Below are 57,671 nucleotides of genomic sequence, written 5' to 3' on the forward strand. Positions count from 1 at the left end.
AACTGATTGCCTTCCTTGAATCCTTTGACCAGCTTTTCAATGGCCTGGGGCTGGTCGCCGGTGGGCTTATATGGGGCTTTTAATTTGAACTCATTCATGGTAAATCCCTCCATTTGTGACTTTTACTATGATCATTATCAGCCAAAAATTCGTATCCAGATTCGTAACGAAAAGCTTATTTTATGGTGAATAGATGTCCTTTTCACCTCGTTACGAATAAAAGTCACAAAACTGATTTTTGCGGATAAAACAGCACTCGGAAATACCTGATGATACCAGGCTCCGGTTCTGTCATATTTTTACTGTTTGTTCTTGTAACAGTCCCTATTATATCAGACATTTTTTTGAAAGTATATAGATGAAGGTAAGAAAAAAGTACAAATGTTCGATTCTTATTTGTACTTTTCTCTCTTACTACTATTCTATTTTTTATCATGCTGCGTTGAAATATTCCTCCAGGATTAAGTCTATTTCAATCACTTCTGAATAATCATAATACTGATCTTTCCGCTCTTTTGGAATAACTTCTTCAATAAATGGTTCCAATACATCCAGACATTCTTCTATGATTTCCTGCGTATCTCCATAGATATCTACTGATATGATTTCCTTGGCATGTCCCAATAAATGCGAAACACCTTTTGAATTAAAGCTATTCTTCAGCAAAATAGTTGCATAGGTATTTCTCAACTGGTGAAAATGAATATCAGGCAAATCCAAGGATTTCAATAAGTCTTTATAGTATTTCTGATGAAAACCTTTACTCTTTGGATTCCCATATGTCGAACAACAAATATAATTCCAGTCCCGGAACTCTTTTGGTCTGCGTCTGCGGTTCTTCTCATAAGTTTTCCGTTCTTCCAGAATTGCTTCAAATACATAATCCGGTATTGGAAGTTCACGCACACCAGCAGATGTTTTTGTTTTAATTTCCTGCTTTGTCAGCATCTTAGGTGTACAGTCTTCTGCTTTACTGTTTGGCTTCTTTCCCAACTGACGCTCTACTCTCAACATCCTGTGAATGTAATCGACATCACTGTATTTCAGAACATTTATTTCACTTCTTCTGAGTCCCATCAATACCGCAAACAGAATTTGCATATGAATCGGTGTCTCCTTGCTTGCCTCAATCAACCGAAGCACCTGCGGAAGTGTCAATGTTTTCTTCTCGTCAATTTTCAGTACATGATACTCTGTCTTTTTTATTTTCTTCGGTAAATTGATTCCCTTCGCTGGGTTTATTACCAGTACATTTTTGTTAAATGCATACTCCAATGATTTTTTCATGATCGTCCTGACATTTTTCGCAACTGATTCATATTTCTCTGCAACTGCATTATATAATTTTCTGATATACCCCTGATTTAGTGTAGACATATACATCTTTCCAATCTGTGGAACAATGTAATTCTTAATGGCACCTTTGTAAGTTGTATAAGTGTCGTCTGTTATTCGGGGACGCATAATATCTTACAACCAGAAGATCATAAACTCCTCTACCCGGATTTTTCCATACACAATATAGGTTCCGGTATGTAGCTGTCCGATTACTTCATCACGAAATGCATTAGCTTCTCTTTTGGTTGTGAATCCCGCATAGCCGACAGATCTTCGATATTTTCATGAGGCATTTCCTGTAACATTCGTTTGTTTGCCTGGGTGTTTACAAGCATCACTGCAAGCAATTCAACCGCCTCTAAAAAACTGTATTCTTTTACTTTGATCAAATAATCCAGTGCTGATCTGCCACCGATTCCTCTGCTCCACCACATCCTGCATATTGCGAAGCTAAACGGCCGGATTTGCGGAGCAAAACGGTCGCATTCCGTTTCTGAACAGCCGAATTGCTACCAGTCTGTGTAATCTAATCCTTATAATGATAGTAGCCATCTCAGGGATGGTGAATACATCATTTTAAGGAGGATAATGTATGCAGTTGGATTACAAGGACATCATTATCAAACACTACGCGCTATCAATGTCCGGTAGCGAAATAGCTCGTCAGACTGGTTTCAGCAAGTCTGGCGTTAATGACTTCTTGAGAGCATTCAAGAAGTGCGAAGATCTGAGCTATCCATTACCAGCAGGCATCACTAACTATGGTATTGCCCTGAAGGTGTATGGATCTGTACCTGGATCAGGAGGTCGAAATGAGAACATCGAGTTACCTGATTATGAAGAGGCTGCCAAGCTTATGGCTACCCGTAAAAACATGACACTCATGTTTCTTTGGAACCGCTATAAGAAAAAGTGCGAAGAAGAAGGCACTCGTTTCTATCAATACAGCCAGTATTGTGAGCTCTACAACAAGTAGTGTGAAGAGAATTATGAGACCGCCCACTTTGATGCTGTTGTCGCGCAAAAGATGGAAGTTGACTTTGCTGGACAGACGTTCTCCATGACAGATCCTCTTACCGGTGAGATTATGACCATCGTCGTTTTTGTAGCTATCCTGCCTTATTCACAGTATATCTATGCAGAAGGAATGCTCTCAACGAAGGAGCCACAGTGGATTGATAGCTACTACTACAAGAATGCTTATTGCAACATACAACATATTAACTTTTTCCTGAAGTATATTCAGTTTTTTACTCAAAAATTTTATTACCTTTCTTATTTTTTTCATATGCCTATTTTCCATCATCTTTCCGAATTTCATCAATTATCCGACCTATATTACAAGTAATCTGTCCTTTACACTGATGAATATCTTCATTGATTTTCTTTTCCTGCTCAATAGCAATCTCTACTTTCTCTGCCAACTCTCCAATTGCAGAATTCTTCTTCGGATTGATTCCTGTTCTGGCAAGTAACAACTTATAGATAAACGTCTGATGTCCATCTTTTTCGTTCTGGATAATCTGCTCTGCATTTGGCTCAATATCATCTTCATATGAATTTTCATAATGTAACAACAAAAACAGTTCAAATGCCGGATTGCTAACCGCTAATATGTTGTTCTTTTCGCCTTCTGCTACTAATTCATCATAATCAAGCACCTTCTCTTCAAAAATATCTCCATCAAAAACAATGATCATCTTATCCCGTTCTTTATCAAATGATATTTCCGGATTTTCTTTCTGGTCTTCCGCAAATTTAATCAAACGTCTTGGAAATGAAATATCTCTGTCTCTCTCTGTTTTTTCAAGCAAACGGATATCAATCAACGGATGAATATTTAATTCTTTTCGTATATCAATTAACTTTTTGAAATACCATGTTTCTGTATTAGCACCTTCACATATGAAGAAATATTTACGATAAGGCTCAATCTGTTCTTCATCATCTGTAGTTCTGCTATTCCAATTCGTATAACTTCTTACTGGAGCCAAGGCTACTCCTCCTCTCTAGGTGCAGAAATCCTTTCTGCACTGTCGCGGCAGTCGTCAGGTGTCTGTGCAAGCACATCCGTCTGACTCGTTGCTCGCGCAAAGTCGAATGTTGAAAATACCGGTATCGCACCATATCTTCCTTCCAGATATGCCTTGCTCAACACCTTATCATACCTCTCCTTGAAACGATCTAAGGAATAAATAGAGCTTGCATTTTCTGCATTACGTTCTACAAACCAGATTTCATCCCTTCTAAAAATAGCCTGATCCATAATGGATGATTCATGTGTAGTGAACAATAGCTGCATACGCTGCTCATCATGTAGCTGCATAAACAATTGCAAAAATCGTTCTGTCAATTTCGGATGTAAGCTTCTCTCCAATTCATCCACAACATAAAGAACATCTTCTCGTTTATTCAACAGCATATCCATCAAATCGAATAATCTTCTTGTTCCATCAGACTCTTCATCAAAACCGAACTCATAAAATGACTTATTATGATGCAATCGGATTGTTGTGACCTTCGGTTCAGAATGTCCTTCAACTTCGATATTAAAGAAAGTTTCCTTCGACCTCATTGTCATTCTGAATGATGGTTCTTCCTGCTCTTCCATTCTATTTTTTACATGCTGCATCATCTTATCAAATACTGATTTCGGCAATGCATTTGATAACTCATCCAATGTAATTTCTTCAATTTTTACCTGGCTGATACCCGTATCAAATGTTTTGATCAATTTGTTAATCAGCTTCAGCGAATTATCATCATAATAATATTCCAAATCAATCAATGGCGTATCCGGTGTGATAATCGAAATATGATTCTGAATCCAATCATATACATCCCGGAAGAACAATAATTTAGATCGTGTGCTATATTTTTTTCCACGATTCATTTCTGTCAGGAACAAAGATGTTTCATTTCCTTCAAAATCATCTGCATAGGTTTCAAATTTATTTTTTTCTGTGTTTATCAGCGTAATACCATCATTTAACACCGGACGTTTGCTTCCTTCTCGTTCAAAGAGACTTTTTGCTGAACCATTCTGATATAATTCATATAACCATTCTCCGGTTACTTTTCGTCTGCTTAAAACTGCGGAAAAACCATAGGCATAAAATTTGTCACCTACAGTAATCTGAATTTCAAAACTACTTTCTCGTTCCTTATTCTCCTTCCGATTCTTACAAAACATCTGTGTAGCTTCTATCGGAATACCATTGCAGACACTATCTTTAAAAAATTTAAAGAACAATGCCAGATTGGTCTTTCCAGATGCATTTGCTCCATAAACGACTGCATATTTTAATAACTGGGTACTTTTTATCTTTAACCTGTGATTTGCATTTGTTCGTATTTTATTTGAGGAAATCATTGTCAGCTCTGCTGCTTTATCAAAAGATTTAAAATTTTCAACACTTACTTTTACTAACATTCTTATACACCTCCACCTTTATTATATGTTTTACTCTTCTCTCAGTCAATATAAATTTTCTTATTTAGAGATTTTTTCGTTATATATTGTTTCTTTTTCTATTTTTAACAATTTTATTTTGAGTTATGCATATAATATCAATGTATAAGTCAGCTTTTTGTAGCGACACTATTTTACTAATGCCGCTACATGAAATATTACAATAAATAAAAACTTCTAATTCTTTTTTCTTCTATCTCTCCCAATCCATCCTTCCTGTCACATTCAACATCTTTTCTTCTCGGAAGCTGAGCATCTTTCCATTAGTTCCACCGACAATGATATGATCCAGCAATTCTATCCCCAATAGCTGTCCGCACTTCTGCAGCTTTCTCGTAACAATCATATCCTCTTTTGATGGTTTCACATTACCACTGGGATGATTATGAAGTCCAATGATTGCAGAAGCATTTGCCAGAATACTGCTCTTAAAAACTTCTCTGGGAATTACCAAAGATGCATTGATTTTTCCAACACTGACCAGATTCATATTGATTACCGGTCCATTATTTTTCATATTCAGGATACAAAATACTTCTCTGTCATATTTGGATAACTCCTTCGCCATCAATTCTACAACAGCCTGTGGACTATCCAATATCTGCTCACTATAAAGAGATGGTTCTCTTGTGTTTCTAATGTAATCGGAAGACTGTCTGCAGTCGTCCAAACCAATGCAGTCGTTAAGTCTCCCTGCGGATCAGCATCAACCAATAATACTTTTCGCCCCTGATGTGCAAGACCAATTCCAAGATTTAAGGTCGTTGTGGTCTTAGCAGTTCCTCCCTTCTGATTTGCAAGAGCGATAACTTTACACTTGCTCATATTGTTACCTCCTTCCTCGAAAAATTTAATAGCCAATCCGTTTTACGGGACTGGCTATGTATAAAAATAAGCATGAAAAAACCGATTGGCTCTTGGTGAACCAATCGGCTATGTACTATTAGCAGACAATTTTTTTATTTTTAGGAATAACGGCCTCTGATAATGTTGCACTATTATTTTTTACATCTGTTACAGCCCCATCTGCAGATTCATGAGTTTCTAACCATAGTTTTTCCTCTAATTTTAAATGTTCCATCAAAAAGTCATGTCGCTTAGAATAATCATCAAAAATTTCGCTCCATTTCAGTACATATATTTTAGTCAAACCGTCATCCTGACAATGAACTAAATGTTGCTCTCCTAAATGCTTATGACTTTCTAATTCTCCCGAAATATAATGACTTTTATCAAATTCATTTCCAACCAAATAAAACGTCCATTTAACATTACCTGCATTAAATCTTGGAGTGTCTTTTATTACTCGCATATATTTTTTTACTTGTGATAATTCTTTTTCTCCTAATTTTATTTTAGGTCTTTTTAATTCAACAACAACATTTTCTGTTACTTTACCCTGACGATCTTGACGTAACATATATATATCCATTTCTTTATTTTTATCAGGATGCTCTATATGTATCTCTTCTTCCATTCCAGTTTCCGCTTTTATCATTCCCTTTAATGCTAATTCAAAATCAGGTTCAGCTGATGTAATTAAATTGTATTGTTCTCCAAAAATCCAATAATGATTTTCTACTAATTCTTGTACATGTGTTACTTCATATGAATTAAACTCTTTATTAAACACAATTTCTTTTAATGCCTGAATAACTTTCTGCCTATCACATAATAATTTTATTGTTTTTGTTATATTACTTAATGAACTGTATTCAAGTATACCAGATAATTCCTTCCGTTCCTCTTCATCCAGCTCAATTACACCTTGTAATATTTTAAACAACTCTGGTTTGTTTCCATTATCCATAATAAGCCTTAATAATTGTAATGTGATTTTTTTATTATCATTACTTAAGCCTGTGAAAATTTTAGGCTGTGCAGCATATAAAGCACCTACAAGACTATCTAGTTCTTTCTTTTGATACGCCTGTATAAAATTCGTCGTATCAAATTCCGGATACAATTTATCATCTATCAGTTTTGAAATATAAGCATCTGAAGCTTCTTTCAAATACCTACTTCTATATTTAATAAGAAATGTATTAATTCCATTTATTAAAATTTTGTATTCATCATCACACTTATTAGGAAATAAGTCCCCTTGACCTTCTATCTCCTCATTTGTAAAATGAAAATCATCAAAATAACTACTTTTTATATACACGCTATGAAAAAAATGGTCTGCCCTTTTGTTCAATTTTGTAGTTTCTTTATATCTTTCTTTATTATCTGAACCAAGATAATATATTCGCGAATATTCATTCCCCAATTTTTGCTTCCATTGAACAAAACGAACATCATACGTCTCCTTACACCCATATTTAGAAACATCCATATTTTCAGTATGCTCAACAAAATCTGAATAATCTATGCATTCTTTATCAACGATAATTTTATAGTCATTTTCTTTATTCAATTCCAAAAACCAAAAAAATTCTTCTTTGATTTTATTGATAATATCTTCTTTTTCCATGGATTCTAATTGTGTAAAACTTACCTTTGTTCCCGTCAATTTTTCTACTTTACACGGAAGTTTTTCACCATTATCATCATATTGATTTAGAGAATCTTTATTCATAGAGATGTAATACTCATATGTATCCCCATCTTTCCGATATACAGTATCCCACCTTGCCGTCTGAGAAAATGCAAAAAATGTCAGACGACCAATCCCTTTTCTCCCATGAGGTAACGTATGATTTGTTTTCTGAGACGCATTTGCTTTTTTAGAATCATTAAATGGTTGAAATTTATATTTCAATTCATCATAATTAATTCCACATCCATTATCACGTATTGTAATCATATTGATGAGTCCCATTTTATTTCGATTTAACTCAACTTCTACTTGTGTTGCAAATGCATCAAATCCATTCCAAATATATTCACAAATAGCATCTAACGGCTTTATATTTTTCAAATTTTTTTGTATGCCTTCTGGTGTAATAAGAACACTTTTCATCTTTTCACTCTTTTCTATTGTAATTTATAAAACTATATAATACTTTTCAATATCTATAAATAGAATGTATTACCTTTGGATTTTTCAATCATACATTAACTCCTTTTTCTCTCACATAATCGGTAATATCTTCTACCAAATATTCCTTTCCCTGTGTATGAAGAACATCGTAACATTTAATAATATAGTTATCCAAAATTCCGGTTGAATTTAATATTTTATACACTTTGGCTGGAGACATCTTCCATTTATCCGCAAGACTATACAACATGAATATTGAAAAGCTCAATTCTTTTTTCTCACACATAATCACTACCAACCTTTCTGTCATATTCATATTTAGATTATAACAAGTATTTTATGTTCATACACTATATTTTTTAATTATTATCCAAAAAAGCAGGCAATGAAAAGTCACAAAACCTCTTCATCCACCCGCTTTTCACCTATACTCTCACCACTACCACTTCCACAACATCTGGATGTTCAACCACCTACATACCACAAAATACCACCTGTTTTTTGACTTTCTCATGCTAGGAGACAAAATATTCGACTGCGTTCTCAGGAAAAAATTCCTTCATCTCACCGTAAAGCTGTGCTGCCAGTGTTTTATTATGCGCAAGTACCAAAGTTGGCTTATTTAACCGGGCGATAACATTCGCCATTGTGAAGGTCTTACCTGATCCGGTAACACCCAGTAAGGTCTCGAACTGATTGCCTTCCTTGAATCCTTTGACCAGCTTTTCAATGGCCTGGGGCTGGTCGCCAGTGGGCTGGTATTCAGAGTGTAATTCAAAATGATCCATAGTATTCTCCTGTTTTAAACAAATTTCATTTATTAAAAACTTACCTGTCAGACTTCCACTTCAAATGGCAGCCTGTCCAATATATCTTTCTGCATATCCACTCCCGGATATACTTCAATCAGTTTTAACCCTTTCGGGGTCAGGCGGAAAACACAGCGTTCTGTTACATAAAGGACTTTCTGTCCATTCTCGATCGCACGTTTTGCCGAAAAGCTGACACTTGATACCTTCTCTACGAATTTGGAAATTTCTCCTTCTTTGCGGATCGTCACAACGCCTTTTTCCTGGGTAACTTCCAGCCCTTTTGCATTAAATGTCATGCAGAAAACCACAGTCGGCGTTTTGGCGGTAATATTTGCAAAACCGCCGATACCAGCAAATGCTCCCGTGCCACGGTGTGCATTGATATTTCCATGGCAGTCAACTTCCAGAGCTCCCATAAAACAAACATCCAGACCACCGTTATCATACAGATCAAACTGGTTTGCCATATCATAAACAGAAGCGGCTCCGATCATCGCTCCGAATGCCTCTCCCGAAACAGGAAAACCGCCGATTCCACCGGATTCTACGGTCAGCGTGATCATATCCAGCATTCCACTCTTTCGTGCATATCTGGAAACCGTCTCCGGAATCCCGATTCCAATGTTTACAATATCATCCACACGCAGTTCCCTGGCTGCCCTTTTTCCGATAATGTTCGCAGGAATGTTATTTTTGCGTTGTTTCTGAGAAAGCTCATGAATTTTTTCATTCCATGTATGCCATTCTTTATACGGGATCTCAAAACTTCCGGTCAGGGCCGTGTATGCTTCATTTCGCTCTTCCGGCTCTGCCACAACGATTGCATCGACCAGGCATCCCGGAATGATAGCATTACGCGGACGGGACGGTGCATCTACCAGCCGGTCCACCTGTACAATCACTTTTCCACGATTCGCCTTGACTGCCTGACAGATAGATAATGCATCTCCGGACATGTACATATCATCAAAGGTAATATTTCCCTTCCGATCAGCCGCTGTACCTTTTATGAGTGCAATCGTAATCTTCGGAAGTTTATAATAAAGAAACTCCTCTCCATCCACTACCACATATTTGACCAGAGAATCATCAATCGAAATACGGTTGATTCCCGGTCCTTCTCTTCGCGGGTCAACAAAAATATCCAGTCCAACCTTTGACAGTGCTCCCGGAAGGCCTCCCGCCTGTGCACGTATCGCGTGAGAGATACATCCCAGCGGCAGATTATAAGCTTCAAACCGGTCTTCAAGCACCAGTTTCTTCGTGCTCATCATAGCCCCGAAATGACCGCAGATCAGCTTGTCTACCGCGCCCTCGCGAATATATCCTTCTGCATTATGTTCCTCATCCCAGACTCCGAAGCCGGCACTCGATACGATCGTCAGATGCGTCGGTGACTGCATTTTCTGGTATCTCCGATACAATGCCTCATGAAGTTCCATCGGGTTTTCGATTCCTACAAATGAATTGACACAGATACAGTCTCCATCCCGGATCAGACGGATTGCCTCATCTGCATTCATGATCTCATACATATATTGTTCTCACTTTCAAATTTTGCTTTCGCATACAGTCTTTTCATATCTGTCTGTTATAAGAGAGCTTTTGTCTCAGTATACCATATTTTGACATTCATATCTATCTCAGCACACTACTTTAAATCAAAATAAAAAAGGAGACTGCGCCCGAAAGAGCTGACAATCTCCTTATTATCTGCTTATTTTATTTATATCACATTTTTCTCTCATACACGGTCCTGCCACCAAGTATGGTCATGTCCACTTTTGTAGTCTTGATCTCATTTGGATCAATCTTGTAGATATCTTTTTCAAGAATCACAAAGTCTGCATTTTTGCCAATTTCGATCGTTCCGTTTTCGTCTTCAGTATAAGACGCATATGCAGCATCTTTTGTAAAAAGTTTCACCGCTTCATCTACGCTTAAGCGTTCCGAAGGAATCCAGCCTTCTTCAGGCTCACCATAAATATTCTTTCTGGTTACGGCAAAATAGATATTTTCCATTGCATCAAAACTGTCGACCGGTGCATCGGAACCGCCGGATGCATGAATGCCCAGATCCAGCATACTTTTCCACGCATAGATTCCTTCCATACGATGTGCGCCGATCGCCGATTCTACTGTATTCATATCAAGGTCTACAAATACCGGCTGAATATATGCCAGAATGTCATGTTCTTTCATTTCCTTCAGAATCCGTGGATTTGTGATCTGACAGTGAACGATTCCGTGTCTGTTCTTTGCATTGTCCTTACGATATGGAGATTTCGCAATCGCTTCAATTACCATATCCATCGCACGGTCACCGATACAGTGTACCGCTGCCTGCATCTGATGCCGGTCAAAAAATGCAAACAGATCATCCAGTTCTTCCTGTGTGAATGTAATGATTCCGGTATTTCCCGGAGAATCCTCATATGGTTCATTCATCGCTGCTGTCCTTGCACCCAGAGATCCATCCTGAATCAGTTTCATCGGGCCGATCGTAAAGTGGTCTCCACGCTGACCGGTACGGTATCCTTCTTCAATAAATGCTTTCGCATCCTCTGCACGCTCAAACAGACACTGCTCATAATGTCGGACATTCAGCTCACCTCTCGCATCCAGCGCTTTATATGCATTCATGATGCGCTTCCAGTTCTTTCCCGGAAGAGATGCCAGATCATCCGACTGCACTCCGGTGAATCCGCATTCATTCAGTTTCTTCGCACTATATACAATGTAACTTTCCACCTCTTCCTGGGACGGAGCTTCCAACACAGAAGAATAAAACTGTACAGCATTTTCTTTCAGAAGTCCGGTCTCAAAATCTACATCTTTTGCTATCTCCGCAAATTGTGGGATTTTTTTCAGGCGTTCAAGCCCCGGTGTATTGCAGACTGCCACATGTCCGCATACACGGACCATGATGATTGGAATTTCTTTTGACAGCGCATCCAGTTCCTCTTTCAGAGGATAACGCGGTTCGTCAAAATGTTCTTCATTCCAGCCGCGACAGTACAGCCAGGTCAGTGGCTTTCCGGCATGTTCTTCCAGTCTTTTATGTGCTGCCTTCAGCGCTTCTTCGACGCTTTTGCAGTCAAACAGCTTGACCGAGCGTTCGACAAATGCATAATGCAGCATGTGAAGATGTGTATCCACAAACCCCGGAAGAAGCAGCCGCCCCTGCAGGTTTGTTTTTTCCTCACAGGTGATTTTCTGTGCTTCTTCATTTGTTCCAATAAAAGCAATTTTTCCATTTTCGATACCGACTGCTTCTGCAACACAGCCTGCATCATCTAATGTACGGATACATCCGTTAAAAAAAATCTTTTCCAATGCTTATTTTTCCTCTTTTGCTTTCTTGTCTTCATAGAAAAGAGCCATATCTTCGTCTACTTTTCCAATACCAAGGTAACGTGCCTTGTAGTCTTTTAACAGTTTGATAAAGGTTCCGCTTAAGATAAATAATGTTGCTACGTTTACAAATGTCGGGAATACCGTCGTAAAGTCGGCAATAACCCAGAGCTGTGCCGGAGTTCCGTTTCCGTAAAGTGTCAGTACGGTAACCAGAAGTCCCCATAATGGTGTTCCGAGAATAAATACTTTTTCTGCGATTTTGAACACTTTCTGATTGTTTTTCAGCCAATGTTTCAGGATAACACTGTAGTATGTAAACCAGCCTGTTGAAGTAGTCAGTCCAAACAGGAAGATACTGAGCGCAATCAGTGCACGTGCAACTGATCCCATACCGGATTCAAATGCGGTCAGTGTCAGTTCGGAACCCTGAAGTCCGGAATTCCAGTAACCGGTAACAATAACAACCAGACCTGTCATAGAGCAGACCACAATGGTATCTGCAAATACTTCGAACGCACCCATCAGTCCCTGTTTTACCGGATGATCTGTCTTTGCAGAAGCATGGATCATCGGAGAAGTACCCCATCCGGCTTCATTACTGTATACAGAACGCGCAAAACCAAGACGCATGGCAGTTGCCACTCCTGCTCCCAGGAATCCGCCGACAGCAGCCTGTGTAGTGAAAGCGCCCTTAAAGATCAGTACAAATGCTTCCGGAAGTCTCTCATAATTTGTAATCAGGATAAACAGAGAACCTACAATATAGAGCAGACACATAACCGGAGTCATATAGGAAGAAATGACACCGACTTTTTTTACACCGCCGATGATGATAACATAAATTGCAAGTACATATAAAAGTGACGGTACGATATATGGAAGTTTAAATGTACTTCCTACTGCCTCAGATACTGTATAATTCTGAAGTGTGATGAACCATGTCATAAAAATACATCCGCCGAATAATACGGCAAAAATTTTCCAGAACGGAAGTTTCTTTTCGTCTCCCAGGCCTTTCTGCATATAATAGGTCGGTCCGCCGAGGTATTCTCCGTTTGGCTGTTTTTCTCTGTAATATACAGCAAGTGTTACCTCAGTCATTTTGATGACCATGGCAAGCAATGCAGCTACCCACAGCCAGAACAATGCGCCCGGACCTCCTGTAGCGATCGCAGTGGCAACGCCGGACATATTGGATACGCCAACAGTTCCACCAATTGCGATGGAAATCGCCTGAAACGGTGTCAGGCTCTTGCCGTCGTCTCCGCCTTCCTCGCGACGTTCTTTGCTGAACATATTTTTTACGATATGTCCAAAATGACGGAACTGGAAAAAACCAGAACGAATCGTCAGATAAATTCCGGTCACAAGAATTGTGATCAGCAACGGCAACCCCCACAACCAGTTCGTTAAATTTTCGAATAATGCAAACATTCCCTCTCTCCTTTTCTTTTGTTTTGCATAAAAATGCACGCACCCTCTTTTTTATTCACTTTAGCATCATACCATATGTCCACTCCTATAGCCAGAAAAAAATCTTATTATCTAAATTTTTTTCAGTTTTATTTTTATGTAATAGGAACATTACGGAGTAATTTCCTATTACATAAAAAAATACAGGGCAGACGTTTCATCTGCTCTGTATTTGATGACTTTCTCTTTATTTTAGTTTTATTCTACTTCTTCCGGCTCCATGCTCAGTACATGATCTTCATTGTTTATGACATCATATTTCTGTCTGTATTCATTGAAGTATGTGTAATACTCCCAGCTGTCTGTCGGATAGATCTTGGAGTCATGAATATGCGGATCCGCATCTGTCTCGCCGCTCTTGAGAAGTGCTGTCATCGCACTTGCACTGTGCGCTGCGATACGTCCGAAACTGTTGAGGATATCATTAAATACCGTTCCCTCTTCCAGGCCGCAGTCACCCTTACTCAGACGCTCTACATGATGCATCTTGAGCTCATCACAGAGATTTGTAATAACAGCTCCCAGCGGAGCAACTCTCTGTGCAGCTTCCTTATCATCTTTCATAAAGGCATTGCAGGTTACATTGATTTCCTCACGGACAGCTTCCATGACAATATTTAACTCATCCCATGCTGCCTGCGAAAACTCTGTATGGTTGTCATGCATTTCATTTGCCATATGTGCAATATAAGAAGCATGATCTCCGATGCGCTCAAAGTCATTGATCGTATGCAGATACAGAGAAACCTGTGTGGTCTGTGCCGTATTCATCTCGCGCTTTGTAAGCTGGATCAGGTACTCACCCAGACGGCTCTCATATTTGTCGATCAGATCTTCCTTACGCTGAACCTTATCGTATTTATCCTGCTGATAATCATTCAGAAGATTCATCGCACGGTTAACGTTTTTACGGAGTTTCTTGGACATTCCGTTCATTGCACGGTGACACTGTGCGATTGCAAGCGCCGGATAATTGATCAGACGTTCCTCAAGAAGATCAAAATCCGCTTCATCTTCAAGCTCTTCTGCACTGTCCTTAACCAGATAGCAAACAAGCTTCTCGAGTTTCGGAATAAACGGGAACAGTACTACAACCGTTGCCACACGGAATACGGTATTCAGTGCTGCGATCGTTACCGGTGTCATGATCATATCCATAAATCCGAAATGTACAAATGCATTTACAGTATAGAAGATCACTGACCACATGATCAGACCGAATAAATCATTCATCAGATAGATCAGAGCTGTTCTCTTACCATTCTTATTGGCACCGATTGCGGAAATCAGAACCGGACAGGCTGCACCAACACCGATACCAAGAACGATCGGAAATGCACTGGCAAAGGTCAGGATTCCGGTTACAGAAAGTGCCTGCAGTACACCAACCGTTGCTGATGCACTCTGAAGGACTGCTGTAAATGCAATACCTACCAGAATGCCGGCGATCGGATTAGAAAACATAGTCAGCATATCGATAAATACTTCACTCTCACGAAGCGGTGCCACTGCACCACTCATGGTCTGCATACCTGTCATCAGAATTGCAAAACCGAGCATGATGTTTCCGATATTTTTGTGAACGGAACGCTTACAGAACATTCTTAAGATAATACCGATTACCGCGACTACTGCTGAAATAGTTGCCGTAGATAAAATACTGGCAATACCTCCGGATCCCTGAATATAGGAAAGGCAGAGTATCCAGCCGGTAATACTCGTTCCGATGTTTGCTCCCATGATGATACCGATTGCCTGTTTCAGTTTCATCATACCGGAGTTTACGAAACCAATAACCATAACGGTCGTTGCTGAAGAGGACTGAATTACACTCGTTACACCGGTTCCCAGTGCAACGCCCTTCAGCGGAGTGTTTGTCATTCGATACAGAAACGCTTCAAGTTTGTTGCCTGCGACCAGTTTCAGACCGTCTCCCATGAGTGACATTCCGAATAAAAATAATGCCACACCTGACAGCAACGATAAAACCATTGAAAAAATTGCCATAAAATTCTCCTCTGTTGTCTCTCTGTCCTTCTGTTACGGACCGACACCTTCTGTAAAATCTCGTATTTTTACATTCTTTTAACTTAGGTTTATCCTTTTTTTAACATTCCTTATCTATTATGCCATATCAAACGTATGATTACAATATTTGATTTTTTGAAATAAAAAATTATCTGTCTGCTTTTCGGAACGGTTTGCCTTCAAGCCACGGAAAACATTTCTTTACGACTGAGATCACACCACATTCCAGCAGGATAAGTTCTGCAAGAATACCTGTACATTCCACATAATATCGCGGGCCGGCAACCTCTGCCAGACCATATGTTGCTTTCCAGCCATTGATAAGCAATGCCTTAAATCCCAGCGTACCATGCGTTGCCATAATAATCAGAGAATTCCTTCCACAAAAGCTTAAGAACTCCATCTTCCACCATTGTTCTAAATATTCAAACAGCAGGATCGTGCCGGCTGATCCCAGAACGCCATTAAACCAGAACATGATCTGGCTTTTTCCCAGTCCCATCAGATTCAGATCTACACCGCCATTTCTCTGAGCAAGAAAATACGTAGCAATAAATGCCGCGATTCCGACAATCCCTTTTACATGTGGCTGTTTTACATGAAGCATTACAAAATAAAACATATATCCCAGTCCGACAAAACCGAATCCCACGATTCCCTTGCTGATTGCAAAGAGCGGAAACGCTACTAAAGTATAAGTATTCCCCTCCAACGTCTGTTTTAACATCGGGAACAGATATGCAGAAGCATACCATGCAAATACCACTGTACCAATTGCAGCCAGAATTTTGACTTCTTTTCTGCTTTTAATTACTAAAATAAATATTACCTGTGCCAGAAACAAAGTTGGCAAAAACCATAAGGCACTGATTCCACGCAGACATACCGTTGTATATGCCTGAAGTACAACCATCTTAATGACGTCAACTGCCGCTTTGCCTCGCATCATTCGTACAATCACATTATAAAGAATTACAAAGGCACTATACCCAAAATAAGGTATCAGAAGACTTTTGGCATGCTTCTTGATGTATTCTCCGGTCGACATCTTGCGAAAACTCTGCCGCATCGCCAGAAGATAACCCGAAACAAAATAAAATACTGCGAGTTTATATGCACCAAACCAGATATCAATTGGATTCCCGAGACTTGTAATATGTCCAAATACGACCATCAGGATTCCCCAGCCTTTTGCTGCATCCAGATACTTTTTTCTTTCTGTTATTCCAGTGGAACTACTCATATGTTTCTCCTTCTCTACTACAATTTACAAATACAGTATATCCAATCTGCTACAGCTTGGCAAGAAAATCCTCTGCACCCTCATGGTACAAAATCCTGTCCGTTTATGGTACAATAGCACCAGAAAGGAGGACTCACATGAATTTACAATTATTTCCCACTCTGAAAAATTATAACCTCCGCAATCTGCCGGGAGATATTTTCTCCGGAATCATCATTGCCGCCGTATCTATTCCTATTTCTATGGGATATGCACAGATTTCCGGCATTCCGGCGATCTACGGACTATACGGATCTGTTTTCCCGATCCTGTTTTTTGCTTTATTTTCCACCTCAAAACAATTCATTTTCGGTGTAGATGCCGCACCTGCCGCCATCGTCGGAAGCGCACTTGCCTCTCTTGGTATTGCTGCTGAATCCCCCGATGCACTTGCCTGTGTACCTGTGATCGCATTTTTCGCCGGACTGTGGCTTTTGCTTTTTTACTGTCTCCACGCAGACCGGATTGTTGATTTCATTTCCACTCCGGTTATGGGCGGTTTCATCAGTGGAATTTCCCTGACGATTATTTTCATGCAGATTCCAAAACTTATGGGAAGTGGTGCCGGCTCCGGAGAATTACCGGAACTTCTCCATCACATTTTTCTTGCCGTACACTCGATCAGTTTTCTTTCCCTTGCTATGGGAATCGGTGCCCTGTTTCTGATCCGTATTGGCAAAAAAATATTTCCGAAGCTTCCGATATCCATTGTGATCATGATACTCGGAGTTCTTTCCACCACCTGTTTTCATGTGCAGGATCATGGCGTAGTGCTTCTGCAGGCAGTTAAACCCGGACTTCCATCTTTCATCATCCCGAAATTCGGAGATGTTGCACTTACCCAGACAGTTGGCCGCGGACTGATGGTTGCTGTCGTTATCATGGCAGAAACACTTCTTGCAGAAAATAATTTTGCTTTCAAAAATGGCTATAAATTGAATGACCGTCAGGAAATCCTTGCCTGTGCCGCAGGTAATATTTCAGCCTCTTTCGTCGGATGCTGCCCGGTAAACGGAAGCATTTCCCGAACCTCTATGAATGAACAGTACGGCGGAACTTCTCAGCTTGTTTCCCTGATTGCAGGAATCTCCATGGCAGTGCTTCTCTTTGGTTTTACCGGATTTATCGGTTATCTGCCAGTCCCGGTTCTGACTGCCATCGTCATCTCTGCGTTGATGGATGTCGTAGAAGTGCATCTTGCGATTCGCCTTTATAAAGTCAGCCGAAATGAATTTTATATTTTCATGGCAGCCTGCATCAGTGTACTCTTCCTCGGAACGATCTATGGTGTATTGATCGGTATCCTGCTGTCGTTTGTGGCGGTAATCCTGAAGGCCACTGCCCCACCGCGTTCTTTCCGCGGTATCATTCCCGGCAAAGATGCCTATTATGACCTCGTTCGAAACCGGCATGCTTATCCGATACAGCATGTTGTCATCTACCGGTTTAATGAAAATCTATTCTTTGCAAATGCAAAGATTTTTCAGGAAGATCTCGAAAGCAGCCTGAAAGAGGATACAAAAGTTGTGATTGTCGATGCCTCTTCTATCAACTCCATCGACATCACCGCAGCTGACCGGCTTGAGGCGATTGCCGCCAATATGAAAAAACGTGATATCCAATTTTATATTACTGAACATTCTTCTTCACTCAATGATCAGATGCGAACTCTCGGTATCGGTCATCTAATTAGAGAAGGCTGTGTGCGAAGAACCATTCTCGCAGCACTTAACGATGCCGGTATACATAAGCCATATAACCTTGAGATACCGGAATCAGAAAAAAAACTGGCAGAGCTTCGAAGCCATTCCCATCTTCCTGCCGAGGAAGAAGATACTCTTGAAGAGTTTGCGTGGGCTTTCGGTGAAGAAACTGTTCAGGAACTGGAACAGGCAACTCATGCAATCATCGAGCACCTGCATCAGATGCCGGATATCGAGCGACTTTCTGATGAAGGTATCAAAGAACATTTCGAAAGCTGGCATACTCTTGGTGCACTGGATGAAGATGAAATTCTCCACCGTATCGAATTACATATCGATGAACTTCCTAAAGAAATGCACAAAGAGCACCGCCATATTGTAGAACTTATCGAGAAACGTCGATCCCGTATTCGCGAAAAAGTACTGGAAGAGCATCCGGAGCTTGCTGCCCGACTGGAACAGAACCGCATTCGCCTGGAAAAGCGTCTCGAAAAACAAAATCCGGAAGCCATGCGCAAATGGAAAGAATGGAAAAAGAGGGATTGATTTCCCTCTTTTTTATAATCATCTGATATAAATCCCATCCGAACCCATATACGCACCTTCCGGATATTTTTCTTTATCTGCTTTTTTTCTCATTTCAGCAACTGCTTTGTAATCTGAATCCATCAGTTTCTGTAAAAGTTCTCTTGACATTCCGATCTGAATTTTTCGTTCCTCGAACTGTTCCTGATTCTCTGAAAAATAAGGAACCGTAAATGTCACCTCTGCAAAAGAATCATACATCCTCAGACTGCTTTCTCTGTCAAAAAACAATTCACAGAGTGGACGGTAATATGCCTCAAAATAATCTTCAATATGAAACTGAACCGGCTCGCCGTACGTCTTACCGAAAGGTTCTCTTAAAATTCCACATAAATAGCTGTGATCGTAATATGTCATACACACGACTGCCGGGTCTGGACGCACACTATTGAGCGTACCGATAGCTTCAAGCTGCTGCACCCCCTTTTTCAGTGCCTGCTCACGACGGTTACTGCCGCCTTTTGCTTCCCAGACACTCCAGCAGTCTTCTGCCGGATTATATCCAACCATCTCCGGCCGCCATTCACTTGCAAAAAAGTCATTATACTCACTGTGATCTATCTTACGAACCAGATTCAGATGGGTAAGGTACTCATCTCCGTACAGTCTGTGGCTGATCAGCTTCGTAAAAAACATACCCATATAATAAGAAATCACACTCTTTTCCGAAGAATCCAGATAAGCTGTTTTTTTTGACTTTTTCAACCGGTCTCCCTCAGTATCCAGTGCTGTTTCCACCAGAAACATCTTATATAACATTTCCAGCCGCTTTTTTTCCGGATATGCTGCAGTCAGTCTCTGTACCGGCATCCCACAAGTAATAATTTCGTGAAGTAATTCTTTATTCGAAAACTCCAGTTCAATTGTGTTTCCTGTCAGTCCGTTTTCGCTGTCGTTTTCCTCTTTTTCAAGTGATATGGTATATGTTTTTTCTTCTGTTAAAATCATCGCTGTACTCCCCGCACTCTACAGAAGGGCAGTCTCCTGCCCCCCCTTCTGAGTTTTATTTCATATAAGTATTTAACCACCGATATACCTTTGCCTGTCTTGTCTTGTAGGTACCTACCTGGTTTCCGGTATCAGAAGCAAGTGCATTGTAGATATTTTTCAGATTATATGGTTTTCTTGTCTTTCTGAGCACTCGTGTAACAGCACCGTAACCACCCTGATGTTCAATATTGATTAACATTCCGACTGCCTGCACATCTGTAACACCTAATGCCCGAATTTCTTTTTCCATTTCTGCAATCTGCCGATACATCAATACATCCTGACACTTCTTGCCGATATCAGATTTGATAATATTTACAATACGATTTTTATATGTGGTACTTTTGTATGTAGACCAGTTTGCCTTCTGTACATCTGTCCAAAGTTTGTTATCTCTGTCATATCTTTTCCACTGGGCATCACCCATCGTCGTATGAATCAGTTTCAAAAGCCGCTGCGCTTCTGTCGCATACCACTGACCTGCACCGATGGTGATTGCATGTTCAGCACTGCTGTTTGTATATGCACGTGTAAAGTCTGCATAATCCTGGTTGCCATATACCTGTCCACCGGTTTCTACGGCATAAAGAATATTCTTCATGACAACCTTCTGAGAAGAGGTAAACCAGATTTGACTGATGTTTGTCGCCTTAGGTGTTATTACACTCCTGCTCGGTCTGACCGCTGCCGCATATTTCTCCCTGCCGCCTCTTTTATAGGCTCTGACAGTATATATATATTTTGTACCAGCACTTACTTTTTTATCAATATAAGCTGTAGTTTTTTTATTTACATCTGCAACCAGTGTCCACTTTCCCCCGGATGCTCTGCGATATATCCGATATCCGTCCAGTCTTGCAACTGGTTTCCATGTAAGCTTTACCTGTGAACTGGATAAAACTGTTGGGGTAACAGTTGTCGCATATGGACGTGTTGCCCCCGTCGCTGCAGTATACTTACTATACACATATTTGCTGTTCTGTCTGCTGTATGCCTTTACCGCATACTGGTACGGTTTTCCGGCTACGAGTTTACTGTCTGTATATGTTGTCGCAGAACTGCCCACTGTGGCAATTCTCTTATAAGCAACTCTCATGGACTCGCGGCGGTAAATCACATACCCATCTGCCTCTGAACACTTGTTCCATTGAATCTTCAATGCGGTATTACTGGATCCCGCAATCGTTGCCTTAACATTAGTTCTTCTTACGCCGGAAGCCGCACTGACTGAAATCGCTGATATAAAAACAGCCATTGTCAAAGCCAACATCAGCATCAGTCCTGTAATTGCTTTTTTGCTTTTATTCATAATATCGTTCCCTTCTCAAAATATAGAATATCCCTTTGTATATTTTAAAAAAGAACTGCATAAAAAGCAAGTGTTTTTTACATTTCTTTTAATTTTGTTAATTCTCTATTACATTCAATGCTTTCTGAAGCTGATTGTCCTCCTCATGTGTAATCTCGTCTTTATTCAAAAGTACGGATGCCAGCTTAACTTCCACATCCGGCTTGATTCCCACTTTATTGATGGAATTTCCATTTGGTGTATAGTAATTGGAAACGGTCAGTTTCACTGCACTTCCATCACTTAACTGGCGAAGTTCCTGTACCACACCCTTGCCATAAGTCGTTGTTCCGACAATAGTACCAACTCCATGATCCTGCACGGCTCCTGCAAAAATCTCAGATGCACTTGCACTGTTTTCATTCACCAATACAGCAAGCGGCATATCCAGCTTGTTTTTACCATCACAGGTCTCTTCTTCCCGGTTACCGTATTTATCTTCCGTATACACGATCAGTCCCTCGGGAAGAATCTCACGTAAAATATCACAGACTGAAGTCAGAAGTCCACCTGGATTATCGCGAAGGTCAATGACCAGACGTTCCATACCTTTATCTTTCAATTCGGCAAACGTATCCTTGTACTGCTGTGGTGTCACACCTGTAAACTGTGTGATCTGGATATAGCCCGTACTCTCATCAATCATTTCTCCAGACACAGACGGCAGTTCTACATCCGTCACATCCACACTGATTTCACGCGAACTATCTTCATTTTCACGAAGTACGGTCAGCACGATCGTTTTGTCTTTGTTCTCTCTGATCATAGAAACCACATCCGAAAGTTCCATATCCGTCACATCGGTATCATTGATCGCCGTAATTACATCGCCTGTCTGCAGCCCGGCTTCTGCGCCCGGTCCGCCTTCATAACACTCCGCGATCTGCACCCCTCCATTTTTATTTTTCTGGATAGAAACACCGATACCTGCATAGGCACCATCCGTCGAAGCTGTCTCCTGAGCATATTCATCAGCAGTATAATATCTGGAATAAACATCTCCAAGGCCGTAGACCAGACCAGCATAAACGCCCTCTGCCATCTCATCATTATCCACCTCGCCCAGATATTCCTGGTCAATCAGTTTCTCCAGATATTCTATTTTCTGTACATGTGAAGTATCTGAAAGGACTCCGTTGTATTGCCGCTGCTGCACGAATTTCACTCCGCCCACTGCAAGCGTTACGACCAAAACACCGGTCAGAACTCCCGCTGTATATTCTTTATGTTTCATTTATTCTGTCCTTCCTTAAGTCTGTCTGCTTATTAATATACCACAAACGGCATGGAACCAAAAGTCCCATGCCGTGTGATATTGATATTTTATTATACTCTTAAATGCTTTCTTGTAGTCCAGATACTTCCAATAAAGCCAATTCCGATTCCCAGAAGGAGTCCGATTGGAAGAAGCATCTGATAAATCTGCCATACCGGGATAAAATCAACCACTCCTGTCAATACATTAAACTTCGTCAGAATAAATTCAACTGCTGTATTGTACAGGAAATACAACGCCACAAGCGGAATTGCCGCACCGATCGCACCAAGGACCATACCTTCGAGAACAAACGGCGCACGTACAAATGCATCGGTCGCACCAATGTATTTCATGATTCCGATTTCTTCCTTACGTACAGAAATACCTACAGAAACGGTATTACTGATCAGGAAAACAGAAATCAGCAGAAGAATTGCAATGATGATAATGGATGCATAGGAAACCAGTTTGTTAAAGCTTCCAAGTGTATTGGCCGCCTGTTCAGACTGGTTAACTTCACGAACATGATCCAGACCCTGAATATAATTTACCAGTTCTGTCTGCTTTTCAATCTGATTCAGATAAACCTGATAGTTAGATGAGTTCACAAGCGGATTATCGTCTTTGAATCCATCTGCTGCGTCGGATCCCTGAAAATATTTATCCTTGAAATTCTGCCATGCCTGATCTCCTGATTCAAATTCGACACGTTCTACTTCCTGACGTGCCTGAATCAGATTTCCGACTTCCTGCATCTGCTCATCCGTCGTTCCTTCATCAAAGAAAACCGTAATAGGTACTTCCTGCTCTACTTTGTGTGCAATATTATCCACATTGGTCACAAGTGAATAAAAAACTCCGACCAGAAAAATACAGGCTGCCATTGTGATAATGGATGCAAGTGAAAACATCCAGTTTCTTTTTATATTTTTAATTCCCTGTTTGAGGGTATACCAGATCGTACTAGGCCTCATGATATTCTCCTTCCTTCTCGTCGCTGACGATCACACCGTCATGCATGGTAACCACTCGTTTTTTCATTGCATTAACGATTTCTTTATTATGGGTTACTACAAGAACTGTCGTACCACGCTCATTGATCTGCTCGAGAAGTTTCATGATTTCTTCTGAAGTCTTCGGATCAAGGTTACCGGTCGGCTCATCTGCCAGAAGGATATCCGGACGATTCACCAGTGCTCTCGCAAGTGCAACTCTCTGCTGCTCACCACCGGAAAGTTCATCCGGGAATGATTTGTATTTTTCTGCAAGTCCGACTTCCTGAAGCACTTCCGGAACACGTCTTCTGATCACACGTGTCGGTCTTCCGATGACACGCTGCGCAAATGCAACGTTTTCGTATACATTACGGTCTCTCAGCAGACGGAAATCCTGAAATACAACGCCAAGTTTACGGCGGTATTTTGCCACACGGCGGTGTTTCATTTTTTCCAGACGTTCTCCGCTGACAATCATCTGGCCGCTTGTGCTGTCGAGTTCTTTCATAAGAAGTTTAATCAGAGTTGTCTTACCGGATCCACTGCTTCCGACAACAAAGACGAATTCTCCTTTATCTACATGTAAGTTGGCATGGTTTACTGCCGGAAGGCCTTTTCCATACGATTTACTTACATCAATGATATCAATCATCGTTTCCATAATCTCCTCCTGTATATATACATAAAAAATGCTGCCAGCGTACCGGCAGCATCCCATTGCTTTCTGCGGTATAGTTTATTAACATTTCGTAACAATGTTGTAACATATTTCTATGCAGAATGCAACCCTTTTTATTGATTTCATGGATTTTTCATATTTGGCATTAATACTCCAAGGTTTCCATATACTTCATATATCTTACAACCATAAGTGCGATCTTGAAGGTAATCGCGTCTTCAAACACACGAAGATCCAGTCCTGTACTCTTCTGAAGCTTGTCCAGACGATAAACCAGTGTATTTCTGTGAATATAAAGCTGTCTGGATGTCTCAGAAACATTCAGACTGTTCTCGAAGAACTTATCGATTGTGACAAGTGTCTCCTCGTCGAAGTCATCCGGTGATTTGTTCTCAAAGATTTCTTTGATAAACATTTTGCACAGCGGAATCGGCAGCTGATAGATCAGACGTCCGATACCAAGTGAGCTGTATGCAATGACATCCTTCTCACCAAAAAAGATCTTACCGACATCGAGTGCCATGCGGGCTTCTTTATAAGAACGGGAAACTTCTTTCAGTTCGTTGACGATCGTACCATATGCAATATGTGTCTCTTCTGTCTGATTTAATCCAAGTGAATCAAGGATTGCATGTGCAAGCTTATCCATCTCCGGATAACCTTCACCCTCCTCGAGTTCTTTTACAATAATGATGCTCTTCTCATCTACTGCAGTAATGAAATCTTTGCTCTTACCGCCGAAAAAGCTCTTAACGCTTTCCATTGCACTGTGATCCTTCTCCTGCTGAAGTTCAAGAATCATAACTACACGACGGACATCCGCATCGATATGAAGTTTCTTCGCACGGTTATAAATATCAACCAGAAGCAGGTTATCAAGAAGAAGATTCTTGATAAAGCTGTCTTTGTCGAATCTTTCTTTATAGGCTACAATGAGGTTCTGAATCTGGAATGCAGCAAGTTTGCCAACCATGTAAGTATCCTCATCATCTCCATGCGCAACCAGCACATATTCCAGCTGATAATCATCGCAAACTTTAAAATACTGGAATCCCTTTACAAGCTGACTGTCTGCCTGGGATTCTACAAAAGCCTGTATATCTCCCGGCTGAATTGAAAAATCTGCAAACGTTGTTGCGAGTACCTTTCCCTCTGTGTCAATGATGCAAAATTCTGTTCTGGAAATTTCTTTAAGTCCTTCCAGCGTATTCTGAAGTACCTGATTTGATATCATCTGCTTACATCCCTTCTCGCTTACTGCGCGTTTTTCTCCTTTTTCCCCATAGGCTTGCTATACTAGATGTTATTTTAATACAAAATGACCAAAAATAAAAGACCAAAACTTAAATTTTTTACATTTTTTTGTGAATAATTCCTATTTTTCTATGAAACCTTCCCCATGAACCTCTCTTGCATCACCTACGATCACAAATGCATTCTCATCAATTTCGTCAATTTTTTCTTTTAAATGAACCAGCTCTTTCTTTCCGACTACGCAGAACAGCATCAGTTTATCCGTTCCGGAGTACATTCCCTTTGCTGAAATCCCTGTGATTCCACGATCAAGATCTTCCATGACCATCTTTGCCACTTCATCCGGCTTATCCGTAATAATGTAAACAGCTTTTGAGAATTTCAGTCCCTCAATGATTCCATCAGAAACTTTCGTCACAAGGAATACTGCAATAATTGCATACAGCGCACGCTCTACCCCAAATACATACATGCCGACTACAACTACTGCTCCATCTATAAACTGCATGATCTGCGCGATGGAATAATGATTCAGATATTTCTGGATGATAGCTGCCAGAAGATCCGTGCCCCCGGTCGTTCCGCCTCCGAGAAACACACATCCGATTCCGATCCCCTGCAGAAGTCCTCCATATAAGGCAACCAGAAGAAAATCGCCGGACAGCTTCCATGCCGGAAGGATTGCCAGCCAGATCGTCAGCGAAAGATCTCCCAGAAGTGCTTTTTTTACAAATTTGAAACCTTTTATTTTAGCGGCGAGAAGAAACAACGGAACGTTCAATACAAGGTTGGTGACCCAGAGCGGAATTCCATCTCCGTACAGCCCTTTTGTCCAGGATTTGACAAGAATCGCAATACCGGAAAATCCTCCTGTAACCATTCCTGCTGCATCAAAACAGGATGTGATTGCAGTTGCCATAAGTCCGGTTCCGACAATGATCAGAATATATTCCAGATACCACACTTTTTTTCCAGCAATTTTCATAAGTACTCCTTTCTCTGTTGCTATATCTCAGTAAAGTAACCCTCAACCTAAAAGAACGGGATACAGCGAAATGCTGTTTCCCGTTCTTAGTGTGCCCTACTTGGAAGGCTTATTTGCAAATTTAATAAAATGATAGCTCTCAACAATCTCGAAATATTTGATAATTCTCGGATACAGAGGTTCGGCTGCTTCTCCGAATTCACTCTTCACCAGTGCTGCGATATTGGATACGGTACGCTTTCCATCGATCAGCGGCCAGATAAAAGTGCCCTGTGCGTCAAGATGGACTTTTGTGTACTGAGGTTTGTTGAATACCTTCTGTGCAATTTTATTGAACAGTCCCGTATTCTCCACATCCAGTATCACACGTCCTTTTATGTCCTTATGCCAGTGAAGTTCTTCGGATCTTACCGGAATCAGATCAAGATAGTTGATATCCATATTTTGTTTTTTGCTTTTTTTATTCTGTTTTCTCATCAGGCTTTTTTCTTTTTCCATAAGGAGAATTTCAGCAGTGTCAGGATCATGATGATCATGAGAACAACACCACCGATGTTACCAAAGTTAACAACTCCGGATACATCCAGGCTGATACCTGCAACTGCAAGGATAGCAAGTGCGATACCTACAAGACCTTCGCCGGCGATCATACCTGCACAGTATAATGTACCGTCTGTAACCTGGTCGTTCTTTGTTTTTTCATCAACGTTCTTTCTGCCATCCATAAACATACGAACAACACCACCGATCATGATGGTTGCGTTCAGATAGATTGGAAGGTAAAGACCGATTGCAAAAGGCATTACCGGAATTCTTAAGATTTCCATACCAAGTGCAAGGAATACACCGATGAATACAAGTGCCCATGGAAGGTTTCCTCCCATGATACCCTCAACGATCATCTTCATAAGACCTGCCTGAGGAGCCGGAACTTCTGCTCCGCCATATCCCCATGCTGCATCCAGAAGATACAGAACACCACCGATTGCAAGACCGGAAGCAACAACACCGATCAGCTCACCGATCTGCTGTGTCTTAGGAGTTGCTCCAAGAAGGTATCCTGTCTTAAGGTCCTGAGAAGTATCACCAGCGATCGCTGCGATGACACAGATTACAGAACCGATTGCGATTGCTGCTTTCATACCATCGATTCCAGTCTGTCCGCTGCTCTTGATTACCATTGTGGAAATCAGAAGTGTAGCGATTGCCATACCTGAAACCGGGTTGTTGGAGCTACCGATCATACCTACCATACGGGAAGATACAGTTGCAAAGAAGAATCCGAAGATTACGATAAGAAGTGCTCCAAGCGGATTAACCGGGATAGCCGGTACTGCCCAGATAATAACTACCATTGCAACGATACCGATCAGGATGAAGTTCATCGGAAGATCTCTGTCTGTTCTTGCAGTTCCCTTTACAGATCCGCCCTTCATGCTCTTCATGGAATCACGGAATGTGCTGATGATCAGCGGCAGAGATTTGATCAGGGAAATAATACCACCTGTAGCGATGGCACCTGCTCCGATGTATTTCACATATTTGCTCCAGATTGCTGCTGCACCACCAGCCGCATACAGCTGTGAAATAGTCACTCCCGGATCAGCCGGATACAGCCAAGTATCTGGTCCGAACAGGCAGATCATCGGGATGATAACCAGCCATCCGACGATAGAACCTACGAACATGAATGATGCTACACGTGGTCCTACGATATAACCAACACCAAGAAGTGCCGGATATACTTCCATACCGATTTCACCCTTAAGGGATGTAAATGCTGCAGAAACGTCTGCCGGAATAACTTTCAGACCGTCAACAACAAATTTAAAGACTGCTGCAAGTCCCATACCGGAAAATACAGTAGAAGCGTTTGCACCGCCTTCTTCACCTGCAAGAAGTACGTCTGCACATGCAGTTCCTTCCGGATAAAGAAGTGTTGCATGCTCTTTAACAATAAGAGCGTTACGAAGCGGTACCATGAAAAGTACACCAAGGATACCACCGCAAAGTGCGATCAGAGTGATCTCTACCAGACTCGGTTTATCACAGAGACCTTCTTCTGCCCATAAGAAAAGAGCAGGCATTGTAAAAATAGCACCTGCTGCAAGTGACTCACCGGCGGAACCGATCGTCTGCACCAGATTGCTCTCCAGAATGGAGTTTTTCTTCATGATGACACGGATAACACCCATGGAAATAACTGCTGCCGGAATAGATGCGGAAACAGTCATACCGACACGAAGTCCGAGGTATGCGTTAGCTGCACCGAATACGATAGCAAGGATGACACCCATGAGCACAGATGTGACCGTCATTTCTGCTGTTACTTTTTCAGCAGGAATATACGGTTTGAACTCTTTGTTCTCGTTCATTGATTTCCTCTCCCTTGTTTTTTTGTTATGAACCTCTTATTATTATAACTGACTTTGTCAGTATTCGCAAGGGCGATTTTATGAACTTTTTATACTTTTGTTCGTTTTATTTAACATTTTTTGGAAATATTGCATATTTTTGTCTATCATTCATCAATCTCAAGCTGTTTTGTCAGATATTTCCCGACAATTCTCGAAAATTTCGTAATATCGCGGATATACGCAAAGTCTTTACCGAAAATCTTTTTCTCCGTATCCAGATCTTTTTCTTCCCCCGCAAAAACACCAAGAACGCTGACATCAAGATTTCGGAGACGCCGCACTTCCATCCCCGTGTCCATTACTGCTACTTTGCCACGATATGGCTGCGAATTTTTTGCATTCGGACGGTTTACGATCACATCATATGGTCTGCCATCACTTAAGATGATCATGATTTTCTTTTCTTCTTCCCGCTGGAGGAGATCATATCCGGCAGTCCGGATTGCAAGTCCGTCACGGTTATTGGAAGAAGTTACATAATTAAAGATGTTTTCATTTTCTGAACGCGGATCATCATATTTACGGAATCTGTGCAGTATCGTGTAATCCCAGAAAGTGCAGAAGCTCATCACTCTGTGCGGAATATCGACATTACTGAGGGCTTCGCTGATGATATAAGCCTGAATTGCCACTTCACCCTGACGGCTCATCTGCGAACCGCTTGCATCGATCAGCACATCCACAACAAAATCCGATGCATCTCCCTTCAGCTCCTGTTCAAAAATTCTTGCTTCTCTGCTTCGTCCCACCCTCCACAATCGAGACGGAACAACCTTTCCTCTGTCCGAAAAAACAGTCTGGCTCTCACTTCTGAGTACCAGTGATTTACGTAATGTTGCCGTCAGCTCTGATATATTCTGTTTCACAATCCTGTGCTTGTCATGATACAGCCAGATATTTTTGTTGCGGAGCCGTTTCGCATATTCATACTGATAATTTATTTTTGCAGGATTTTTCAGGATTCCTTCTGTGAAATACAGGCTGCAGTCACTGTGGATATCTCTGCACATCAGATAATTCATGCGTTTTTCTTCTGCTTCAGTCAGATACGTGATGCCATAATTCAGTTCCACATATGTGTGGGCTTTTTCCTGCATCTCCGGTGTAACCACTGTTACCTTTCGTCTTCTCTCACGTTTTTCTTCCATTTCTTCGGTAACGGCAGCGTTCTCAAGTCCGGCAACATTTGTTGTCAGCTTATCTACGTATGTTTCCAGAGCTTCCTCATACATTTCCTCCGAAAGATAATCCTCCCACGAAAATTCAGTCAGGTCTTCCAGTGTAACCGCAAGCACCTGTTCCAGAGTTCCATGATTACGCTCAAACTTCGGATCGATCAGCGAATTGTACAGCCGGTCAATAATCCTGATCAGTTCCATCGTATCTTTCGTACTGCCGGCTTCCTGTACCAATTCCATAAACGGCTGCATTTTCTGTTCGGTATGATACTCTCCTTCTGAAAGTCTGCGTCTTAGGACATTCACTTTAAGTCTGCCGGCAAGATCCGCCTGTGATGGCATCTTTTCGAATTCCTGATCCAGAATATCTTCAAAACACTGTCTCTGCATAGAGCGGATTCCCGGTCGTTCTTTACAGACTTTCTCACCGATTGCTTCCTCTATGCAAAGCTGTGCCACAAAAGTCAGCTCGTTTTCTCCTGCTTCCATAAATATCTTTTTGACAAGATAAAGCCCGAGCATATCCTTATCATAATATCTGGCAAGCGCTCCCTGTTTGATTCCATCATAGAGTGCAATTGCCTTTGATCTCAGAAAAAGTGACACGTCAGGCTTCATATCCAGTCCGTAATCACCGCTGACTGTCCACAAAAGATTTCGAATCCTGTTTTCCAGTTCCAGACGGTAATCATCAATTTCAACTGGTTCTGTATTATTCATAGACATCCTCTCTGGTCCATTCCAAAGGAATTCTGGTGTTTACGACATCTTCTACGATTTCTTTTTCAAAGATATCAAACGTTTTGTTGATCACTCCCATACGGATCGCTTTTGCCGGAGAAAGCCCCACTTCCACGATCTTCATTGCAGCAAGGAGTCCTCGAAGATCCAGTGCTTTCGTAGAGATTTCACTGTTTTGTGCTTTGAGCTGCAGATCAAGAAACACCCCGATAAACTGATCGATTGCATGTTCTTTTGCCGTCGGAAACATCTGATGAAAAATAAACTGCAGTGTCTCTTCTGTCTGTGCCGGCATATCAATTACCATAAATCTGGAAACCAGAGCTTCATTCAGTTCCTTTGTTCCGGCATATCCATAGTTCATCGTGCCGATAAAACGTGCCGCCGGATGCAGATCAATCTTATCATACCCGGGTACATCAATGGAACGGCGATGATCCAACGTTGCATGCAGTACTGAAACAGCATCATTCTTTGCCATATTGATCTCATCCAGCACTCCGAATCCGCCACATTCTGCACAACGATAAATACTTCCCTTACGAAGCTTAACCTGATCATCTTCAAAGGTATCGGTGCCGATCAGGTCACCGCTGTTTGTATTTACATGAAAAGATACATTATATGTCGGTCTGTTAAAAATATATGCCAGATTTTCTGCCAGAATATTTTTGCCGGTTGCCTTCGGACCTGCAAGAAGCAGATTCTGTCCCTGAAGCAGACCCGCAATCGCCATTTCCAGAATTTCTTTCCCATAAAAAGGGATGGCAGGCTTTGTGATCCTGCCTGCCGCTTCATCCGGAACCGGGTACATTTCCCGAAACTCCAGTACTTTTTTTATTAAACCGGAGGAGACATTCTGCTCCTCTAGAAATTTCAGTTCTTCCAATTCAATTCTCCCTGAAAATATAATCCCTTATTTTTAAACCTCAAAAATCAGATCTCCATAAGAAGGCATTGGCCACATGGACTTATCAACAAGCATTTCCAGCTCATCAACCGGAGTACGGAGTTCTGTCATTGCCTTGCAGACTATGTCTTTACAATATACTGCACGTTCTCTGCCTTCCGGAATCTCAGAAACTTTTGCAACAACATCTGAAAGATTCTTCATTGCACTGTTTGTCGTTTTCAGAAGTGCAGAACACTTTTTCAGAAGTTCGAGCTGCACGCTGACATCGATATCTCCGACTGCGCGGACAGTATTTACAGAGTCCGCAAGAACAGTTGTGTAACGGACAACAGCCGGAATGATCTGCTTCGTAGCAAGATCGATCATAGTCTTCGCTTCGATATTGACTGCTTTTGCATAGATTTCATACTGAATCTCTGCACGGGATTCCAGCTCAGTCTTTGTGAATACATGGAATTCTTCAAACAGTTTAACCGCCTTGTCTGTTGTCAGTGCCGGAATCGCATCCACCATAGACGGAAGATTCGGAAGGCCACGACGTTTTGCTTCTTCTGCCCATTCCGGTGCATAGCCGTTTCCATTAAAAACAATTCGCTGGTGATCAATTGCATATTCTTTGATCAGGTCATGAACTGCCATCTCGAAGTCATCTGCTTTTTCCAGACGGTCGCAGGCTTCTTTAAAAGCCTCGGCAGCGATCGTATTCAGTACGACATTACACTCAGAAATAGAATCTCTGGAACCGACCATACGGAATTCGAATTTGTTGCCGGTGAATGCAAACGGGGAAGTACGGTTACGGTCTGTCGCATCTTTCATGAAATCCGGAAGTGTCTTTACACCAGTCTCAAGAATCGTACCCTTTTTGCTGTGTGTCGCAGTTCCTGTGCTGATCAGCTGATCAAGAACATCCCCCAGCTGCTCACCGAGGAATACAGAAATAACAGCCGGCGGTGCTTCGTTACCACCAAGTCTCTGGTCGTTTCCTACATCTGCTGCGGACTCGCGAAGAAGATCTGCATGAGTATCTACAGCTTTCAGGATACAGGTCAGTACAAGGAGGAACTGAATATTTTCATGTGGTGTCTTTCCCGGATCCAGAAGATTGATTCCATCATCCGTTGTCAGAGACCAGTTGTTATGCTTACCGGAACCATTTACTCCTGCAAACGGTTTCTCGTGAAGCAGACAGCGCATACCATGACGACTTGCTACCTTCTTGAGAATACGCATCATGATCTGGTTGTGGTCTGCAGCGATATTTACCGGTGCATAGATCGGTGCCAGCTCATGCTGTGCCGGAGCAACTTCATTGTGCTGTGTCTTTGCCGTTACTCCCAGTTTCCAGCACTCTTCATTTACTTCTTTCATGTAGGCGGAAATTCTCTGACGGATCGTGCCAAGATAGTGGTCGTCCATCTCCTGTCCTTTCGGAGGCATTGCGCCAAAAAGAGTTCTGCCGGTATAGATCAGATCTTTTCTCTGAAGCCATTTTTCTTTATCTACAAGGAAGTATTCCTGTTCTGCACCTACAGATGGTGTTACTTTCTTAGATGTCGTATTTCCAAAAAGTCGGAGAAGTCGTAAAGACTGTGTATTAATAGCTTCCATAGAACGCAGAAGCGGTGTTTTCTGATCAAGTGCTTCTCCTGTATAAGAACAGAATGCGGTAGGAATGCAAAGCGTTCCGCCGGCCGCATCATGACGTACAAAAGCCGGTGACGTACAGTCCCACGCTGTATATCCTCTTGCCTCAAAAGTTGCTCGAAGCCCACCTGACGGGAATGAAGACGCATCGGATTCTCCCTTGATCAGTTCTTTACCTGAAAAGCTCATCAGAACCTTGCCGTTCTCTTTTGGTGCGGTGATAAACGCATCATGCTTTTCCGCAGTTACACCTGTCAGCGGCTGAAACCAGTGACTGTAATGAGTTGCACCCTTTTCAATTGCCCATTCTTTCATTTCATGAGCAACTACATCTGCCACTTCCAAAGAGAGTTCCTTTCCCTCTTCGATGGTTTTTTTCAGCTCTTTGTATACTTTTTTCGGAAGACGTTCTTCCATGACCGCGTCATTAAATACGTCACATCCGAAAATCTCTGTTACATTTACGTAATCTGACATTCTCTTTCTCCTTTTGGTTCTCGTTTGCATTATATGTCGTTTTTACTTTTTGCTGCTCTGAAGATAAAGATTCAGTGCCTTGTGTCTGTTTTCGATTTCTACATAACTGTGATTTCCGCCAAACTCTCCGTCCAGGGTCCACGGCACTTCCTCATCTGTTTCTATAGTAAGTTGTCTGGTTTTGAAGGAATAAATCATGTCCGTATTGTCTTCTGCCATCACAAGTGCTGTCATGATTTCCTGAAGCTGCAATGGGTTCTTCGGATGAACGATCAGCGTCACCTCAAAAAATCCATCATTCATATCTACGTTCTTGCCCGTAAGATTCTTAAACCCTCCTACAGATCTGGAATTGGTGATCATTCCGACAATAAAATCATCTTCCACCTGAACTTCCTCAGAGCTCACTTTCATATGATAAGATTTGATATCAAAGAGGCGTTTTACCCCTTCCAGAACATAGGCAACATGTCCCAGAACGTTTTTCAGATCCTGGTCTGTCTCATAAGACACATCTGTAAATAAGCCAAATGCAGCTACATAAGCAAAAGTCTTCTGATTGAATCTTCCGATATCACAATGATACAATTCTTCCGCCATAATCATCTCTGCTACTCTGATCATATTTTTCGGCATAAAAAGACTGTTTGCAAAATCATTCGTACTTCCTGCCGGAATATATCCAATCGGAACACTGCTGTCCACCTCCATAATGCCGGTAACAACTTCATCCAGCGTACCGTCACCACCGCTGCATACAATCAGATCAACGGAATCAGCATACTCCTTAGCTTTCTCATATGCATCTCTGGGAGCCTGCGTGGAACGGATAATAATCTCATAATTATGGCTGCTGAATATATCTACAATGTCCAGCAAATGCGTCTTGATCTTTCCTTTTCCTGCTTTTGGATTAAACACAAAAAGCATTTTTTTTGCCACGGTCTGATTTCCCCTTTCTTTTTTACTGACAGTGTATATCATACAACAAATCACGTCAAATTCCTAGATGCAAATTTTTTGTGTTAGTCCCCTCAAAAAATTTTGAAATCATTTCCCGTCAAAACAAAAATTTATCTACGTACAACAAAAAATCCTCTGAAATAAATCAGAGGACTTCATTCAATAGCGAGAGGGGGATTCGAACCCTCGACACCACGGGTATGAACCGTGTGCTCTAGCCAACTGAGCTATCTCGCCATATTCAGTTAGAGGCATAAAAAAGTAGCGAGAGGGGGATTCGAACCCTCGACACCACGGGTATGAACCGTGTGCTCTAGCCAACTGAGCTATCTCGCCATATTTAATGGGACCTATAGGGCTCGAACCTATGACCCTCTGCTTGTAAGGCAGATGCTCTCCCAGCTGAGCTAAGATCCCATTTGTATGCCTGTCATTATGCTTCCGCTTAACCGACTTCGTTAGTATACTATTTCCGAATCAATGTGTCAACACTTTTTTTATTTTTTTTAAATTTTATTTTTTTCATAAATTTCCGACAATTTTATCTTTCAGAATCGCAAGTATCTCCCTGGGAATATAAATGAGCAGTCTCCAGGAACAATACCTTGACGGAAGCGGATAAATTTTCTGACATCCACATTTCTTTCCAATCGCAACACCGCGAAATACATGAAAGTTATTTGTCACGATTCCAATGCTGTAGTCCGTACTGCCGATCAGACGCAGACTGAAATCCAGATTTTCTTTTGTATTGGTTGACCGTTCTTCTTTAATGAGACGTTCCGGTGAAATACCATGCTCTGTAAGATATCTGTACATAGCCTCTGCTTCGCTGATCCGCTCCCCGTCGCCCCGTCCTCCGGAAAGCACAGCCTTCGTACCCGGATTTTCTTCCAGATACAGCAAAGCCCTTCTGACTCGTTCCAGAAGGGCTAATGTAAGCTTTGTGCCATTTACATGTGCTCCAAGCACAATTATATAATCCAGATCAGATCTGGTTTTCATTATCTGCCGCAGCAGTGTTTGTATTTCTTGCCGCTTCCACACGGGCATGGATCGTTACGGCCGATTTTGTGCGGTTTTACAACTGTACCGGACTTTTTCTGCTCTTTGTAAAGTTCTTTACGTTTTTCTTCAGTAAAGATGTCGTTCCACTGTGGCAGTTCATACAGCCAGTCAGCCTTTGCATCTACCATGTTCTTATAAAGAAGTTCTTTATCAAAAGCAAGTGTAACTTTGGTATTTTCATCCATGGTCTCGATCGGATTCGGGATCTTAAGGCTGTCGTTGATACCGTCAAGGAAACCAACCATAGTCATAACATCCTGTCCATATTTCTCAGCCAGTTCTTTAACTGTACCGCTTACCACTTCATCCGGATTGGAAAGAAGCTGCTCATAAATGCCTTTTTCGATATTAAAATAGTTTGCCCAGAATCTCTGGAGCTGATTGCGGTCTGCCTGCTGATTGTAGGCAATCTCACGCCACTGCTCTAAGATTGTTTTATCGCTCATTTGTTTATCCTCTTTTCAAAAATTTTGCCTGTGGTTCATTATATCATCTTTTTTACTAAAAGACAAATCATATTGTAATAATTTTTGTGAAAATTCTGTATAAATACTCATATAACGGTCATACTATAAGTGTTCCAATAAGATTTCTTTGAAGAACACTGCAAAAGATAACATAAGAAATACTTATTTATATCCTCCCCTTACGAAAGGTCTCAGGACTGACGCCCATGCCGCGGTTTTGGGGCTTTTCTTTTGTTCTTGTACGAAAAAACGTCTTTTTTTATTTCACGCCGAGTGCTTCCAGTTCTGCTGCTGCCTGCTTGAAACTCTTGAAACAGATTGTATGGATTCCTGCTTTCTGTGCTCCCTCACAGTTCACCGGACGGTCGTCAATAAACACACACTCCTCTGCTTTCAGTCCAAACCGGTCAAGCAGTGTCTGATAAATGTCAGTTTCCGGCTTTAACTGCTTCACATCACAGGAAAATACGGTACCGTCCATGTATTTGAGAAACGGCATTTCTTTTTTCGTACGATCCAGCATATATCTGCTATAATTAGACAGTACATATAACTGATAACCCTGGCTTTTCAGATATTTGGTCCAGGTTTCTGCATATGGCATTCTGCGCACGGTCTTTGGTGTATCTCTCATCACTGCCGCAATATCTTTGGCATACTCCGGTGCCAGTTCCTGACACTGGCGCACATAATTCTCCTCGTCATAAAGACCTCTGTCTCTTTCATCCCAGACCGGGCTCTGGAATGTTGCCTTCGCGATACGCTCACGCTTTTCTTCGTCAAAACCAAAGCTGTCGAGATAATCCTGCCAGTTAAATTCCACAAGCACAAGACCTACATCAAAAATCACATTTTTAATCATACTGCTTTTCTCCTGACCATCTTTCTTTTTATTTAGATATTTGAACAACATCAGAATCACATAACACATGACCGCAACAAACATCACCGTAAAAAGTGATGCCATAAATTCCTTCTGGGAAAAGTCGCCCTTCAGTGCAAAATACATCGGAAGGCAGAAAATTACCAGCAGAGCGATTGCTGCGATGATCGCCGCATATTTTTTCCAGTTTTTCATATTTACCTCTTTATTAAACAAATGCGCCGGAGAGTTCCCCGGCGCGTTCTATGTTGCTGATTACTTATTTCTGTAAATAATGTCGTTTCTTCCTGGTCCGTTGGAAATCATAGTGATCGGGAAGCCAATCTGTTTCTCAACGAATTCTACATATTTACGGCAGTTTTCCGGAAGATCTTCATAATTTTTGATTCCACGGATGTCTGTTTTCCATCCCGGCAATACTTCAAGAACAGGTTTTGCCTTCTCGAGAAGAGTTGTGGTCGGGAAATCTGTAGTAACCTTTCCGTCGATCTCGTAACCTGTGCATACCGGTATCTCATCCAGATAGCCAAGCACATCAAGTACTGTAAAGGCAACATCGGTTGCTCCCTGCATACGGCATCCGTACTTGGAAGCAACACAGTCAAACCATCCCATACGTCTCGGACGTCCGGTTGTTGCGCCGTATTCTCCACCGTCTCCACCGCGTCTTCTAAGCTCATCAGCTTCTTCACCGAAGATTTCGGAAACAAAAGCACCTGCTCCTACTGCACTGGAGTAAGCTTTGCATACTGTGATGATTTTTTTGATTTCGTATGGTGGAACACCTGCTCCTATTGCACCGTAAGCTGCAAGTGTAGAGGAAGAGGTAACCATCGGATAAATTCCGTGATCCGGATCCTTCAGAGAACCAAGCTGTCCCTCAAGCAGGATCTCTTTACCTTCTTTTAATGCATTCCACAGGAAAAGGGAAACATCTCCTACATATGGAGCAACCATTTCTTTGTATTTCATGAGTTCTTCATAGATCTCGTTCGGATCAAGAAGTGGTTTGTGATACAGATGCTCCAGCATAATATTCTTTGTCTCGACAACATGTGCGATTTTTTCTTTGAGTGCATCGTCATCGAACAGCTCATGTACCTGGAAACCGATCTTTGCATATTTGTCTGAATAGAACGGAGCGATACCGGATTTGGTAGATCCGAAGGATTTACCACCCAGACGTTCTTCTTCGTACTGGTCAAACAGAATGTGATATGGCATAACGATCTGTGCTCTGTCGGAGATCATGATCTTCGGAGCCGGAACGCCTCTTTCAACTACTTCATTATATTCTTTGAAGAATACCGGAATGTTCAGTGCAACACCGTTTCCGATCACACTTGTTGTATGGTTATAAAATACACCGGACGGAAGTGTATGCAGTGCAAATTTACCGTAGTCATTTACGATTGTATGACCTGCATTTGCTCCTCCCTGAAATCTTACAATGATATCTGCTTCCTGAGCAAGCATATCGGTAATTTTACCTTTACCTTCATCTCCCCAGTTTGCGCCAACTACTGCTTTGATCATAACACTTTATCCTCCTCGTGTTTTAGACGTTTATTTCCGCGGTCATGCCGAGCATTTCTTTATGTGCATCCAGAACCGGCTGTACAGTCTTTGTAATAAATGCAGTTGTCTGTTCTTTCGCTCTGCCAACATATCTGGACGGATCCATAGATTTCTGAAGCTCTTCGATTGTCAGGTTGAATGCAGGGTCTGCTGCAATTCTCTCAAGAAGGTCATTGTCTTTACCTTCTACCTTAACGGTACGTCCTGCTTCCATGGAAAGCTCACGGATACGCTCATGCAGTTCCTGACGGTCTCCGCCGGCTTTTACTGCATCCATCATGATGTTCTCGGTAGCCATAAACGGAAGTTCTGCCATCATGTGTTTCTCGATAACTTTCGGATAAACAACCAGTCCGTCTACAACGTTCAGGCACAGATCCAGAATACCATCAATTGCAAGGAATCCTTCCGGAATGCTGAGACGTTTGTTTGCAGAGTCATCCAGTGTTCTCTCAAACCACTGTGTAGCGGAAGTGATTGCCGGATTCAGTGCATCTACCATTACGTATCTGGACAGAGATGCGATACGCTCGCTTCTCATCGGGTTACGCTTGTATGCCATCGCAGAAGAACCAATCTGTGATTTTTCGAATGGCTCTTCCACTTCTTTCAGGTGCTGCAGAAGGCGGATATCATTTGACATCTTGTGTGCACTTGCTGCGATTCCTGCCAGAATATTCAAAACTCTTGTGTCAACTTTACGAGAATAGGTCTGTCCGGATACCGGATAGCAGTTCTTGAATCCCATCTTCTCTGCGATCATCGGATCAATCTTATCGATGGTCTCCTGATCTCCTTCAAACAGTTCAAGGAAGCTTGCCTGTGTACCGGTCGTTCCCTTGGAACCGAGAAGTTTCAGAGTGCTCATCACATATTCCAGATCCTCGAGATCCATCAGGAATTCCTGTGTCCAGAGTGTCGCACGTTTACCAACAGTCGTCGGCTGTGCTGGCTGGAAATGTGTAAATGCCAGTGTCGGCTGTTCTTTGTATTTATCTGCAAATTTTGACAGTTCTGCAATGACGTTTACCAGTTTTTTCTGAACCAGTTTTAAAGCTTCGGACATCACAATAATGTCGGTATTGTCGCCTACATAGCAGGAAGTTGCACCCAGATGGATGATTCCTTTTGCTTTCGGGCACTGTACACCGTACGCGTACACATGGGACATAACGTCATGGCGTACCTGACGTTCTCTTTCCTTTGCCACATCATAGTTGATATCATCTTTGTGAGCTTTCAGTTCATCGATCTGCTCCTGAGTGATGTTCAGGCCAAGCTCTTTTTCTGTCTCAGCCAGAGCGATCCACAATCTTCTCCATGTGCGAAACTTCATATCCGGAGAAAAAATGTACTGCATTTCCTTACTGGCATAACGCTCCGAAAGGGGACTTACGTATCTGTCTGTACTCATGTAATTTACTCCTATCATCTCACTCGATTAACCGCAGGAGAAGTATCGCTGCGGTTAATCAGATTTCCTATCATTACGCAGAAATTATATAACATCGCATCATTAAAAGCAATCCCTTTATTCCTCTCCCTGATGAAATTTGCCAAGGAATTCTTTGATTCGTGTATTATTTGAAGAAAATACCTCCTGCGGAGTACCTTCCACAGCGATCACACCTTTATCCATAAAGATAACGCGGTCAGAAATATCACGGGCAAAATTCATCTCATGAGTGACGATCACCATTGTAATGTGAAGATCTGCGAGGGAACGGATCACGCGCAGCACCTCACCGGTCAGTTCCGGATCGAGTGCAGATGTCGGCTCATCAAAAAACAAAATCTTAGGATTCAGTGCAAGCGCTCTTGCTATTGCCACTCGCTGGCACTGGCCGCCGGAAAGCTGATATGGATAAGCGTTTTCTTTATCGGATAATCCCATCTTTGCAAGAAGCTCTCTTGCTTCTTTGTAAACCTCATCTTTATTTCTTTTCTGCACATGTATCGGTGCATCGGTAATATTTTTCATTACCGTATAATGTGGGAACAGGTTAAAATTCTGAAATACCAGACCGAAACATGACTGAATTTCTTTTAACTGTGCTTTGTTCGGCAGACAGACTTTTCCGTTTTCTGTCCAGGCTGTTTTCTTTCCCATGTAGCTGATCTCACCATCATCGAGCAGAGTCAGCAGTGTCGCGCAGCGAAGAAGTGTGGATTTACCGGAACCGGAGGAACCGATGATAGAAACGACCTCGCCTTCGTTTACATGAATTGACACGTCTTTCAAAACCTGAAGACCGTCAAATTCTTTTTTGATATGATTCATTTCCAGAAGACTTGTACTCAAAGCATTTCCTCCTAACGATAGTAATTCAGTTTCTTTTCAAACCATTCCATAACCCATGCAACTACAAAGTTGAAGATGTAGTAGAATACACCGGCGATTACAAACGGAATAACGGTGGTCTGTGCTGCCGCAATCTGTTTGGCAAGGGCAAACATTTCAATATAAGATACGGAATAAACAAGGGATGTGTCTTTTACAAGGGTAATAACCTCGTTTGTCACTGACGGAAGTACGATCTTAACCACCTGCGGAAGTACGATCTTGAAAAAAGTCTGGCTCTTGTTATAGCCAAGGAGCTGTGCGGCCTCATACTGACCTACCGGAATAGACTCGATTCCGGAACGGTAGATTTCTGCAAAGTATGCCGCATAGTTCAGAGAACATCCCAGAATGATCGCAGTAAACTTGTAGTTACCGATATTCATTCCCCAGAGGTAAAACGGTCCAAAATACCACAGCAGCAGCTGCAGCATCAAAGGTGTTCCACGCATAATAGAAATATAAGCTTTAATAATCCAACTCAGTGGCTTGAACTTGCTCACACGTCCGAAATATACCACCATACCAAGCGGCAGGGAAAATAACAGGGTCAGACAAAAGATCAGCAGTGTCTGCCCGAACCCTACGGTAAGCTGTTGTAACATTACCTGAAAACTCATGTACTCTCCTCCAAAAGCCTACAAGAGGGATGCCACCCGGAACCCGGGAAGCACCCCATTCTGTATTCTTATTGTTATTGCAACTGTTCAGTACCTTCACGGTTACGAGCCAAAACGCCTCGCGGGATACTACCTACTGAATAGTCACTTTTTATTAATTATTTCTCTTCTGCTGTATCATCTTTTGATGTGTCATCAGATGCTTTCAACGTTACCATATCAGAAATCTCATATTTCTCTGCAAGCTCTGCAACTGTACCGTCATCTGCAAGTTTCTGAAGGTCTGCATTTACGATATTGCAAAGTTCATCGTTGCCTTTCTTGAAGCCGATTGCATACTGTTCGGTATTCAATGTCTCATCAAGAATCTTGAATCCCTCTCCACGGGAATTCAGCTGATATTTTGCAACTCCGATATCAATTGCCAGTGCATCCAGTGCTCCGGCCTGCAGTTCTGTAAATGCTGTGTTGTAATCAGCAAATTCATTCAGAGAACCAAAGGTATCAGCCAATTCTTTCTGTCCGCCTTCTTCTTCACTCTGAAGAAGATCCAGTGCTGCAGAAGCTGCCTGTACACCAACAGTCTTTCCTGCAAGATCTGTCAGTTTGTCGATTCCTGAATCCTCTGCAACAACGATTACCTGACTGTTGTCTACGTATGGATCTGAGAATGTATAATCATCTTCTCTTCCGTTCATGGTAAATCCGTTCCAGATGCAGTCGATAGATCCGGAATTTAGTTCCATATCCTTAGAATCCCAGTTGATTGGTTTTTTCTCAAGTTCCCATCCTTCAAGATCACATACTGCCTGTGCCAGTTCAAGGTCAAATCCCGTATATTCCCCGTCATCGTCCATATAGCCATATGGCGGATATTCTGCATCAAATCCGACGATCAGTGTCTTGTCCTCGATTCCTGCCTGTACACTGACTGCGGATACCATTCCCATTGCCATTACTGCTGTCATCAAAACTGCAACTGTTTTTTTCTTCATATCTCTATCTCCTCTTAACATATTTTCATGTTTTAGCACATGGTCACTCTACCTCGTGAAAGTATTGATATCGTACCATACCGCCTGTGCCATGTCAATAGAATTTCATATTTTTAGACAGTAAAAAAGACAGCGGGATAAGCTGTCTTTTTTGGAGAAGGTATTTCTTCTTATGGGGTGTAGCAAAAACTATATAATGTATTGGGGGGTTTTTACGGTTATTATAGTACCACGCGTCCCCCGAAAAGTGTGCACAAACTTCACAAATTTCACCATTACTTTTTGTCTATTTTGTACACCTTCTTTTTAATCTTCTGCATTTTCCAATGTAAAAAGTGCCTCAAACTCATCACGCTGGATCTTTTCCTTCTCTAAAAGAAGTGCTGCACACTTATGCAGTACATCCATATGCTGGGAAACAATCTCTCTTGCTTTTGCATGGCATTCATCAATAATACCATGAACTTCCTGATCGATCTCTTTTGCAACTTCCTCGCTGTAGCTTCTTGTATGAGCCAGATCACGTCCGATAAATACTTCATCCCCGTCATCACCGTATGTGATCAGACCGAGTTTATCAGACATACCATACTGCATCACCATTGCACGCGCAGTACTTGTCGCACGCTTGATATCATTTGATGCACCGGTTGTGATATCGCCAAAGATGATCTCCTCAGCGACACGTCCTCCCAGAAGTGTCGTGATATCCTGAAGCATCTTGCCTTTTGTGTTGAATATTTCATCATTTTCCGGAAGCGGCATGGTATATCCGGCTGCTCCCATTCCTGTCGGGATAATGGAAATCGTATATACCGGATCCATATCCGGAAGTACATGAAACAGGATTGCATGACCAGCTTCATGATAAGCAGTGATCTTCTTTTCTTTTTCGGAGATGACTTTGCTGCGTTTCTCGGCTCCGATACCAACCTTGATAAAGGCATGCTTGATATCCGGCTGCGTAATATAGCTCCGTCCGGATCTTGCTGCCATGATTGCAGCTTCATTCAGAAGATTCTCAAGATCTGCTCCGGTAAATCCGGCTGTTGTCTGTGCGATCTGTGCAAGATTCACATCCTCGCCAAGTGGTTTGTCTTTCGCATGGACTTTAAGAATTTCTTCTCTGCCCTTTACATCCGGTCTGCCGACTGCAACCTTACGGTCAAAACGGCCCGGACGCAGGATTGCAGGATCAAGAATATCCACACGGTTAGTCGCTGCCATTACGATGATTCCTTCATTGACACCAAATCCATCCATCTCAACAAGGAGTTGGTTCAATGTCTGTTCTCTCTCATCGTGGCCACCGCCCATACCGGTACCACGCTGTCTTGCAACCGCATCGATCTCATCGATAAAAATGATACACGGTGCATGTTTCTTGCCTTCTTCAAAAAGATCGCGGACACGGGATGCACCTACACCGACAAACATTTCCACGAAATCTGAACCGGAAATAGAGAAGAATGGAACCCCCGCCTCTCCGGCTACTGCTTTTGCAAGAAGTGTCTTGCCCGTTCCGGGAGGGCCTACAAGGATCACTCCCTTCGGGATTCTCGCACCCACATTTGTGTATTTCTGCGGTGCCTTAAGGAAATCCACCACTTCTACCAAATCTTCCTTTTCTTCCTGAAGTCCGGCAACATTCTGGAAGGTAACTTTCTTGTCATCCGGAAGCATCATTCTTGCACGGCTCTTACCGAAATTCATCATCTTGGCATTTCCACCGCCGCCTGACATCTGACGGTTCATCATAAGAAAAAGAAAAATTACAAGTGCACCGGTAAGAAGTGTCGGAAGAAGTGTCGTCATAAATACACTCTCCTGCGGAACATCTGCAATCTCAGGATGAATATCATAACTCTCCAGAGTATCTTCCGCATCCTTTACATCAGTTACATATACACGTTTCTGGCCTTCACCCTCGATATCCGCAACAACAGATCCTGTCGGAACCTCTCTGTTCTGGTATATCTTCGCGGATGTGACCTTTCCGTCCTTGGCAGCCTGTTTCATGCTCTCCATGGAATAGCTGCTCTGTGATGTCACCTGATTATTCAGATAAAAATAACCGGCTACAAGCATCACGATCAATACAAGATACAGGCCAATTCTGCCTGACTGTCTGTTCACCTGCTGTTTTCTCCTTTCAAATCTGGTCTGTCACTGTGAACGTATTCACTAGTCTTCCTGGTCTAATTCAACCACTCCGATAAACGGAAGGTTTCTGTATTTCTGTGCATAATCCAGGCCATATCCGACCACAAACTCATCCGGAATGTTGAAGCAGCAATAATCTACTTTAACGTCTTTGACTCTGCGTTCCGGTTTGTCCAGAAGTGTGCACAGATGGATGCTGTTTGGATTTCTGCCTTTCAGGATATCGATCAGATAGCTTAAAGTTCTTCCTGAGTCAATAATATCCTCCACGATCAGAACATCCTTGCCGATCAGCGGCTGATCCAGATCCTTTACGATCTTTACGACGCCGCTTGATTTGGTATCATCACCATAACTGGAAACAGACATGAAATCAAGAGACACCGGAACGGTAATTCTCTTTGCCAGTTCACAGGTAAAAAATACGCCACCCTTCAGGACACAGATCATATGGATCTCTTTTCCTGCATAATCCTTGCTGATCTTTGCTGCAATCTGTCTGATTCTTGCATCCACTTCTTCTTCACTAAGTAAAACCCTGATTTTTTCGCTCATTCTATGCTTCCTCCTTGGTATGTAATTTCCAGCACCTTCTCTGTCTGAGAAGTAATCTTATACCGTTCGCTGATCCTGCCCCCTACGATCCAGAGTATTTCATCCTTTGCAGCCACAAGAGGGATTTCCTGCCGTATCTCGCCCGGAATCTTATCGTCGATCATACAGCGTGTCAGCTTTTTGCGTCCGCCCGACTGATTAACGGTCATATAATCTCCGCTTCTTCGCGTCCGGACAGACAGTTCGCAATTTATTTTATCACAATCAAACCATTTCGTATACTTTTTTTCTAAAATCTTCTCTCCCGAATATGGAAAAATACAGGTTCTGAAAGTTTCATTCTCCCAGATTGTATCTCCTTCCATGTTCAGTACCTGTGCTCCTTCCGTTCTCTCCGAAGCTTCTTCTGTTTTCTTTTGAAGTTTTACTCCTCCATAACAGCGCAGAGCCTCCACACCATAAGGAAGACTGATTTTTCTTCCGCTCTGATTTTCGTAAAGCTTCTGCACCTGTCGAATATGTCCCGCTGTAAGATCATTCCTGTGCCCGCTTAACCGCTCCAGAATTTCTCTTACCGCATAATTCTGGAGAATTGTTTCTTTTGTAAAAAACTCTTTGTCCAGAAGATACGTCCCGTCTTTTCCTGCACAGTTATCTGCCATTTCTTCCGCTTTTGTTTTAAAATACTCTTCTGCCTGCCGAAACAGCTCGGATGCTTCAGCCATATGTGAAACAGCTTTTGCATTTATTTCCTGCGTCATCAGCGGCAGAATATGATGCCGGATACGATTTCTCGTATAATCATCCTCAAAATTGCTGCTGTCCATTACCGACGGAATTCCTGTCTCTTTTATATAATCGACAATTTCATCCCGTTCTAAACAGATAACCGGACGGATAAATTCACCATTAACCGGTTTCAGAGCAGCCATTCCACGGATGCCGCTCCCTCTCGCAAGATGATGGAGCATTGTCTCGGCAACATCGTTTTTGTTATGTGCAAGTGCGATCCGTATGTCACCATCAGAAGATGTACATTTCTTTTTTTCCTCTTCGAATGCTGCCCTTCGGACCTTCCTGCCTGCTTCTTCGGTTCCCATCTTCCATTCTGCTGACAGACAGGGCACATCATAACTATATACGCAGCACGGGATTTTCCATTCTCTGCAGATCTTCTGCACCGTTTTCTGATCCCGCAGTGCTTCCTTTCCACGAATGCCGTGATTTACGTGCACTACACGCAGAAAAAAATTATATTCTTTCTGAATTCTCCGAAGGATATCCAGCATTACCATTGAATCGGGTCCACCAGAAACTCCTGCTATCACAGTGCATCCCTGCTTTATCATTTCTGTTTCTGCAATATACTGTTTTACTTTCTGTAGCACCTGTTCCTGCATTTACTCTTTTCTCCCGTGCTTTTATTTTCGAACTACACTGGCAACCAGAACCGTCATATCATCTCTTGCCCGGTAATCGCTGTATCCCAGCACACGTTCAAGTATCCCTCGGCTCACTTCGCGCGGTGTCTCATCCTGAATATCCATGATGATTTCTTTCATTGTTTCTTCTTCTCGCTCTGTCGGAAGAGCATCCAGTACCCCGTCCGTCATCATGATCAGATAATCTCCATGATAAAGTTTCCGCGAAGCCATATCAAAATCCATCCGCTGTACCAGTCCTGCCGCAAGGCTTTCTGATGAAATTGCCTCTACCCAGTGGTCACGTTTGATAAATGTGGATGCCGCTCCTGCTTTAAGGAACTCACAGATTCCCGTATAAAGATCGACTGCACAGATATCTACCGTAGAAAACATTCCCTCCTGCCCTTTCAACACAAGCGCCGAATTTACCATGCGGGCTGCCGCTTCCTGTGTAAAGCCGGATTCCAGAAACTGTTCCAGAAGCTCCACGACGATTTCACTTTCCCGGCAGGCATCCATGCCGGATCCCATCCCGTCAGAAAGGCACATCACAAACTTTCCGCCATCTTCCTGTCGGCAGATATAGTTGTCACCTGATACTTTTTCTTCTTCTCTTGTCAGTCTGGATATTCCATACAGCATCTGATAACTGACATCTTCCACAAAATGGACTGTGTGAAATTCACCATTTACAATACAACGGCTGCCGGCAGATGACGTCATCGGTGACTCACATATCTCAGAAAGCACCTGTGAAACATCCGTCACGGAAACACACTGACCGCTTCTGGCACGCATATTAAGAAAAATCTGCCGCCGTCCCTCTGCCTTATCCATCACCCATGCCTGTTTCAGGATCACGTGACGCCTGCGAAGCATCCTGCGCAGTTCTTCCTGAAATTCCGGCTCCGCAGGTGAAATATCATAAAGATCACTTGCCACCATCTCCATGATCCCGGCTATTTCTGTCAACTGCTGTGCGACGGCAAGTCTGCTCTCGATCATACGGTTTGTCCACACCAGATTCTGTTTTTCATTTCGAAAATTACGTCGTATTACATCCAGATACTGGTAGGTTTTCCCACATAGTTCCGACCACTGTGTACGGAGTTCGTCAAGTTTTTCTTCATTACCAGCTTCCATTGCCCGTACAATACTCTCCACACCTTTACACAATTCGGTCGAGCGGTTTCCCCAGCACAATTCCCGATGATAACAGTTCGCACATACCTGAGCGTTCGTCTCCACCAGAATATTATCGATCTGACCACTGCTTAAAAATTCTTTTTTATATGGCATTCCATAAAACGTATCTGCAAGCTTCTGAAACGAGGCTGCATAACGCTCCACCTTTTCTTTCTGGGGATGCTCTTCACACAAAGAAAACGCTTCTTCTTTTTTTGACATTCTCCCCGTCAAAATAGTTTTTGCCATGTCCCGCAATATCAAAAGTACACTGATCACGAGCATGGCAATTATCCATTCCTGCATATATTCCCCTCCCCTAATACTTTCCTAGAAAAATATTATAAGAAGGTTTCTTTAAAATATCTGTCAAACAAAGGCGGCTGTCAAGAAAAACTTTTCTGCAAAATCTGCTTTATTTCTTAGGTTACTTTTCTTCTTCAAAAACGATCTCGTTTCCCTTGACGAGACCAAGCTTATCTCTCGCAACTTCTGCGATGTATTCATCAGTCTGCATGTATTCCTTCTGCTCGTCGATTTCTTTCGTCCGGTCCTGCTCATCCTCAATGGATTGCTTAAGCGCTGCTGCCTTCGCATCATACACTGCAATACGGGCTTTCAGATTATTACTCTGCATCGTCAGCCCGACCAGAAGAATCAGAACAACGATAGCGATTGCAGCCATACCTAAATAGTTATTCGCTATTTTTTGATTGCTTCTTCTCTTTTTGGATTTTTTCAAAACGCCTGCCCCTTCTAAATTTCCTATTACGCTTCTTTAAATGCCTATGTATTAAAATACTACATCTTTTTACCGGAAATAGCAACCGATTTAACAAATAATTTGCAAAAAAAGCACCAATTAGCGCACCGGGCAATAAAAACAGTCGAAGTTCCCCGTAATTGCATCGAAACAACGCAAAAAACAGTAGAAATCCTGCTGCCAGCCAGTATAAAAAGTCTGTCACCGATCTGATTCCGCGTCTCCCGAAAAAGTGATATAAAAGGCCACAGAATATCCGATACGCGGCGCACAGCATCATGCCGCTCATAATCGCGCGAAGAAAAAGAGCAGTCTCAAATTTCATATAACTGCTCATTTCAACGGAACATCCTTTTCAAAATAGATTCGTCTTTTTTGTGTGCATTCCTGGTAAGGTACGAAAGACTGTCCACACGTCCCTCCACCTCGGCATCACCCTTTTCCAAGTTCAGTTTTCGTACGTGAAGCTGTTCGCCTTTCAGAAGTATTTTACCCGCTTCCGAAAGAAGAAGTACCTCATTTTCATTAAATGAATGAATTTCCTGTACTCCGGTGATCACTGCCTTCTTTCGGTTTTCCAGCAAAACGCGATGTACCCCGGCTGACTGTTTCTCTTCCATCATGATCATCCATTCAGAATTTCCTTACTGAAAATGTATGCACACTTCATGACAAATAGACGTCTTACGTATAAATCGTATCCTTTAGAGATAACGGAAAAGATTTTCTGCATCTTCTTTGCGCACGGTGTCTTTCACATCAAGAACTTCCACTTTTACATTTTTACTTCCAAACTGAATTTCAACTGTATCTCCTGCCTTCACCTGTACAGATGCCTTCGCCGGCTTATCATTGACCAGCACACGTCCTGCATCACAGGCTTCGTTGGCAACAGTTCTTCTCTTGATCAGTCTCGAAACCTTCAGATATTTATCAAGTCTCATGTCTGCCTCCCAAATATATTTATATATAAAAGAAAAAGGGGAACTGTACGTTCCCCCAAGATACATCTTTAATTATGCATTTACCATGTCTTTCAGAGCTTTACCAGCTTTGAATTTCGGTGCTTTAGAAGCAGCGATTGTCATAGTCTCGCCTGTCTGTGGGTTTCTTCCTTCTCTTGCAGCTCTTTCGCTTACTTCAAATGTGCCAAAGCCTACAAGCTGGATTTTTCCACCTTTTTTTAATTCATCTGCTACAACATCAGTAAAAGATTTTAATACAGCCTCTACGTCTTTCTTGGAAAGGTTTGTTTCTTTCGCCATAGCTGCTACTAATTCTGTTTTATTCATGGTGTTCCTCCTCTAAAAACCTCATTCTTATTTATTGCGTAATGCTACCCGGCATAAGCACGCTATCTACTATATATATACTCTTTTCGTCAAATTGTCAAGGCTTTTCCTATCACATCTGATTCTCATGTGCTCTTTTATTATTGTTGCTGTTGCTTTTTGCGGATTGTTCTTTTGCTTTCAGTGCTTCCCAGGAAAGTGAACACAGTTCGCTGTCCTCCGGTGCAAAAATCTTCGGATGCCGAAATTTCATCTTATCGGTGACTCCGGAAATAACATCCCCGACCGTAAAAAGCCCCTCTTCCTGAGCAATCAGGCTGTGAAGCGCAACCTGAAATAATACATCTCCAAGTTCCTCACAGAGATTGTCACTGTCTCCGGTTCTGTTCAGCCGGTCAATTCCATCCAGCACTTCCTGCGATTCTTCTACAAGATATTTCTTCAGGCTCTCATGCGTCTGTACGCTGTCCCACGGACATTTCTCACGTATCGTGCGGACGACTTCCATAAATCTGTCAAATTCCTGCATATACCTGTGTCCTGATTATTTCATGGAGTCAACCATGTCAAGAACTGCCTTACCCATAATTTCGGATTTTTTATCTGCATCAGCAAGAGAAGTTCCTTTAACACCATAGTAGAATTTTACCTTCGGCTCTGTTCCGGACGGACGAACGCATACCCATGCATCATCTGTCAGTTCATAATACAGAACATTGGAATTCGGAAGTCCTGTCGCTTTTACTTCACCTGTCGCAAGATCTTTGATGGTGTCTGCCTTGTAATCTCTTACAGCAACTACTTTGTGTCCTGCAAATTCTGCCGGCGGATTCTGACGCAGAGAATTCATGATCTCCTGAATCTTCTGAAGTCCTTCGATTCCCTTCATTGTTACAGACTGGATCGCATCTTTATAATAGCCAAACTGCTCATACATCTCGATCATTGCATCCCAAAGAGTCTTGCCCTGTGTTTTGTAGTATGCTGCTGCCTCGCAAAGTGCCATAGTCGCTACGATTGCGTCCTTGTCTCTTGCATATGTACCGATCAGGCAGCCATAGCTTTCCTCAAAGCCAAACAGGTAGGAACCTCTTCCACTCTTCTCAAAGCCGAGGATCTGCTGTCCGATAAACTTGAATCCGGTCAGTACTTCGATCAGTTTTACACCGTAGCCTTTTGCGATTGCATCGGCAAGGTTTGTAGTTACGATTGTCTTGATCAGCGCACCATCTTCCGGAAGGCTTCCGTTTACTGCCTTTCTCTGGCTGAGTTCATAGTTAGCAAGGAGACATCCTGACATGTTACCTGTCAGATCATGATATTCGCCATTTTTATCTTTGACACGTACACCAAGACGGTCTGCATCCGGGTCAGTTGCAAGAACGAGGTCTGCATCTACTTCTTTTGCAAGTTTCAGACCAAGCTCAAAAGCTTCTGCCGCTTCCGGATTCGGATAGCTGACAGTCGGGAAATCTCCGTCAGGAAGTTCCTGCTCTTTTACTACATAAACGTTCTCAAATCCGAGTTCTTTAAGGATTCTTCTTGCAGGGATATTTCCTGTTCCGTGAAGAGGTGTATAAACGATTTTGAGGTTCTTACCCTCTTTCTCGATTGCATCCATATGGATGACCTGTTTCTTAAGTTCTGACATGTAAGCATCGTCAACTTCTTTGCCGATTACCTGGAACAGACCTGCTTTTTCTGCTTCTGCCTTGTCCATGGTCTTAACGGTATTCCAGTCGGAGATAGACTTAACTTCTCCCATGATACCACTGTCATGCGGTGGTGTGATCTGTGCACCATCTTCCCAGTATACTTTATATCCGTTGTATTCCGGTGGGTTGTGGCTGGCTGTTACGTTGATACCTGCCACGCAGCCCAGATGACGCACTGCAAAAGAAAGTTCCGGTGTCGGTCTTAAAGATTCAAAGATATAAGCTTTGATTCCGTTTGCTGCCAGACAGAGTGCTGCTTCCTCGGCAAATTCCGGAGACATATGGCGGGAATCGTATGCGATTGCAACGCCCTGTGCTTTCTTGTCTACTTTTGCAATGTAGTTTGCAAGTCCCTGTGTAGCTCTTCTGACTACATAGATGTTCATGCGGTTGGTTCCTGCACCGATGATTCCACGCAGACCTGCGGTACCAAATTCCAGATCCATATAAAAACGTTCTTTTATTTCATTTTCGTCTTCTGAAATCCCTTTTAATTCCTCTTTTATTGCTTCATCGAAGTATGGGTTTGCAAGCCACTGTTCATAAATTTCTCTGTATTCCATACGGAAAATACCTCCCTGTACATTGTATTTCCGGTCATCTCTGACCGTTATTTATGATTTCTCATTATACACCTGTTGCCCTGAAAAAGGAAGTATAATTCACTTAAAACGGATAGCTTCCAAAGCATTTCCTGATAAAATATTCCCAGTTTTCTTTCTGTCTGACAAGATTCTGCAATTTCTCTGTATTTTTTCTGGAAACCAGTGTTTTTTTGTGTACATAATAATAGTTCGCAAGCTTCCAGTATTTCTCCGGATAGCTGAAACGAATGCGCAGATTTTCCCATTCAGATGTTGTGATCGGCTTCTTCTGGTGATAGGCACGCAGCATCTCCATTCCGATGCGCACATCCCAGCTGTATTTTTCGAGAATTTTTCTCATAAAGCGATACAGATCCGAAATCTGCACATCAAATCCCCAATGTTCAAAGTTTGTAACGGCAGTCCCCGGTTTCAGCATCAGCACATTATGCTGATTATACTCTCCATGACAGACTTTTCCCTGTTCAATTGCTTCTTTTCGAAGGCCGGCATAATCCGATTCTCTCAATTCCATAAGCGCCCTCTCTCCTGCTGTCAGAAAGCTTTCCACCGTAGCCAGATACAATTTTTCAAAAGAACAGACTGCACCTTTTTTACGGATAAAGCTGCGTATTTTTTTTAATTCCTGATTATGTCTCTGATATTCGTCCTCAAGGGAAGGTTCTACATAAAATTCTACCACGGGCATCTGCATTTTCGCATGAATCTGCGCAAGCATACGAATACTGCGAAAAATATCTTCTCTGGAACGTGTATCACACTCCCGTCCCTCGTACCACTGCTGAATAGTATACGGAATTCCGTCACGATCCTTCGCAACAAGCGCACCTTCCTGATTTGAAATATAACAGTCTACCAGACATTCCTGTTCCGACAATTTTTCAAGAAGTTCCTGCTGCTTCTGAAGTTTTTTCTCTGTCCCGCCAAATTCCCTTATGATGACCAGACCTTTTTCCGTCCTGCAAAGAAGCGCACCTCTCGTACGCGCGGAAGACTCTGCATTCAGTCCGTACTGCTCCAGTATGCTCAGTCCATAATCATACAAATAAAAATCCCCCTCCTGATTTGATACCTTCGTAACTGTTCAGTACCCTCGCGGAATACTACCTACTGAATAGTTACATTTTTTCTATCTTATGTCCCGGTCAGAGAAGAAATGCAAAAAGGAATTTCCTGAGGCAAAAAGCCTCTCGGAAATCCCTTCGCTATTGTTTCTATAAAATTATCGTTCTTTCAGAAGTGCCAGAAGTTTTTCTCTGTCATTGTCCTGTGGATATTCCAGAACGTGATCCAGCATTTTTTTCAGAATCTCACCCAGTTCCGGCCCCGGCTTATAACCTGCACTTATCAGATCACGTCCGGTCACTGCCAGTGTTTTCAGAGAAACACACTGCTTCTGCTTCAGAACCCTGTGATAACATTCTGTCACACCTTGCAGACGGGCCGCTTTTTCTTCACGGTGATACTCACTCTGCGCAAGCATATCCGCCTCCTGCACCTCAAGATACAATGGAAAAAGTTCCTCCCCGATCCGGTTTACCGCATGCCTTACTGAACGCATTTCCGGCATCGGACGATCATCATGATACCTGATCAGTCTGGTTACTTTACTGATCGTATCGTTATCAAATTTCAGGCGGCGCAGGATGGTTTTGGCCATCTTTTCACCTTCCGTTGCGTGCATCTTGAAATGATCGCGTCCATTTTCATCCGTCTTTCGCATGACTGGTTTCGCAATATCATGAAGCAGCATCGTCAGGCGAAGTACCTTATCAGGACGGATTAGCATCATACTGTTCAGAATATGCTCGCCCACCGTATAACAGTGATGCGGTGTATTCTGTTCCGTCTCCATACACCGGTCAAACTCCGGCAGAAACTCTTTCGTGATTCCGGTCTCATATGCCACCCGCAGATAATCCGGATGAGGCGAAGCCAGAAGTTTCACAAGTTCAGTCTGGATTCTTTCTGCGCTGACACACTTCAGATTTGGTGCCAGTGCACGAATACCGCTCTTTGTTTCTTTTTCAATCGTAAATCCCAACTGTGCAGAAAAACGTACCGCACGGAGAATGCGAAGCGCATCTTCACGGAAGCGTTCCATCGGATCTCCGACGCAGCGGATGATCTTCGCCTGCATGTCTTCCATTCCGTGAAAAAGATCGACCAGACCTCTTACCGGATGATACGCCATCGCATTGATCGTAAAATCACGTCGTTTCAGGTCTTCTTCAAGGCTCGAAGTAAACATCACCTGCTTCGGATGGCGGCCGTCTTCATAGTCACCATCCACGCGGTAAGTCGTCACTTCATAGCCTTCTTTGTCCATCAGTACAGTTACGGTGCCATGCTGCAGCCCGGTATCCACTGTGCGGTGAAAAAGCTCTTTTACCTGCTCCGGCGATGCCGAAGTCGTAATATCCCAGTCATCTGGTGTACGTCCCAGGATAGAATCCCGCACACAGCCGCCGACCACATAGGCTTCATAACCGTTTTCCTCTAAAATGTGCAGTATTTTTTCCGCATTGGAAGGAATCGTTAATTTCATATTAGTATGCTCTTCCCCAGTAAACCATCTTCTTCGCCGGTTTTCCGCAGCATACGCAGACATCACTTAAATGTTCCTGCTCAAATGGCATACATCTGGATGTTGCCTGTACATCTTCTTTGATCTTGTCTTCGCATTCGCGATTTCCACACCACATAGCTTTGACAAATCCCGGTTTGTTATTGATGGTATCTTTGAATTCTTCGTAATTTGTTGCAACATAAGTATGAGCGTCACGATGCGCACGTGCACGTTCCAGCATTTCTTTCTGCATGAGATCAAGAACTTCCTGAACTTTGGAAGCCAGCTCATCGAAGGAAACCACATATTTTTCTCTTGTATCACGACGGCAGATTACAGCCTGTCCGTTCTCGATATCCTTCGGTCCACATTCGATACGAATCGGAATACCACGCATTTCCTGCTCTGCAAATTTGAATCCCGGACTTCTGTCGGTATCGTCCACTTTAACACGGATGCCTGCTGCTTTCAGTGCTGCAAACAGTTCGTCTGCTTTTTCCAGGACTCCTTCTTTACGCTGCTGGATTGGGATGATCACTGCCTGTGTCGGAGCAATTCTCGGAGGCAGGACAAGTCCGCTGTTGTCACCATGAACCATGATGATCGCACCGATCATACGTGTTGTCATTCCCCATGATGTCTGGTGTACATATTTCAGAGTGTTATCCTTATCTGTGTACTGAATACCAAATGCTTTTGCAAATCCGTCACCGAAGTTATGGCTGGTACCGGACTGAAGTGCCTTACCGTCATGCATCAGGGATTCGATCGTATACGTAGCTACCGCACCTGCAAATTTTTCTTTGTCTGTTTTCTGGCCTTTGATAACCGGAATTGCAAGAACTTCTTCACAGAAATCGGCATACAGATTCAGCATCTGGATTGTTCTCTCTTCCGCTTCTTCTGCCGTTGCATGAGCAGTATGTCCTTCCTGCCACAGGAACTCTCTGGAACGAAGGAACGGACGTGTTGTTTTTTCCCAGCGCACTACGGAACACCACTGATTGTATACTTTCGGCAGATCTCTGTGGGACTGGATATCTTTCTGATAGAAATCACAGAACAGAGTTTCAGAAGTCGGACGTACACAGAGACGTTCCTGAAGTTCATTCAGTCCACCATGCGTTACCCATGCTACTTCCGGTGCAAAACCTTCTACGTGGTCTTTTTCTTTCTGCAGAAGAGATTCCGGAATAAACATCGGCATGTATACATTCTGTACACCTGTCTCTTTGAATCTGCGGTCAAGTTCATGCTGGATGTTTTCCCAGATTGCATAACCTGCCGGTTTAATTGCCATGCATCCTTTTACACTTGTGTAGCCGCACAGCTCTGCTTTTTTTACAACATCCGTATACCACTGTGCAAAATCTTCCTCCATGGAAGTGATGGCTTCTACTAATTTCTTTGCCATAGTTCTTTCTCCTTTTCTGAATGGTTCTTTTGTCAGATCAGAGGCAATAAAAAAAGTCCTCTGATCCCGGTAAAGGGACCGAAGGACTTCGGCGGTACCACCCTAATTAGCAATTAAAATAACAATTACTCTCTCAATATCCTTTAACGCCGGATCTACGCTGTACTTCAGTTGTACAGAGCTCCGAGGCCGGTTCCATGATTCACGCACAGGATCCTTCCACCATGCAGATCCCTCTCTGAGATTGCTCCTCATGTACTATTCTCATCATCGCCGGGTATGTGTGCCGAAACCTTAAGCCTGGCACATTTGCTATATATTTTATGCGAAATATCCGTCGATGTCAAGGGGCTGATTCGCAGAATCCTGCCGAAATGTTTTCAGACAGTAATATCAATCTTTCTTCCGGTTCTTTTGTATTTGTAATAACGCACACCTGCTGCGTCCATCATCCGCTTGGATGCGATCACAGACGGGGTATGTTCGTATTTGTCACAGTCATAGATCACCGTTTTGATTCCTGCCTGAATGATTGCTTTTGCACATTCGTTGCACGGAAACAGTGATACATAAAGCTTCGCACCTTCCAGGCTTCCCCCGCGGTAATTCAGAATCGCATTGAGTTCACTGTGAGTCACATACAGATACTTGGTGGCCAGTGGCTCACCTTCTCTCGCCCACGGAAATTCATCATCAGAACATCCCTTCGGAAATCCGTTGTACCCCATGGAAAGGATCTTATTGTCCTCACTGACAATGCACGCTCCTACCTGTGAATTCGGATCTTTTGAACGCATCCCGGAAAGCATTGCCACACCCATAAAGTATTCATCCCAGGAAATGTAATTCTCTCTTTTCTGTATATGTACTGCCATTATAAAATCCCCCTTACAGATACCGGCTTCCCACAAAATGCAGGAGGCCGGTATTTAAAATTCATATGTTTATTTAAATTTCCGGATATGCATCCGTAATATCTGTATCTTCCTCAATCTGTCCGATGCGACGAATATGACGCTCGTCCTCTGAGAACGGAGTGTTCAAAAATGTATCCACTATCTTAATTGCAAGTCCCGGGCCTACAACTCTTCCGCCCATTGCAAGAATGTTGGCATTGTTGTGAAGACGTGTTGCCTCTGCACTGAAGCAGTCT

At 42.4% G+C, this 57,671-nt stretch carries 51 protein-coding genes, 3 tRNA genes, 3 pseudogenes and 1 other annotated feature (1 of these 58 cut by a window edge); of the genes and pseudogenes, 2 read left to right on the forward strand and 55 right to left on the reverse strand.

Annotated features, from left to right (window positions below; translation table 11 throughout):
- The 3 genes and pseudogenes from DWW86_RS17350 to DWW86_RS09035 all read right to left on the reverse strand — a co-directional run.
- Positions 1-98 (reverse strand): annotated as a pseudogene (locus tag DWW86_RS17350) (DEAD/DEAH box helicase family protein); the annotation flags it as partial.
- Positions 99-432: 334 nt separating this feature from the next.
- A complete protein-coding gene (locus DWW86_RS09030; RefSeq protein ID WP_286187690.1) occupies positions 433-1,464 on the reverse strand; it encodes a site-specific integrase in 1,032 nt (343 codons plus the stop codon).
- 83 nt (positions 1,465-1,547) lie between these two features.
- A complete protein-coding gene (locus DWW86_RS09035) occupies positions 1,548-1,772 on the reverse strand; it encodes a hypothetical protein (RefSeq protein WP_117942902.1) in 225 nt (74 codons plus the stop codon).
- A 158-nt stretch (positions 1,773-1,930) separates the two neighbouring features.
- Between DWW86_RS09035 and DWW86_RS17355 the strand changes: the two genes are divergently transcribed.
- Entirely contained in the window at positions 1,931-2,314 is a 384-nt protein-coding gene (locus tag DWW86_RS17355; protein WP_286187691.1) for a hypothetical protein, read from the forward strand.
- A 316-nt stretch (positions 2,315-2,630) separates the two neighbouring features.
- Here the strand turns inward: DWW86_RS17355 and DWW86_RS09045 are convergent, their stop codons facing one another.
- From DWW86_RS09045 to DWW86_RS09100, 12 genes and pseudogenes are all read right to left on the reverse strand, one after another.
- Positions 2,631-3,332 carry an RloB family protein gene (locus DWW86_RS09045; RefSeq protein WP_117942903.1) on the reverse strand — a complete coding sequence of 234 codons (702 nt, stop codon included), beginning with the start codon at positions 3,330-3,332 and terminating at the stop codon, positions 2,631-2,633.
- A 2-nt stretch (positions 3,333-3,334) separates the two neighbouring features.
- The gene (locus DWW86_RS09050; RefSeq protein WP_117942904.1) at positions 3,335-4,771 is read right to left on the reverse strand and encodes an AAA family ATPase; all 1,437 of its coding nucleotides are present in this window, start codon (positions 4,769-4,771) and stop codon (positions 3,335-3,337) included.
- Between the two features lie 232 nt (positions 4,772-5,003).
- A complete protein-coding gene (locus tag DWW86_RS09055) occupies positions 5,004-5,408 on the reverse strand; it encodes a JAB domain-containing protein (RefSeq protein ID WP_286187692.1) in 405 nt (134 codons plus the stop codon).
- Between the two features lie 32 nt (positions 5,409-5,440).
- A pseudogene (locus DWW86_RS09060) lies at positions 5,441-5,635 on the reverse strand (AAA family ATPase); the annotation flags it as partial.
- Positions 5,636-5,753: 118 nt separating this feature from the next.
- Complete coding sequence (locus DWW86_RS09065) at positions 5,754-7,775, reverse strand: ATP-binding protein (protein ID WP_117942905.1); 2,022 nt, start codon at positions 7,773-7,775, stop codon at positions 5,754-5,756.
- A gap of 88 nt (positions 7,776-7,863) precedes the next feature.
- Positions 7,864-8,082 carry a DUF3791 domain-containing protein gene (locus DWW86_RS09070; RefSeq protein WP_081019526.1) on the reverse strand — a complete coding sequence of 73 codons (219 nt, stop codon included), beginning with the start codon at positions 8,080-8,082 and terminating at the stop codon, positions 7,864-7,866.
- Positions 8,083-8,314: 232 nt separating this feature from the next.
- A pseudogene (locus DWW86_RS09075) lies at positions 8,315-8,584 on the reverse strand (DEAD/DEAH box helicase family protein); the annotation flags it as partial.
- A gap of 47 nt (positions 8,585-8,631) precedes the next feature.
- The gene (locus DWW86_RS09080; protein ID WP_072521636.1) at positions 8,632-10,143 is read right to left on the reverse strand and encodes a CoA-transferase; all 1,512 of its coding nucleotides are present in this window, start codon (positions 10,141-10,143) and stop codon (positions 8,632-8,634) included.
- A 196-nt stretch (positions 10,144-10,339) separates the two neighbouring features.
- Entirely contained in the window at positions 10,340-11,944 is a 1,605-nt protein-coding gene (locus tag DWW86_RS09085; protein ID WP_117942906.1) for an amidohydrolase, read from the reverse strand.
- Positions 11,945-11,947: 3 nt separating this feature from the next.
- On the reverse strand, positions 11,948-13,399 hold the full coding sequence (locus tag DWW86_RS09090; RefSeq protein WP_117942907.1) for an alanine/glycine:cation symporter family protein: 1,452 nt from the start codon (positions 13,397-13,399) through the stop codon (positions 11,948-11,950).
- Positions 13,400-13,636: 237 nt separating this feature from the next.
- Positions 13,637-15,445, reverse strand: a complete 1,809-nt coding sequence (locus DWW86_RS09095; protein ID WP_117942908.1) for a Na/Pi cotransporter family protein — start codon at positions 15,443-15,445, stop codon at positions 13,637-13,639.
- A gap of 169 nt (positions 15,446-15,614) precedes the next feature.
- Positions 15,615-16,709 carry an acyltransferase family protein gene (locus tag DWW86_RS09100; protein WP_072521640.1) on the reverse strand — a complete coding sequence of 365 codons (1,095 nt, stop codon included), beginning with the start codon at positions 16,707-16,709 and terminating at the stop codon, positions 15,615-15,617.
- Between the two features lie 137 nt (positions 16,710-16,846).
- On the opposite strand from DWW86_RS09100, the gene DWW86_RS09105 reads away from it, so the two are divergent.
- Positions 16,847-18,997, forward strand: coding sequence for a SulP family inorganic anion transporter (locus tag DWW86_RS09105; protein WP_117942909.1), 2,151 nt, complete (start codon positions 16,847-16,849; stop codon positions 18,995-18,997).
- A gap of 18 nt (positions 18,998-19,015) precedes the next feature.
- Here the strand turns inward: DWW86_RS09105 and DWW86_RS09110 are convergent, their stop codons facing one another.
- The 40 genes from DWW86_RS09110 to rpiB all read right to left on the reverse strand — a co-directional run.
- A complete protein-coding gene (locus tag DWW86_RS09110) occupies positions 19,016-19,984 on the reverse strand; it encodes a hypothetical protein (RefSeq protein ID WP_117942910.1) in 969 nt (322 codons plus the stop codon).
- A 55-nt stretch (positions 19,985-20,039) separates the two neighbouring features.
- On the reverse strand, positions 20,040-21,335 hold the full coding sequence (locus DWW86_RS09115) for a fibronectin type III domain-containing protein (protein ID WP_117942911.1): 1,296 nt from the start codon (positions 21,333-21,335) through the stop codon (positions 20,040-20,042).
- Between the two features lie 97 nt (positions 21,336-21,432).
- Positions 21,433-22,608, reverse strand: coding sequence for a S41 family peptidase (locus DWW86_RS09120; protein ID WP_117942912.1), 1,176 nt, complete (start codon positions 22,606-22,608; stop codon positions 21,433-21,435).
- Between the two features lie 92 nt (positions 22,609-22,700).
- The gene (ftsX, locus tag DWW86_RS09125) at positions 22,701-23,606 is read right to left on the reverse strand and encodes a permease-like cell division protein FtsX (protein WP_117942913.1); all 906 of its coding nucleotides are present in this window, start codon (positions 23,604-23,606) and stop codon (positions 22,701-22,703) included.
- Positions 23,596-24,279 carry a cell division ATP-binding protein FtsE gene (ftsE, locus tag DWW86_RS09130; protein WP_117942977.1) on the reverse strand — a complete coding sequence of 228 codons (684 nt, stop codon included), beginning with the start codon at positions 24,277-24,279 and terminating at the stop codon, positions 23,596-23,598. The genes ftsX and ftsE overlap by 11 nt, the downstream gene beginning before the upstream one ends.
- A gap of 172 nt (positions 24,280-24,451) precedes the next feature.
- The gene (locus DWW86_RS09135; protein ID WP_015542332.1) at positions 24,452-25,540 is read right to left on the reverse strand and encodes a PucR family transcriptional regulator; all 1,089 of its coding nucleotides are present in this window, start codon (positions 25,538-25,540) and stop codon (positions 24,452-24,454) included.
- Positions 25,541-25,681: 141 nt separating this feature from the next.
- Positions 25,682-26,545 carry a YitT family protein gene (locus tag DWW86_RS09140; RefSeq protein ID WP_117942914.1) on the reverse strand — a complete coding sequence of 288 codons (864 nt, stop codon included), beginning with the start codon at positions 26,543-26,545 and terminating at the stop codon, positions 25,682-25,684.
- Between the two features lie 96 nt (positions 26,546-26,641).
- Complete coding sequence (locus tag DWW86_RS09145; RefSeq protein WP_353652689.1) at positions 26,642-27,022, reverse strand: PqqD family protein; 381 nt, start codon at positions 27,020-27,022, stop codon at positions 26,642-26,644.
- The gene (locus DWW86_RS09150; RefSeq protein ID WP_117942916.1) at positions 27,022-28,920 is read right to left on the reverse strand and encodes an OPT family oligopeptide transporter; all 1,899 of its coding nucleotides are present in this window, start codon (positions 28,918-28,920) and stop codon (positions 27,022-27,024) included. The genes DWW86_RS09145 and DWW86_RS09150 overlap by 1 nt, the downstream gene beginning before the upstream one ends.
- 146 nt (positions 28,921-29,066) lie before the next feature.
- Positions 29,067-30,860: a cobaltochelatase CobT-related protein gene (locus tag DWW86_RS09155; RefSeq protein ID WP_181985335.1), complete on the reverse strand. Its 1,794-nt coding sequence runs from the start codon at positions 30,858-30,860 to the stop codon at positions 29,067-29,069.
- Positions 30,853-31,770 (reverse strand): AAA family ATPase, encoded by a 918-nt coding sequence (locus tag DWW86_RS09160; RefSeq protein WP_072521700.1) that lies wholly within the window; start codon positions 31,768-31,770, stop codon positions 30,853-30,855. The genes DWW86_RS09155 and DWW86_RS09160 overlap by 8 nt, the downstream gene beginning before the upstream one ends.
- A 33-nt stretch (positions 31,771-31,803) precedes the next feature.
- Positions 31,804-33,918: a glutamine synthetase III family protein gene (locus tag DWW86_RS09165; protein WP_117942917.1), complete on the reverse strand. Its 2,115-nt coding sequence runs from the start codon at positions 33,916-33,918 to the stop codon at positions 31,804-31,806.
- 42 nt (positions 33,919-33,960) lie between these two features.
- Positions 33,961-34,860 carry a diacylglycerol/lipid kinase family protein gene (locus DWW86_RS09170; protein WP_072523360.1) on the reverse strand — a complete coding sequence of 300 codons (900 nt, stop codon included), beginning with the start codon at positions 34,858-34,860 and terminating at the stop codon, positions 33,961-33,963.
- Positions 34,861-35,044: 184 nt separating this feature from the next.
- Positions 35,045-35,118 (reverse strand) — tRNA-Met (locus DWW86_RS09175).
- Positions 35,119-35,143: 25 nt separating this feature from the next.
- Positions 35,144-35,217 (reverse strand) — tRNA-Met (locus DWW86_RS09180).
- Positions 35,218-35,225: 8 nt separating this feature from the next.
- Positions 35,226-35,298: transfer RNA gene (locus tag DWW86_RS09185), tRNA-Val, on the reverse strand.
- Between the two features lie 105 nt (positions 35,299-35,403).
- Positions 35,404-35,886, reverse strand: a complete 483-nt coding sequence (locus DWW86_RS09190; RefSeq protein WP_117942918.1) for a YdcF family protein — start codon at positions 35,884-35,886, stop codon at positions 35,404-35,406.
- Positions 35,886-36,395, reverse strand: coding sequence for an SEC-C metal-binding domain-containing protein (locus DWW86_RS09195; RefSeq protein WP_072521703.1), 510 nt, complete (start codon positions 36,393-36,395; stop codon positions 35,886-35,888). The genes DWW86_RS09190 and DWW86_RS09195 overlap by 1 nt, the downstream gene beginning before the upstream one ends.
- Before the next feature lie 280 nt (positions 36,396-36,675).
- Positions 36,676-37,494, reverse strand: coding sequence for an HAD family hydrolase (locus DWW86_RS09200; RefSeq protein WP_117942919.1), 819 nt, complete (start codon positions 37,492-37,494; stop codon positions 36,676-36,678).
- Positions 37,495-37,554: 60 nt separating this feature from the next.
- On the reverse strand, positions 37,555-38,835 hold the full coding sequence (locus DWW86_RS09205) for an adenylosuccinate synthase (RefSeq protein WP_072521704.1): 1,281 nt from the start codon (positions 38,833-38,835) through the stop codon (positions 37,555-37,557).
- A gap of 22 nt (positions 38,836-38,857) precedes the next feature.
- Entirely contained in the window at positions 38,858-40,291 is a 1,434-nt protein-coding gene (gene purB / locus DWW86_RS09210) for an adenylosuccinate lyase (protein ID WP_015542322.1), read from the reverse strand.
- 117 nt (positions 40,292-40,408) lie between these two features.
- Positions 40,409-41,158 carry an amino acid ABC transporter ATP-binding protein gene (locus DWW86_RS09215; RefSeq protein ID WP_072523362.1) on the reverse strand — a complete coding sequence of 250 codons (750 nt, stop codon included), beginning with the start codon at positions 41,156-41,158 and terminating at the stop codon, positions 40,409-40,411.
- 32 nt (positions 41,159-41,190) lie between these two features.
- The gene (locus DWW86_RS09220) at positions 41,191-41,838 is read right to left on the reverse strand and encodes an amino acid ABC transporter permease (RefSeq protein WP_072521705.1); all 648 of its coding nucleotides are present in this window, start codon (positions 41,836-41,838) and stop codon (positions 41,191-41,193) included.
- 158 nt (positions 41,839-41,996) lie between these two features.
- Entirely contained in the window at positions 41,997-42,833 is an 837-nt protein-coding gene (locus tag DWW86_RS09225) for an amino acid ABC transporter substrate-binding protein (protein WP_072521706.1), read from the reverse strand.
- A 306-nt stretch (positions 42,834-43,139) separates the two neighbouring features.
- The gene (gene ftsH / locus DWW86_RS09230) at positions 43,140-44,921 is read right to left on the reverse strand and encodes an ATP-dependent zinc metalloprotease FtsH (RefSeq protein WP_072523363.1); all 1,782 of its coding nucleotides are present in this window, start codon (positions 44,919-44,921) and stop codon (positions 43,140-43,142) included.
- Positions 44,922-45,017: 96 nt separating this feature from the next.
- On the reverse strand, positions 45,018-45,551 hold the full coding sequence (gene hpt / locus DWW86_RS09235; protein WP_072521707.1) for a hypoxanthine phosphoribosyltransferase: 534 nt from the start codon (positions 45,549-45,551) through the stop codon (positions 45,018-45,020).
- Positions 45,548-46,951, reverse strand: a complete 1,404-nt coding sequence (tilS, locus tag DWW86_RS09240; protein ID WP_117942920.1) for a tRNA lysidine(34) synthetase TilS — start codon at positions 46,949-46,951, stop codon at positions 45,548-45,550. Before tilS ends, hpt begins: the two co-directional genes overlap by 4 nt.
- Before the next feature lie 21 nt (positions 46,952-46,972).
- Positions 46,973-48,466: a SpoIIE family protein phosphatase gene (locus DWW86_RS09245; protein WP_072521709.1), complete on the reverse strand. Its 1,494-nt coding sequence runs from the start codon at positions 48,464-48,466 to the stop codon at positions 46,973-46,975.
- Positions 48,467-48,587: 121 nt separating this feature from the next.
- Entirely contained in the window at positions 48,588-48,902 is a 315-nt protein-coding gene (locus DWW86_RS09250) for an FtsB family cell division protein (protein WP_286187693.1), read from the reverse strand.
- Complete coding sequence (gene yabQ / locus DWW86_RS17560; RefSeq protein ID WP_072521711.1) at positions 48,856-49,260, reverse strand: spore cortex biosynthesis protein YabQ; 405 nt, start codon at positions 49,258-49,260, stop codon at positions 48,856-48,858. The genes DWW86_RS09250 and yabQ overlap by 47 nt, the downstream gene beginning before the upstream one ends.
- 1 nt (position 49,261) lies before the next feature.
- The gene (yabP, locus tag DWW86_RS09260) at positions 49,262-49,552 is read right to left on the reverse strand and encodes a sporulation protein YabP (protein WP_083585492.1); all 291 of its coding nucleotides are present in this window, start codon (positions 49,550-49,552) and stop codon (positions 49,262-49,264) included.
- A 75-nt stretch (positions 49,553-49,627) separates the two neighbouring features.
- Positions 49,628-49,867, reverse strand: coding sequence for an RNA-binding S4 domain-containing protein (locus DWW86_RS09265; RefSeq protein ID WP_015542300.1), 240 nt, complete (start codon positions 49,865-49,867; stop codon positions 49,628-49,630).
- Between the two features lie 72 nt (positions 49,868-49,939).
- A complete protein-coding gene (gene hbs, locus DWW86_RS09270; RefSeq protein WP_015542299.1) occupies positions 49,940-50,215 on the reverse strand; it encodes a non-specific DNA-binding protein Hbs in 276 nt (91 codons plus the stop codon).
- A gap of 112 nt (positions 50,216-50,327) precedes the next feature.
- The gene (locus DWW86_RS09275) at positions 50,328-50,744 is read right to left on the reverse strand and encodes a MazG nucleotide pyrophosphohydrolase domain-containing protein (protein WP_072521712.1); all 417 of its coding nucleotides are present in this window, start codon (positions 50,742-50,744) and stop codon (positions 50,328-50,330) included.
- Between the two features lie 15 nt (positions 50,745-50,759).
- Positions 50,760-52,493, reverse strand: coding sequence for a phospho-sugar mutase (locus DWW86_RS09280; protein ID WP_072521713.1), 1,734 nt, complete (start codon positions 52,491-52,493; stop codon positions 50,760-50,762).
- A gap of 103 nt (positions 52,494-52,596) precedes the next feature.
- A complete protein-coding gene (locus tag DWW86_RS09285; protein ID WP_072521714.1) occupies positions 52,597-53,580 on the reverse strand; it encodes a YutH/CotS family kinase-like spore coat protein in 984 nt (327 codons plus the stop codon).
- Between the two features lie 177 nt (positions 53,581-53,757).
- Positions 53,758-55,083 (reverse strand): CCA tRNA nucleotidyltransferase, encoded by a 1,326-nt coding sequence (locus DWW86_RS09290; protein WP_117942922.1) that lies wholly within the window; start codon positions 55,081-55,083, stop codon positions 53,758-53,760.
- Between the two features lies 1 nt (position 55,084).
- A complete protein-coding gene (proS, locus tag DWW86_RS09295; protein WP_072521716.1) occupies positions 55,085-56,518 on the reverse strand; it encodes a proline--tRNA ligase in 1,434 nt (477 codons plus the stop codon).
- Positions 56,519-56,588: 70 nt separating this feature from the next.
- Positions 56,589-56,798 (reverse strand) — a binding site (T-box leader).
- 100 nt (positions 56,799-56,898) lie between these two features.
- Positions 56,899-57,393 carry a deoxycytidylate deaminase gene (locus tag DWW86_RS09300; protein ID WP_117942923.1) on the reverse strand — a complete coding sequence of 165 codons (495 nt, stop codon included), beginning with the start codon at positions 57,391-57,393 and terminating at the stop codon, positions 56,899-56,901.
- Between the two features lie 73 nt (positions 57,394-57,466).
- A protein-coding gene (rpiB, locus tag DWW86_RS09305) for a ribose 5-phosphate isomerase B (RefSeq protein ID WP_117942924.1) crosses the window boundary here: on the reverse strand, positions 57,467-57,671 show its 3' portion. The gene runs 257 nt beyond the window's last position; the window shows 205 of its 462 coding nt (coding positions 258-462); the start codon falls outside the window, past its right edge; it ends in the stop codon at positions 57,467-57,469.

The sequence above is a fragment of the Ruminococcus sp. AF17-22AC genome, assembly GCF_003460065.1.
Taxonomy (GTDB): Bacteria; Bacillota; Clostridia; order Lachnospirales; family Lachnospiraceae; genus Blautia_A.

What these genes read in the sequence shown, in the direction of transcription:
- DWW86_RS09150 (WP_117942916.1), bottom strand. Translation starts at nt 28,920, where the DNA reads ATGAACGAGAACAAAGAGTTCAAACCGTATATTCCTGCTGAAAAAGTA.
- DWW86_RS09245 (WP_072521709.1), bottom strand. Translation starts at nt 48,466, where the DNA reads ATGCAGGAATGGATAATTGCCATGCTCGTGATCAGTGTACTTTTGATA.
- DWW86_RS09205 (WP_072521704.1), bottom strand. Translation starts at nt 38,835, where the DNA reads ATGATCAAAGCAGTAGTTGGCGCAAACTGGGGAGATGAAGGTAAAGGT.
- DWW86_RS09135 (WP_015542332.1), bottom strand. Translation starts at nt 25,540, where the DNA reads ATGATATCAAATCAGGTACTTCAGAATACGCTGGAAGGACTTAAAGAA.
- ftsH (WP_072523363.1), bottom strand. Translation starts at nt 44,921, where the DNA reads ATGCTTGTAGCCGGTTATTTTTATCTGAATAATCAGGTGACATCACAG.
- tilS (WP_117942920.1), bottom strand. Translation starts at nt 46,951, where the DNA reads ATGCAGGAACAGGTGCTACAGAAAGTAAAACAGTATATTGCAGAAACA.
- DWW86_RS09290 (WP_117942922.1), bottom strand. Translation starts at nt 55,083, where the DNA reads ATGAAATTAACGATTCCTTCCAATGCGGAAAAAATACTGCACATTTTA.
- DWW86_RS09105 (WP_117942909.1), top strand. Translation starts at nt 16,847, where the DNA reads ATGAATTTACAATTATTTCCCACTCTGAAAAATTATAACCTCCGCAAT.
- yabP (WP_083585492.1), bottom strand. Translation starts at nt 49,552, where the DNA reads ATGATCATGATGGAAGAGAAACAGTCAGCCGGGGTACATCGCGTTTTG.
- DWW86_RS09080 (WP_072521636.1), bottom strand. Translation starts at nt 10,143, where the DNA reads ATGTATGAGATCATGAATGCAGATGAGGCAATCCGTCTGATCCGGGAT.
- DWW86_RS09200 (WP_117942919.1), bottom strand. Translation starts at nt 37,494, where the DNA reads ATGAAAAACTGGAAAAAATATGCGGCGATCATCGCAGCAATCGCTCTG.
- DWW86_RS09195 (WP_072521703.1), bottom strand. Translation starts at nt 36,395, where the DNA reads ATGAGCGATAAAACAATCTTAGAGCAGTGGCGTGAGATTGCCTACAAT.
- DWW86_RS09265 (WP_015542300.1), bottom strand. Translation starts at nt 49,867, where the DNA reads ATGAGACTTGATAAATATCTGAAGGTTTCGAGACTGATCAAGAGAAGA.
- DWW86_RS09050 (WP_117942904.1), bottom strand. Translation starts at nt 4,771, where the DNA reads ATGTTAGTAAAAGTAAGTGTTGAAAATTTTAAATCTTTTGATAAAGCA.
- DWW86_RS09145 (WP_353652689.1), bottom strand. Translation starts at nt 27,022, where the DNA reads ATGAGAAAACAGAATAAAAAAAGCAAAAAACAAAATATGGATATCAAC.
- DWW86_RS09275 (WP_072521712.1), bottom strand. Translation starts at nt 50,744, where the DNA reads ATGCAGGAATTTGACAGATTTATGGAAGTCGTCCGCACGATACGTGAG.
- hbs (WP_015542299.1), bottom strand. Translation starts at nt 50,215, where the DNA reads ATGAATAAAACAGAATTAGTAGCAGCTATGGCGAAAGAAACAAACCTT.
- DWW86_RS09110 (WP_117942910.1), bottom strand. Translation starts at nt 19,984, where the DNA reads ATGATTTTAACAGAAGAAAAAACATATACCATATCACTTGAAAAAGAG.
- DWW86_RS09225 (WP_072521706.1), bottom strand. Translation starts at nt 42,833, where the DNA reads ATGAAGAAAAAAACAGTTGCAGTTTTGATGACAGCAGTAATGGCAATG.
- DWW86_RS09155 (WP_181985335.1), bottom strand. Translation starts at nt 30,860, where the DNA reads ATGAATAATACAGAACCAGTTGAAATTGATGATTACCGTCTGGAACTG.
- ftsX (WP_117942913.1), bottom strand. Translation starts at nt 23,606, where the DNA reads ATGAGGCCTAGTACGATCTGGTATACCCTCAAACAGGGAATTAAAAAT.
- yabQ (WP_072521711.1), bottom strand. Translation starts at nt 49,260, where the DNA reads ATGAGCAGTTATATGAAATTTGAGACTGCTCTTTTTCTTCGCGCGATT.
- DWW86_RS09115 (WP_117942911.1), bottom strand. Translation starts at nt 21,335, where the DNA reads ATGAATAAAAGCAAAAAAGCAATTACAGGACTGATGCTGATGTTGGCT.
- DWW86_RS09070 (WP_081019526.1), bottom strand. Translation starts at nt 8,082, where the DNA reads ATGTGTGAGAAAAAAGAATTGAGCTTTTCAATATTCATGTTGTATAGT.
- DWW86_RS09190 (WP_117942918.1), bottom strand. Translation starts at nt 35,886, where the DNA reads ATGAAAACCAGATCTGATCTGGATTATATAATTGTGCTTGGAGCACAT.
- DWW86_RS09035 (WP_117942902.1), bottom strand. Translation starts at nt 1,772, where the DNA reads ATGTGGTGGAGCAGAGGAATCGGTGGCAGATCAGCACTGGATTATTTG.
- DWW86_RS09300 (WP_117942923.1), bottom strand. Translation starts at nt 57,393, where the DNA reads ATGGCAGTACATATACAGAAAAGAGAGAATTACATTTCCTGGGATGAA.
- DWW86_RS09280 (WP_072521713.1), bottom strand. Translation starts at nt 52,493, where the DNA reads ATGGAATACAGAGAAATTTATGAACAGTGGCTTGCAAACCCATACTTC.
- DWW86_RS09090 (WP_117942907.1), bottom strand. Translation starts at nt 13,399, where the DNA reads ATGTTTGCATTATTCGAAAATTTAACGAACTGGTTGTGGGGGTTGCCG.
- DWW86_RS09030 (WP_286187690.1), bottom strand. Translation starts at nt 1,464, where the DNA reads ATGCGTCCCCGAATAACAGACGACACTTATACAACTTACAAAGGTGCC.
- DWW86_RS09100 (WP_072521640.1), bottom strand. Translation starts at nt 16,709, where the DNA reads ATGAGTAGTTCCACTGGAATAACAGAAAGAAAAAAGTATCTGGATGCA.
- DWW86_RS09165 (WP_117942917.1), bottom strand. Translation starts at nt 33,918, where the DNA reads ATGTCAGATTACGTAAATGTAACAGAGATTTTCGGATGTGACGTATTT.
- DWW86_RS09120 (WP_117942912.1), bottom strand. Translation starts at nt 22,608, where the DNA reads ATGAAACATAAAGAATATACAGCGGGAGTTCTGACCGGTGTTTTGGTC.
- proS (WP_072521716.1), bottom strand. Translation starts at nt 56,518, where the DNA reads ATGGCAAAGAAATTAGTAGAAGCCATCACTTCCATGGAGGAAGATTTT.
- DWW86_RS09215 (WP_072523362.1), bottom strand. Translation starts at nt 41,158, where the DNA reads ATGAATCATATCAAAAAAGAATTTGACGGTCTTCAGGTTTTGAAAGAC.
- ftsE (WP_117942977.1), bottom strand. Translation starts at nt 24,279, where the DNA reads ATGATTGATATCATTGATGTAAGTAAATCGTATGGAAAAGGCCTTCCG.
- DWW86_RS09140 (WP_117942914.1), bottom strand. Translation starts at nt 26,545, where the DNA reads ATGAAAATTGCTGGAAAAAAAGTGTGGTATCTGGAATATATTCTGATC.
- DWW86_RS09220 (WP_072521705.1), bottom strand. Translation starts at nt 41,838, where the DNA reads ATGAGTTTTCAGGTAATGTTACAACAGCTTACCGTAGGGTTCGGGCAG.
- DWW86_RS09065 (WP_117942905.1), bottom strand. Translation starts at nt 7,775, where the DNA reads ATGAAAAGTGTTCTTATTACACCAGAAGGCATACAAAAAAATTTGAAA.
- hpt (WP_072521707.1), bottom strand. Translation starts at nt 45,551, where the DNA reads ATGAGCGAAAAAATCAGGGTTTTACTTAGTGAAGAAGAAGTGGATGCA.
- DWW86_RS17355 (WP_286187691.1), top strand. Translation starts at nt 1,931, where the DNA reads ATGCAGTTGGATTACAAGGACATCATTATCAAACACTACGCGCTATCA.
- DWW86_RS09095 (WP_117942908.1), bottom strand. Translation starts at nt 15,445, where the DNA reads ATGGCAATTTTTTCAATGGTTTTATCGTTGCTGTCAGGTGTGGCATTA.
- purB (WP_015542322.1), bottom strand. Translation starts at nt 40,291, where the DNA reads ATGAGTACAGACAGATACGTAAGTCCCCTTTCGGAGCGTTATGCCAGT.